Source organism: Pseudomonas sp. TE3728 (assembly GCF_056279145.1).
In genome coordinates this window covers 3438364-3495643 of sequence record NZ_JBWBQT010000001.1, presented here as the reverse complement: position 1 = coordinate 3495643, position 57280 = coordinate 3438364, and the positions used below count along the sequence as shown (strand labels likewise).

49 protein-coding genes, 2 tRNA genes and 2 rRNA genes (2 of these 53 running past the window's edge) are annotated in these 57280 nt (G+C 58.3%); 28 read left to right on the top strand and 25 right to left on the bottom strand.

Going from position 1 to position 57280, the window contains the following annotated elements:
- A protein-coding gene (gene dnaG, locus ACZ89R_RS15165; protein ID WP_429545371.1) for a DNA primase crosses the window boundary here: on the bottom strand, positions 1–1051 show its 5' portion. Its footprint begins 923 nt before the window's first position; only the first 1051 of its 1974 coding nucleotides appear in the window; the start codon lies at positions 1049–1051; the stop codon falls past the left edge of the window.
- Positions 1052–1532: 481 nt separating this feature from the next.
- Complete coding sequence (gene rpsU / locus ACZ89R_RS15160) at positions 1533–1748, bottom strand: 30S ribosomal protein S21 (protein WP_002551877.1); 216 nt, start codon at positions 1746–1748, stop codon at positions 1533–1535.
- A gap of 199 nt (positions 1749–1947) precedes the next feature.
- Here rpsU and tsaD point away from each other — a divergent pair, with 199 nt between their 5' ends.
- The gene (gene tsaD / locus ACZ89R_RS15155) at positions 1948–2973 is read left to right on the top strand and encodes a tRNA (adenosine(37)-N6)-threonylcarbamoyltransferase complex transferase subunit TsaD (RefSeq protein WP_192344796.1); all 1026 of its coding nucleotides are present in this window, start codon (positions 1948–1950) and stop codon (positions 2971–2973) included.
- A gap of 23 nt (positions 2974–2996) precedes the next feature.
- Here tsaD and plsY read toward each other — a convergent pair whose 3' ends face one another.
- Complete coding sequence (plsY, locus tag ACZ89R_RS15150) at positions 2997–3566, bottom strand: glycerol-3-phosphate 1-O-acyltransferase PlsY (RefSeq protein ID WP_429545372.1); 570 nt, start codon at positions 3564–3566, stop codon at positions 2997–2999.
- Positions 3567–3640: 74 nt separating this feature from the next.
- On the opposite strand from plsY, the gene folB reads away from it, so the two are divergent.
- Both folB and folK read left to right on the top strand, forming a co-directional pair.
- On the top strand, positions 3641–3997 hold the full coding sequence (gene folB / locus ACZ89R_RS15145; RefSeq protein ID WP_123497385.1) for a dihydroneopterin aldolase: 357 nt from the start codon (positions 3641–3643) through the stop codon (positions 3995–3997).
- Complete coding sequence (folK, locus tag ACZ89R_RS15140; protein WP_429545373.1) at positions 3988–4506, top strand: 2-amino-4-hydroxy-6-hydroxymethyldihydropteridine diphosphokinase; 519 nt, start codon at positions 3988–3990, stop codon at positions 4504–4506. Before folB ends, folK begins: the two co-directional genes overlap by 10 nt.
- 84 nt (positions 4507–4590) lie before the next feature.
- On the opposite strand, the gene ACZ89R_RS15135 is transcribed toward folK, so the two are convergent.
- The 11 genes from ACZ89R_RS15135 to ACZ89R_RS15085 all read right to left on the bottom strand — a co-directional run bounded on the left by ACZ89R_RS15135 (position 4591) and on the right by ACZ89R_RS15085 (position 18771).
- Complete coding sequence (locus tag ACZ89R_RS15135; RefSeq protein WP_429545374.1) at positions 4591–5814, bottom strand: multifunctional CCA addition/repair protein; 1224 nt, start codon at positions 5812–5814, stop codon at positions 4591–4593.
- A 64-nt stretch (positions 5815–5878) separates the two neighbouring features.
- The gene (locus tag ACZ89R_RS15130) at positions 5879–7441 is read right to left on the bottom strand and encodes a SpoVR family protein (protein WP_007904256.1); all 1563 of its coding nucleotides are present in this window, start codon (positions 7439–7441) and stop codon (positions 5879–5881) included.
- A complete protein-coding gene (locus tag ACZ89R_RS15125) occupies positions 7438–8709 on the bottom strand; it encodes a YeaH/YhbH family protein (protein ID WP_192344792.1) in 1272 nt (423 codons plus the stop codon). The genes ACZ89R_RS15130 and ACZ89R_RS15125 overlap by 4 nt, the downstream gene beginning before the upstream one ends.
- Before the next feature lie 202 nt (positions 8710–8911).
- Positions 8912–10834, bottom strand: coding sequence for a PrkA family serine protein kinase (locus ACZ89R_RS15120; protein WP_007904259.1), 1923 nt, complete (start codon positions 10832–10834; stop codon positions 8912–8914).
- 297 nt (positions 10835–11131) lie between these two features.
- Positions 11132–11461 (bottom strand): thiosulfate sulfurtransferase GlpE, encoded by a 330-nt coding sequence (gene glpE / locus ACZ89R_RS15115; protein WP_007904261.1) that lies wholly within the window; start codon positions 11459–11461, stop codon positions 11132–11134.
- Between the two features lie 33 nt (positions 11462–11494).
- The gene (locus tag ACZ89R_RS15110) at positions 11495–12376 is read right to left on the bottom strand and encodes a symmetrical bis(5'-nucleosyl)-tetraphosphatase (protein WP_429545375.1); all 882 of its coding nucleotides are present in this window, start codon (positions 12374–12376) and stop codon (positions 11495–11497) included.
- Positions 12376–12756 (bottom strand): Co2+/Mg2+ efflux protein ApaG, encoded by a 381-nt coding sequence (apaG, locus tag ACZ89R_RS15105; protein WP_123497395.1) that lies wholly within the window; start codon positions 12754–12756, stop codon positions 12376–12378. The genes ACZ89R_RS15110 and apaG overlap by 1 nt, the downstream gene beginning before the upstream one ends.
- A gap of 115 nt (positions 12757–12871) precedes the next feature.
- Entirely contained in the window at positions 12872–13690 is an 819-nt protein-coding gene (gene rsmA, locus ACZ89R_RS15100; RefSeq protein WP_008067426.1) for a 16S rRNA (adenine(1518)-N(6)/adenine(1519)-N(6))-dimethyltransferase RsmA, read from the bottom strand.
- On the bottom strand, positions 13687–14676 hold the full coding sequence (gene pdxA / locus ACZ89R_RS15095) for a 4-hydroxythreonine-4-phosphate dehydrogenase PdxA (RefSeq protein WP_429545376.1): 990 nt from the start codon (positions 14674–14676) through the stop codon (positions 13687–13689). The genes rsmA and pdxA overlap by 4 nt, the downstream gene beginning before the upstream one ends.
- Positions 14673–15989 carry a peptidylprolyl isomerase SurA gene (surA, locus tag ACZ89R_RS15090; protein ID WP_429375952.1) on the bottom strand — a complete coding sequence of 439 codons (1317 nt, stop codon included), beginning with the start codon at positions 15987–15989 and terminating at the stop codon, positions 14673–14675. Before surA ends, pdxA begins: the two co-directional genes overlap by 4 nt.
- Entirely contained in the window at positions 15970–18771 is a 2802-nt protein-coding gene (locus tag ACZ89R_RS15085) for an LPS-assembly protein LptD (protein ID WP_429545377.1), read from the bottom strand. Before ACZ89R_RS15085 ends, surA begins: the two co-directional genes overlap by 20 nt.
- A 130-nt stretch (positions 18772–18901) precedes the next feature.
- Between ACZ89R_RS15085 and ACZ89R_RS15080 the strand changes: the two genes are divergently transcribed.
- From ACZ89R_RS15080 to ACZ89R_RS15070, 3 genes are read left to right on the top strand one after another with little or no spacing between them, the layout of a single operon-like run.
- Positions 18902–19921 (top strand): aminoglycoside phosphotransferase family protein, encoded by a 1020-nt coding sequence (locus tag ACZ89R_RS15080; RefSeq protein WP_429545378.1) that lies wholly within the window; start codon positions 18902–18904, stop codon positions 19919–19921.
- Positions 19918–20589: an N-acetylmuramate alpha-1-phosphate uridylyltransferase MurU gene (murU, locus tag ACZ89R_RS15075; protein WP_429430057.1), complete on the top strand. Its 672-nt coding sequence runs from the start codon at positions 19918–19920 to the stop codon at positions 20587–20589. The genes ACZ89R_RS15080 and murU overlap by 4 nt, the downstream gene beginning before the upstream one ends.
- A 1-nt stretch (position 20590) precedes the next feature.
- Positions 20591–21358 (top strand): TerB family tellurite resistance protein, encoded by a 768-nt coding sequence (locus tag ACZ89R_RS15070; protein ID WP_123497404.1) that lies wholly within the window; start codon positions 20591–20593, stop codon positions 21356–21358.
- A gap of 142 nt (positions 21359–21500) precedes the next feature.
- Here ACZ89R_RS15070 and ACZ89R_RS15065 read toward each other — a convergent pair whose 3' ends face one another.
- Positions 21501–22493, bottom strand: a complete 993-nt coding sequence (locus ACZ89R_RS15065) for an alpha/beta hydrolase family protein (protein ID WP_429545379.1) — start codon at positions 22491–22493, stop codon at positions 21501–21503.
- A gap of 73 nt (positions 22494–22566) precedes the next feature.
- Here ACZ89R_RS15065 and ACZ89R_RS15060 point away from each other — a divergent pair, with 73 nt between their 5' ends.
- From ACZ89R_RS15060 to trpE, 10 genes are all read left to right on the top strand, one after another.
- The gene (locus ACZ89R_RS15060) at positions 22567–24960 is read left to right on the top strand and encodes a PAS domain-containing sensor histidine kinase (protein WP_429545380.1); all 2394 of its coding nucleotides are present in this window, start codon (positions 22567–22569) and stop codon (positions 24958–24960) included.
- Between the two features lie 104 nt (positions 24961–25064).
- Complete coding sequence (locus tag ACZ89R_RS15055; RefSeq protein ID WP_003210977.1) at positions 25065–25694, top strand: response regulator; 630 nt, start codon at positions 25065–25067, stop codon at positions 25692–25694.
- A gap of 355 nt (positions 25695–26049) precedes the next feature.
- On the top strand, positions 26050–27174 hold the full coding sequence (locus ACZ89R_RS15050; RefSeq protein ID WP_123497410.1) for an ABC transporter ATP-binding protein: 1125 nt from the start codon (positions 26050–26052) through the stop codon (positions 27172–27174).
- Between the two features lie 48 nt (positions 27175–27222).
- Complete coding sequence (locus tag ACZ89R_RS15045; RefSeq protein ID WP_429545381.1) at positions 27223–28266, top strand: ABC transporter substrate-binding protein; 1044 nt, start codon at positions 27223–27225, stop codon at positions 28264–28266.
- Between the two features lie 305 nt (positions 28267–28571).
- Positions 28572–29819, top strand: a complete 1248-nt coding sequence (locus ACZ89R_RS15040) for an ABC transporter permease (protein ID WP_123497414.1) — start codon at positions 28572–28574, stop codon at positions 29817–29819.
- Positions 29820–29831: 12 nt separating this feature from the next.
- A complete protein-coding gene (locus tag ACZ89R_RS15035; protein WP_429545382.1) occupies positions 29832–30656 on the top strand; it encodes an ABC transporter permease in 825 nt (274 codons plus the stop codon).
- Between the two features lie 221 nt (positions 30657–30877).
- On the top strand, positions 30878–32026 hold the full coding sequence (locus tag ACZ89R_RS15030) for an iron-containing alcohol dehydrogenase (RefSeq protein ID WP_192344778.1): 1149 nt from the start codon (positions 30878–30880) through the stop codon (positions 32024–32026).
- Between the two features lie 86 nt (positions 32027–32112).
- Positions 32113–32787 (top strand): ribulose-phosphate 3-epimerase, encoded by a 675-nt coding sequence (rpe, locus tag ACZ89R_RS15025; protein WP_007906892.1) that lies wholly within the window; start codon positions 32113–32115, stop codon positions 32785–32787.
- The gene (locus ACZ89R_RS15020; protein WP_429545383.1) at positions 32784–33602 is read left to right on the top strand and encodes a phosphoglycolate phosphatase; all 819 of its coding nucleotides are present in this window, start codon (positions 32784–32786) and stop codon (positions 33600–33602) included. The genes rpe and ACZ89R_RS15020 overlap by 4 nt, the downstream gene beginning before the upstream one ends.
- Before the next feature lie 70 nt (positions 33603–33672).
- Positions 33673–35154, top strand: a complete 1482-nt coding sequence (gene trpE, locus ACZ89R_RS15015; RefSeq protein WP_429545384.1) for an anthranilate synthase component I — start codon at positions 33673–33675, stop codon at positions 35152–35154.
- A gap of 168 nt (positions 35155–35322) precedes the next feature.
- Here the strand turns inward: trpE and estP are convergent, their stop codons facing one another.
- On the bottom strand, positions 35323–37230 hold the full coding sequence (gene estP / locus ACZ89R_RS15010; protein ID WP_429545385.1) for an esterase EstP: 1908 nt from the start codon (positions 37228–37230) through the stop codon (positions 35323–35325).
- A 409-nt stretch (positions 37231–37639) separates the two neighbouring features.
- Here estP and ACZ89R_RS15005 point away from each other — a divergent pair, with 409 nt between their 5' ends.
- The 4 genes from ACZ89R_RS15005 to ACZ89R_RS14990 all read left to right on the top strand — a co-directional run bounded on the left by ACZ89R_RS15005 (position 37640) and on the right by ACZ89R_RS14990 (position 40969).
- Entirely contained in the window at positions 37640–38233 is a 594-nt protein-coding gene (locus ACZ89R_RS15005) for an aminodeoxychorismate/anthranilate synthase component II (RefSeq protein WP_008067458.1), read from the top strand.
- Positions 38234–38242: 9 nt separating this feature from the next.
- On the top strand, positions 38243–39292 hold the full coding sequence (gene trpD / locus ACZ89R_RS15000; protein ID WP_007906883.1) for an anthranilate phosphoribosyltransferase: 1050 nt from the start codon (positions 38243–38245) through the stop codon (positions 39290–39292).
- Positions 39289–40125: an indole-3-glycerol phosphate synthase TrpC gene (gene trpC, locus ACZ89R_RS14995; protein WP_429545386.1), complete on the top strand. Its 837-nt coding sequence runs from the start codon at positions 39289–39291 to the stop codon at positions 40123–40125. The genes trpD and trpC overlap by 4 nt, the downstream gene beginning before the upstream one ends.
- A gap of 142 nt (positions 40126–40267) precedes the next feature.
- Complete coding sequence (locus ACZ89R_RS14990) at positions 40268–40969, top strand: lipoate--protein ligase family protein (protein ID WP_429545387.1); 702 nt, start codon at positions 40268–40270, stop codon at positions 40967–40969.
- A gap of 24 nt (positions 40970–40993) precedes the next feature.
- Here ACZ89R_RS14990 and crp read toward each other — a convergent pair whose 3' ends face one another.
- A complete protein-coding gene (gene crp / locus ACZ89R_RS14985) occupies positions 40994–41638 on the bottom strand; it encodes a cAMP-activated global transcriptional regulator CRP (RefSeq protein ID WP_123497427.1) in 645 nt (214 codons plus the stop codon).
- A gap of 249 nt (positions 41639–41887) precedes the next feature.
- On the opposite strand from crp, the gene ACZ89R_RS14980 reads away from it, so the two are divergent.
- A complete protein-coding gene (locus ACZ89R_RS14980) occupies positions 41888–42310 on the top strand; it encodes an OsmC family protein (RefSeq protein WP_007941657.1) in 423 nt (140 codons plus the stop codon).
- 173 nt (positions 42311–42483) lie between these two features.
- Here ACZ89R_RS14980 and coq7 read toward each other — a convergent pair whose 3' ends face one another.
- The 6 genes from coq7 to hemJ form a co-directional block, all read right to left on the bottom strand.
- The gene (gene coq7, locus ACZ89R_RS14975; protein WP_008008345.1) at positions 42484–43131 is read right to left on the bottom strand and encodes a 2-polyprenyl-3-methyl-6-methoxy-1,4-benzoquinone monooxygenase; all 648 of its coding nucleotides are present in this window, start codon (positions 43129–43131) and stop codon (positions 42484–42486) included.
- Positions 43132–43329: 198 nt separating this feature from the next.
- Entirely contained in the window at positions 43330–43668 is a 339-nt protein-coding gene (locus ACZ89R_RS14970) for a histidine triad nucleotide-binding protein (protein ID WP_007906873.1), read from the bottom strand.
- Between the two features lie 81 nt (positions 43669–43749).
- The gene (locus ACZ89R_RS14965; protein WP_123497429.1) at positions 43750–44538 is read right to left on the bottom strand and encodes an SDR family NAD(P)-dependent oxidoreductase; all 789 of its coding nucleotides are present in this window, start codon (positions 44536–44538) and stop codon (positions 43750–43752) included.
- Between the two features lie 62 nt (positions 44539–44600).
- A complete protein-coding gene (locus ACZ89R_RS14960; protein ID WP_429545388.1) occupies positions 44601–45578 on the bottom strand; it encodes a DUF805 domain-containing protein in 978 nt (325 codons plus the stop codon).
- A gap of 69 nt (positions 45579–45647) precedes the next feature.
- A complete protein-coding gene (locus ACZ89R_RS14955; protein WP_429545389.1) occupies positions 45648–46616 on the bottom strand; it encodes an NAD(P)H-dependent flavin oxidoreductase in 969 nt (322 codons plus the stop codon).
- A 33-nt stretch (positions 46617–46649) separates the two neighbouring features.
- On the bottom strand, positions 46650–47081 hold the full coding sequence (hemJ, locus tag ACZ89R_RS14950; RefSeq protein ID WP_095630806.1) for a protoporphyrinogen oxidase HemJ: 432 nt from the start codon (positions 47079–47081) through the stop codon (positions 46650–46652).
- Between the two features lie 135 nt (positions 47082–47216).
- Here hemJ and argC point away from each other — a divergent pair, with 135 nt between their 5' ends.
- Together argC and erpA are read left to right on the top strand one after the other, a co-directional pair.
- The gene (gene argC, locus ACZ89R_RS14945) at positions 47217–48251 is read left to right on the top strand and encodes an N-acetyl-gamma-glutamyl-phosphate reductase (RefSeq protein WP_008008353.1); all 1035 of its coding nucleotides are present in this window, start codon (positions 47217–47219) and stop codon (positions 48249–48251) included.
- A 168-nt stretch (positions 48252–48419) separates the two neighbouring features.
- Entirely contained in the window at positions 48420–48770 is a 351-nt protein-coding gene (gene erpA, locus ACZ89R_RS14940) for an iron-sulfur cluster insertion protein ErpA (RefSeq protein ID WP_007906865.1), read from the top strand.
- A 72-nt stretch (positions 48771–48842) separates the two neighbouring features.
- Here the strand turns inward: erpA and ACZ89R_RS14935 are convergent, their stop codons facing one another.
- Both ACZ89R_RS14935 and ACZ89R_RS14930 read right to left on the bottom strand, forming a co-directional pair.
- Positions 48843–49934 carry an anhydro-N-acetylmuramic acid kinase gene (locus ACZ89R_RS14935; RefSeq protein WP_429545390.1) on the bottom strand — a complete coding sequence of 364 codons (1092 nt, stop codon included), beginning with the start codon at positions 49932–49934 and terminating at the stop codon, positions 48843–48845.
- A gap of 3 nt (positions 49935–49937) precedes the next feature.
- The gene (locus ACZ89R_RS14930) at positions 49938–51368 is read right to left on the bottom strand and encodes a peptidoglycan DD-metalloendopeptidase family protein (protein WP_123497438.1); all 1431 of its coding nucleotides are present in this window, start codon (positions 51366–51368) and stop codon (positions 49938–49940) included.
- A 210-nt stretch (positions 51369–51578) separates the two neighbouring features.
- Between ACZ89R_RS14930 and tyrS the strand changes: the two genes are divergently transcribed.
- From tyrS to ACZ89R_RS14905, 5 genes are all read left to right on the top strand, one after another.
- Positions 51579–52778 (top strand): tyrosine--tRNA ligase, encoded by a 1200-nt coding sequence (tyrS, locus tag ACZ89R_RS14925; protein WP_218395820.1) that lies wholly within the window; start codon positions 51579–51581, stop codon positions 52776–52778.
- Between the two features lie 563 nt (positions 52779–53341).
- Positions 53342–54880 (top strand): 16S ribosomal RNA (locus tag ACZ89R_RS14920).
- A gap of 123 nt (positions 54881–55003) precedes the next feature.
- Positions 55004–55080: transfer RNA gene (locus ACZ89R_RS14915), tRNA-Ile, on the top strand.
- A 10-nt stretch (positions 55081–55090) separates the two neighbouring features.
- A tRNA-Ala gene (locus ACZ89R_RS14910) sits at positions 55091–55166 on the top strand.
- Between the two features lie 230 nt (positions 55167–55396).
- Positions 55397–57280 (top strand): 23S ribosomal RNA (locus ACZ89R_RS14905) (it continues 1008 nt past the right edge of the window).
- The 16S and 23S rRNA genes sit together here with 2 tRNA genes alongside, the layout of an rRNA operon.

The following is a 57280-nucleotide window of genomic DNA, read 5'->3' as shown; positions in this document are numbered from 1 at the left end:
GGGTATCCGGATCTTCGCCTTCAGGCAGGAACAGAAAGCGCGCCCGACGTCCGTCTTGCAGGCATGGCAGGGTTGCCTCCAGTGCCCGCCAGGCGGCATTTCGGCCCGCCTGGTCACCATCAAAGCAGAACAGCACGCTGGGCACGACGCGAAACAGGCGCTTCATGTGTTCTTCGCTGGTGGCGGTGCCCAGTGTTGCGACGGCATTGCGCAGGCCTTGCTGGGCGAGGGCGATGACGTCCATGTAGCCTTCGACGACGATGATTTCGTCGAGGTTGCGATTGTTCTTGCGTGCTTCATAAAGGCCGTAGAGTTCCTGGCCCTTATGGAAAACCGGAGTTTCGGGTGAATTCAGGTATTTCGGCTTGTCGTCGCCCAGCACCCGGCCGCCAAAGGCAATGATGCGCCCACGACTGTCGCGGATCGGGAACATCACGCGATCGCGGAAGCGGTCATAGCGCTTGCCGGTTTCGGCGTTCTCGATCAACAGGCCGGCATCGATCATGGCTTTTTGCTGCAGGGTATCGCTGCTCAAGTGCTTGTACAGATTGTCCCAGCCAGGCGGGGCAAAACCGAGACCGAAATCCCGGGCGATTTCACCCGTTAGTCCACGACCCTTCAAATAATCCACGGCGGCTTTGCGCGACGGATGGCTTTTCAGGGCTTGACGATAAAAGTCGGCGGCGGCGGTGAGTAGCGGATACAGCGGCGAATCAGTAGGCTGGCGCGGTTTGTGCGCCCGACCGCTTTCTTCGCGGGGAATTTCCATGCCGGCGGCTTTGGCCAGTTCTTCGACAGCCTGGACAAAATCCAGATTGTCGTGGTCCATCATGAAACCGAGGGCGTTACCGCCAGCGCCGCAGCCGAAACAGTAGTAGAACTGTTTGTCGGGGCTGACGCTGAAGGAAGGGGTTTTCTCTTTGTGGAACGGGCAGCAGGCAGTGTAGTTCTTGCCAGCTTTTTTCATTTGCAGGCGCGAGCTGACCACGTCGACGATGTCGGTGCGGTTCAGAAGGTCGTCAATGAAGCTCTGGGGAATTAGCCCGGCCATGGCGTTCTCGTCATCTGCGCTGAAATGGACCCAAAACGAAGGGCGGCCAAACGCGGGTCGTTGTTCGAGGCACGCAGGGTGTGCGGCTCGACCTGTGTCGTCTGCGTATCGCTGTCGGGAAGTGTATCTGCCGAAAATCCACTGACGTTAATACCAATCAGTATTCGACTATTTGAAAGTGTTTCGCTGAATCCGGCGACGGCCAGTCATTGGCCTCGGATAGCTCATAAGCGGGCACGCAAGAAGGTGCCTTGGGCTGATCGTCGTGAGAGGAATCAGTGGGTGTGCTCGTCAGTAGCCTTGGAAGGCTCGTCAGAAAAGACGTGCACCGCTGGCAAAAGAGCCAGGTCTGACGCTGTGAAGCAGATTTGTCTCGGTCGCGTCTGCGGCTTTGACGGTGAAGCATCAAGCGTTGTCCGCAAATGCCATTAGCCCGGCTGAGGGCCGGGCTTGGCAGAAGCTTGCTACGATCGTCTGTGTATTAGTACAGACGAACGGCGCGGCGCTGTTCGCGCTGAACTTTCTTGGCGTGACGCTTAACAGCGGCTGCTGCTTTACGCTTACGCTCAGAAGTTGGCTTCTCGTAAAATTCGCGGCTACGAACTTCAGCCAGTACACCGGCTTTTTCGCAGGAGCGCTTGAAACGACGCAGAGCTACGTCGAAGGGTTCGTTCTCTTTTACTTTGACGGCTGGCATCCAGAGCTACCTTCATTCATTACCGGGGTCAACATCCTCGCGGCAAAAGAGCACTTGAAGACGTCGGTTTTTAAGGGTTGCGGATGTTAACCCCTCATCGCTCGGAATGCAAAGCCTCTGATCGAAAACCGCTGGTAGGGGCATCACGCGACGACTATTATGCGCGCCTTCGAATTCAGCCTCTACAAGGCGCAAACCCATGCTAGTACTGGGATTAGAAACCTCTTGCGACGAAACCGGTGTCGCACTTTACGACAGTGAGCGCGGGTTGTTGGCCGACGCGCTGTTCAGTCAGATCGATCTGCATCGTGCCTATGGCGGCGTGGTGCCGGAGCTCGCGTCGCGTGATCACGTCAAACGCATGCTGCCCTTGATTCGTCAGGTCCTGGCCGAGGCCGACTGCGTGCCGACCGAGATCGACGCCATCGCTTATACCGCGGGTCCTGGCCTGGTCGGAGCCTTGCTGGTAGGGGCTTCCTGCGCCCAGGCGCTGGCGTTTGCCTGGGGCATTCCGGCCTTGGGCGTGCACCACATGGAAGGTCACTTGCTGGCGCCGATGCTGGAGCCGCAACCACCGGAGTTTCCGTTCGTCGCTTTGTTGGTGTCAGGTGGTCATACACAGCTGGTTCAGGTCGATGGGATCGGCCAATACACGCTCTTGGGCGAGACCCTCGACGATGCGGCCGGCGAAGCGTTCGACAAGACCGCGAAGATGATGGGCCTGAATTATCCGGGCGGCCCGGAGATCGCGCGTCTGGCGGAGCAGGGCGTTGCAGGACGTTTCACTTTTCCGCGTCCGATGTGTGATCGTCCAGGCTTGGCTTTCAGCTTCAGTGGCCTGAAAACCTTCGCCCTGAACACCTGGCAGCAGAGCGTCAGCGCCGGGGACGACAGCGAGCAAGCCCGTTGCGACATCTCACTGGCGTTCCAGCAGGCCGTGGTGGAGACTTTGACCATCAAGTGCAAGCGTGCCCTGAAACAGGCGGGTCTCAAGCGTCTGGTGATCGCAGGGGGCGTCAGCGCCAACAAAGCACTGCGGGTTTCACTGGAAAAAATGCTCGGCGACATGAAGGGCGATGTGTTTTATGCCCGTCCGGAGTTCTGCACCGATAATGGCGCGATGATTGCGTTTGCCGGTTGTCAGCGCTTGCAGGCCGGCCAGCATGAAAGCCTGGCGATCAGCGTGCAGGCGCGCTGGCCGATGGAGCAGTTGTCGGCGCTGTGATGAGCGGCGCTCATGTGCGGTATTTAAAAATGCCGTTCGCGCCCGGCAAACAGGTCGCGTAGATTGCCGCGATGACGCCAGACGATCAGGCCTGTGAGCGCGCTCATGGGCAGTAATGCCGCTGGTTCTTGCCAGGCAAGCAGTGGCAAGGTCAATGGTGTGGCAATCAGGGCTGCGAGTGAGCTGGTGCGGGTCAGGTAGAACGTCAGCGACCAGACACAGACCGCCAGCAGCGCGGCGGGCGGGTAGAGCCCCAGCAGCATGCCAGCCGCGGTGGCGACACCCTTGCCACCGCGAAAGCGGAAGTACAGCGGAAACAGGTGACCGATAACGGCGCAGACGCCAATCCAGGCCTGTTGTTGCGGTGAAAGGCCTACTGCACCTGCGATCAATACGGGTAGCAGACCTTTGTTCAGGTCGCCGAGCAAGGTCAGGATGGCGAGTTTCTTGCCGGCCAGACGCAACATGTTGGTGGCACCGGCATTGCCCGAGCCACTCATTCGCGGATCGGGGTTGCCGGTCAGGCGGCTGAGCAAAATGGCGAAGGACAGAGAGCCGAGCAGGTAGGCGAGGATCGCCAGTAACCAAAACATGCTAACTATTCCGGGCGAGGACGCCCTGATTCTAACGGCGCATTGCGCCCTTGTCGTGCAGTGGAGAGAAGTGCTTGGACAGAGTGTTTATCGAGGGCCTGGAAGTCGACACCGTCATCGGTGCCTACGACTGGGAACGAGGCATCCGACAGTGTCTGCGACTTGATCTGAGCTTCGCCTGGGACAATCGTCCGGCCGCCGCCGGTGATGACCTGGCCCTGGCGCTCGACTACGCGAGCGTTTCGTCGCGCATTCAGGCGTTTGCCGAGCAGGCGCAGTTCCTGCTGGTGGAGACCTTTGCCGAGCGTCTGGCGCAAGTACTGATGAGCGAATTCAAGATCACCTGGATGCGCCTCAAACTGACCAAGCCAGGTGCCATCCCGGCTGCCACGGGTGGTGTGGGCGTGGAGATCGAGCGCGGATGTCGCTGACTCAGGTATACCTCGGGCTCGGTAGCAATATCGAGCGCGAAGCCCATTTGCAGGCAGGCCTGGATGCCCTGGCGGGTTTCTTGGTGGATATTCGCTGTTCGGCGGTATTCGAAAGCCAGGCGGTGGGGATCAAGAGCGGGCCGTTTTTTAACTTTGTGGTCTCGGCCTTCACCGATCTGCCGCTGATGGAGCTGGATCGACGGTTGAAATTCATCGAGGCGGATAACGGCCGTTACGCGCCGGACCGCAAGGGCTTGCCGCTGGATATCGACGTGCTGCTCTTCGGCGATCTGGTGGGCAATTTCGATGGCTTGATCTTGCCGCGGGCAGAGATTCTGAAAAATGCCTTCGTGCTTTGGCCGTTGTCGCTGATTGCGCCGGATCGTGTGCATCCGGGCGTAGGCAAGAGCTTTGCAACCCTGTGGGAAGAAGCGCAGATCGATCAGGTGTTGGCGCCAGTGGCCTTTGAGTGGCGCGGCGAGCAGTTGACCCCTTCCGATATGCTGTAAAGCAAAAAGATCGCAGCCTACGGCAGCTCCTACAGGGGTTACCATTTCTCGGAGCTGCCGAAGGCTGCGATCTTTTGATCTGGCTTATGCTTGATCTTTGTAAGCCTTCAACGCCCTGAGCCGCTCGCCCTTGATCTCCTCGCCCAATTCCGATCCCTTGAACCCCTTCTCCAGCAACGGCTGAACGGCAACACTTCGCGCCGCAGTTGCCGCGCCCCGTAAATAATCCGCCTGTGGATAACTTCTCTGCTCCAGGCCTTTACGCCCTCGAGCGTCCATCTCGCACGCCGCGATAAATTCTTCAAAGCGCTGAGGTCGACGATAGACGTCGAAACTCTGCAACAACTCCAGCAAGGTCGACGGTTTCAGCTCCAGAGCACGATGGCCATGGGTGTGATACTTGCCCACTAGCAGCGCCAGCTCCTGACAGTCTTTCGGTGCCCTGAAGCGCTCATTGACCGCTTTGATCAGCTTCAGGCCTTTGTGCTCGTGGGCGATGTGGCGGGGCCATTCTTCCTCGGGCGTCAAACCTTTGCCCAAGTCATGCAGCAAGCAGGCCCAGCGTACGGTCAGCGGTTGTTTGTGCAGCGCCGCTTGCTCCAGCACGCTCAGGGTATGCACGCCCGTATCGATTTCGGGGTGATGGGCTTCGGGTTGCGGTACACCGAACAGCGCGTCGACTTCCGGCATCAGTACCTTGAGCGCGCCGCACTCGCGCAGCACCTCAATGAATACTTGGGGTTGGTCTTCCATCAGCGCGCGGGCGATTTCTTTCCAACTGCGTTCGGGCGTCAATGCCTCCAATTCACCGGATTCGCTGAGTTGACGCATCAGCTCCAATGTCTCGGGGGCGACGGTGAAACCCAGTTCCGCATAACGCGCGGCAAAGCGGGCAACGCGTAGAACACGGAGAGGATCTTCGGCGAACGCGGGGGAAACGTGACGCAGCAAGCGAGCCTCGAGGTCCCGTTGACCGTGGTAAGGGTCAGTCAGGTTCTGTTGATCGTCCTCGGCCATGGCGTTGATCGTCAGGTCGCGGCGAATCAGATCTTCTTCGAGGGTGACATCAGGGCTGGCGTGAAAGATGAAGCCGCCGTAGCCGCGCCCGTTTTTGCGTTCGGTGCGGGCGAGGGCGTATTCCTCACCGCTTTTGGGGTGAAGAAAAACCGGGAAGTCCGCGCCCACCGGACGAAAGCCCTTGGCGAGCATTTCTTCGGTGGTGGCGCCTACAACGACCCAGTCGATATCGATGACAGGTTTGCCCAGCAGGCGATCGCGGACCGCACCGCCGACTTTATAAATCTGCATAAAAAACCTCCGTTAGCCCGACAGAATAACCTTTGCGTCGAACTTCCGGAGGCAGAAAACAGGATCAAAGATGAATGACTGCCAAGTCCAGCCGGCCGTAATCCCCCTCGCCATGCTCGCTTCTGGGCGGAACATGGTGAGTTTTCATCACCTGATCCCCTTGCAGGGTTTCCAGGTGGATGTCGAAGCCCCAGAGGCGGTGCAGGTGCTTGAGCACTTCATCAGTGGAATCGCCCAGCGGTTTGCGGTCGTGTTGTTGGTGGCGCAAGGTCAGGGAGCGGTCGCCACGTCGGTCGATGCTGTAGATCTGTATGTTGGGTTCGCGATTGCCCAGGTTGTATTGCGCCGCCAGGGTTTCACGAATGGTTCGATAGCCGTCTTCGTCGTGTATCGCCGGAACCAGCAGATCGTCCTTCTGATCGTCATCGAGGATGCTGAACAGCTTGAGGTCGCGGATCACCTTGGGTGACAGGTACTGCAGGATGAAACTCTCGTCCTTGAAGCTGCTCATGGCGAATTTGATGCTGGACAGCCAGTCGGTTCCGGCGATTTCCGGAAACCAGCGATAGTCCTCTTCGGTGGGGTGTTCGCATATCCGGCGGATATCGCGATACATGGCAAAACCCAGGGTGTAGGGGTTGATGCCGCTGTAATAGGGGCTGTCGAAACCGGGCTGGAAGACCACGCTGGTATGGGACGTCAGGAACTCCATCATGAAACCATCGGTGACCAGGCCTTCGTCGTACAGGTCGTTCATCAGCGTGTAATGCCAGAAGGTGGCCCAACCTTCGTTCATCACCTGGGTCTGACGCTGTGGATAAAAATACTGGGCGATCTTGCGTACGATCCGCACAATTTCGCGCTGCCAGGGCTCCAACAACGGTGCGTGTTTTTCGATGAAATACAGGATGTTTTCCTGAGGTTCGGCGGGGAAGCGTGCATTGTCCTTGTCGCTGTACTTGTCCGCGCCTTTTGGAATGGTCCGCCACAAATCGTTGATCTGCTTCTGCAGATGCTCTTCCCGATCCTTCTGCCGACGGCGTTCTTCTTCGGCGGAAATCGGATACGGGCGTTTGTACCGGTCTACCCCGTAATTCATCAGCGCATGGCAGGAGTCGAGCAAGTCCTCTACCGCGTCGATGCCGTGGCGTTCTTCGCACTGCATGATGTACTGCTTGGCGAACACCAGGTAATCGATGATCGAACTGGCGTCGGTCCAGGTGCGGAACAGGTAGTTGCCTTTGAAGAAACTGTTATGGCCATAGCAGGCGTGAGCCACCACCAGCGCTTGCATGCAGATGGTGTTTTCTTCCATCAGATAGGCAATGCAGGGGTCCGAGTTGATCACAATCTCGTAGGCCAGCCCCATCTGGCCGCGACTGTAGGATTTTTCGGTGCTGAGGAAGTGTTTGCCATAGGACCAATGGTGATAACCCAAGGGCATGCCGACAGAGGCATAGGCGTCCATCATCTGCTCGGCAGTGATCACTTCGATCTGGTTGGGATACGTATCCAGCGCGTAGCGGGCCGCGAGACGACTGATTTCGCGGTCGTAGGCCTGGATCAGCTCGAATGTCCATTCGGAGCCGGTGGAAATGGGTTGGCGCTTCTGCTCTTTGGCGGTCATGTCACTAACCTGCGCTGGAAGAGTTCACGAAAGACCGGATAGATATCCCCGGCCGAGACCAGTTGCTGCTGGGCAAAAGTGTCAGAGAAGGCTTCGGCGATGCGTTCGTACTCGAACCACAAGGCCTGGTGTTCGCGCGGGGTAATCTCAACATAAGTGTAGTACTGCACGAACGGCATGATCTGATTGATCAGGATGTCGCGGCAGATCGGCGAATCATCATTCCAGTTGTCACCGTCGGACGCCTGGGCGGCATAGATATTCCATTCGTTGCTCGGATAACGCTCGGCCATAATCTCTTGCATCAGTTTCAGGGCGCTGGAGACTATCGTGCCGCCGGTTTCCCGGGAATAGAAAAACTCCTCCTCATCCACTTCACGGGCGCTGGTGTGGTGGCGGATGAACACGACGTCGATTTTGTCGTAGTTGCGCTTGAGGAACAGGTACAGCAGGATGAAGAAGCGTTTGGCGATGTCCTTGGTCGCCTGGGTCATGGAGCCGGACACGTCCATCAAGCAGAACATTACGGCTTTGGAACTGGGGTTCGGCTGCTTGATCAGCAGGTTGTACTTGAGGTCGAAGGTGTCGAGAAACGGCACTCGGTGAATGCGCGCGCTGAGCTTCTCGATTTCTGCTTCGAGATCCTGGATATCGCCGAAGTTGTCCGGTTCTTCCCGTTTAAGTCGCAGCAGTTCCTCTTTGACTTCGCGCAATTTCGCCCGGCTGCTGCCGGACAAGGCGATGCGTCGGGCATGGGCCGAACGCAGCGTGCGGATAATGTTGATCCGTGACGGGTTGCCCTCGTTGCTGATACCGGCGCGTACGGTCTTGAAAGTGTCGGTGCCGGTCAGGTGGCGTTTTACCAGGTTAGGCAGTTCAAGGTCCTCGAACATGAATTCGAGGAATTCCTCCTGGGTAATCTGGAAGACGAACTCGTCCATCCCTTCACCCGTGTTGCCGGCCTTGCCGGGGCCTCTGCCGCCGCCACCTCCCGGCGGACGGGCAATGTGCTCGCCGCTGGTGAATTCCTTGTTGCCGGGGTGCACGATGGTTTGCTTGCCGCCACGACCGTGGTGAAGCACCGGCTCGTCGATGTCGCGGCCGGGAATGCTGATCTGCTCGCCGTGTTCCATATCGGTAATGGAGCGCCGGCTGACCGCCTCTTCGACAGCCTTTTTGATGTGATCACGGTAGCGCCGCAGAAACCGCTGACGGTTCACCGTGCTCTTGTTCTTGCCATTGAGACGTCGGTCGATCACATAGCTCATGACTGCTCCTTAGAAGCTGTCCTGAAAGGGGCGAGCGTTAACGCAGCATAAGGCCAGTGCCGGAGGGTGTACACGCTCCCCTCAAGCGCTTTGATGCTGCCTGAACCTCGCTACCGCATTTCGGACACCTCCAGAGGCCTGTGTAACAGAAAAAGCGTAAACAGGCCTCGGGCTAACGACAACCGGTCTGACCGGCAGCGGGTTACTGTGATTTTCTGACCCGCAAGTACCACTCGGACAGCAGTCGTACCTGTTTGTCGGTGTAGCCCCGCTCGACCATCCGTGTGACGAAGTCATTGTGCTTCTGCTGGTCCTCTTTGCTGGCCTTGGCGTTGAAGCTGATGACCGGCAGCAAATCCTCGGTGTTGGAGAACATTTTCTTCTCGATGACCACCCGCAGTTTTTCGTAGCTGAGCCAGGTTGGGTTCTTGCCGTTGTTATTGGCTCGGGCGCGCAGTACGAAGTTGACGATTTCGTTGCGGAAATCCTTCGGATTGCTGATGCCAGCCGGTTTTTCGATCTTCTCCAGTTCTTCGTTCAGGGCTACGCGGTTGAGGATCTCGCCGGTTTCCGGATCGCGGTATTCCTGATCCTGAATCCAGAAGTCGGCGTACAGCACGTAGCGATCGAAGATGTTCTGGCCGTACTCGCTGTAAGATTCGAGGTAGGCAGTCTGGATCTCCTTGCCGATGAACTCGATATAACGCGGCGCCAGGTACTCTTTCAAGAAGCGCAGATAGCGTTCCCGGGTCTCGGCCTGGAACTGTTCCTGTTCGATCTGCTGTTCCAGTACGTAAAGCAGATGTACCGGGTTGGCGGCGATTTCGTGCGGATCGAAGTTGAAGACCTTCGACAGAATCTTGAAGGCGAAGCGGGTCGACAGACCGTTCATGCCTTCGTCGACACCCGCAGCGTCGCGGTATTCCTGGATCGACTTGGCCTTCGGATCGGTGTCCTTGAGGTTTTCGCCGTCATACACGCGCATCTTGGAATAGATGTTGGAGTTTTCCGGCTCCTTGAGGCGCGAGAGTACGGTGAATTGTGCGAGCATTTTCAGGGTATCGGGCGCGCAATGGGCCTTGGCCAGCGAGCTGTTGAACAGAAGCTTGTCGTAGATCTTCACCTCGTCGCTGACGCGCAGGCAGTACGGCACTTTGACGATATAGATCCGGTCGATGAATGCTTCGTTGTTTTTGTTGTTGCGGAAGGTGTGCCATTCCGACTCGTTGGAGTGAGCCAGCAGGATCCCGGTAAACGGAATCGCCCCCAAACCTTCGGTACTGTTGTAGTTGCCTTCCTGGGTGGCCGTCAGCAATGGGTGCAGCACCTTGATCGGTGCCTTGAACATTTCGACGAACTCCATCAAGCCTTGGTTGGCCCGGCACAGCGCCCCCGAGTAGCTATAGGCATCAGCGTCGTTCTGCGGGAACTCTTCCAGTTTGCGAATATCGACCTTGCCCACCAGTGCCGAGATGTCCTGGTTGTTTTCATCTCCCGGCTCGGTTTTCGCCACCGCGATCTGGTTGAGGATCGACGGATAGAGTTTCACTACGCGGAACTGGCTGATGTCACCGCCGAATTCGGCCAGGCGCTTGGTGGCCCATGGCGACATGATGGTATTGAGATAGCGCCGGGGAATGCCGAAGTCTTCCTCGAGGATCGCGCCATCTTCGGTGGCGTTGAACAGACCCAAAGGCGACTCGAAAACCGGCGAGCCCTTGATTGCGTAGAAGGGCACTTTCTCGATCAGTTGTTTGAGCTTTTCGGCCAGGGACGACTTACCGCCACCGACAGGGCCGAGCAGGTAGAGGATCTGTTTCTTCTCTTCCAGACCCTGGGCCGCATGGCGGAAATACGACACGATCTGGTCGATGCATTCTTCCATCCCATGGAAGTCTTCAAAGGCCGGATAGCGGCGGATCACCTTGTTGGAAAAAATTCGCGACAGCCTCGAATTGGTCGAGGTGTCGAGCAGCTCCGGTTCTCCGATGGCCAGCAAGAGACGCTCGGCGGCGGAAACGTAGGCGCTGCGGTCCTTTTTGCACAGCTCCAGGTACTCCTGCAGAGAGAGTTCTTCCTGGCGCGTGGACTCGAAGCGTTGTTGGAAGTGGCTAAAGATACTCATGACGTCACCTCGCTCGATACGTGGAGCCGACGCCGGATCACTCAGTCGATGCTGGCAGCAACCGAACAGGCAGTTGCTGTTTACCCCCCAGAACTCTCTCGGAGCTGACGACTCCGAAAGCTACTCCCGATGACCCGCGCGCCGGTGTACCGGCTCTCCCCTGTTTTGGATGGCCTGCGCTTAAGGATAGTTGGGAATTCGGAAGGTAAATGCAAGATGCGTAATAAGTTGTGGCAGACCGTTCGTCTGTCACCGCGCTAGCCCGCGGGGACCGGGGCTTGCGCGCATTGAAAAAAATTATTCGGAAGTGCCTTGCGCCGTTTCCGAAGGATAGGTCGTACGCCACAACTCGAAACCGCCATCCATGCTATAGACGTCGGAGAAGCCTTGGCTGACTAGATAGGCAGCAGCGCCCTGGCTGGAATTGCCGTGATAGCAGACCACTACCGTCGGCGCGTCCAGGTCAGCGCCCTGAATGAAAGCATGCAGAGAATGATTGTCCAGATGCTTCGAACCGGCGATGTGCAGTGCGGCAAACGTTGCCGGGTCACGGACATCGACCACCACCGCGCCTTGTTCGCGCAGGGCCTGGGCCTGTTCTGGGGGGATACGTTTGAATTCGCTCATGGCGGGCTCCTGTGGCTCGGCTGAAAGCGCAGTCTAGCGCGGGGCGCTGGCTGACGTTTGTTCGGGGATAGAGGCGGCGACTGGCGGCCGGGTATTACCTCGGGCGTCGCATTTACATTGCAGGCGCTCACCGGTGTCGACGTTCATCAGGGTCATGGCGCCACCCCAGACGCAACCGGTGTCGAGCGCAAACAGACCTGGCTCGTTGCACTGGCCTTCGAGCGCCGCCCAGTGGCCGAAGATGATCTTCAGGCCTTTGGTCTTGCGCTCCTTGTGGGCAAACCATGGCGCATAACCCGGCGGTGCGGTGTCGATGCCTTCCTTGCCCTTGAGGTCGAGTTTGCCGTCGCTGGTGCAAAAACGCATCCGGGTGAAATAGTTGGTGATGACTCTCAGGCGAGCCGCGCCTTTGAGATCGTTGTCCCATTTCACCGGTTCATTGCCATACATGCCGTCAAGGTAAGGCGCGAAGCGATTGTCATCGTGCAGGGCGTCTTCGACTTCGGCGGCGCACTTCAAGGCTTTGCGCAGCGACCATTGCGGCGGGATGCCGGCATGGACCAGGGCGATATCGCGCTGCTCGTCGTAATGCATGAGCTTTTGTTGCCGAACCCACTCCAGAAGCTCCCCGCAATCGGGTGCTTCAAGAATCTCGCGAAGCGTGTCGGCCTTCTTCAGGCGTTCGATGTTTTGCCCGACCGCCAGCAAGTGCAGGTCGTGGTTGCCGAGTACGCACACCAGCGATTCGCGGATGCTATAAAGGAAGCGCAAGGTCTCCAGCGACTGTGGGCCACGGTTGATGAGGTCACCCACCAGCCACAAGCGATCCTTTGCCGGGTCGAAAGCGACTTGCTTGAGCAGGCATTGCAGCGGCTTAAGGCAGCCTTGCAAATCGCCGACTGCATACGTCGCCATCAGTGCAGGGCTCCGGGTACTGCCAAGCGAAACGGAGCGATGACGGCGTCGAAGTGTTTACCGTCGTCGGCGACCATCTCATAAGTGCCCTGCATCGTACCGACTTTGGACGTCATGACAGTGCCGCTGCTGTAGGTGTGGCTCTTGCCCACGTCGATCAACGGCTGTTGGCCGACGACGCCTGCACCACGAACCTCCTCGACATGCCCGTCACCGTCGGTGATCACCCAATGCCGCGACAGCAGCTTGGCCGGTAACTCGCCATTGTTCTGCACGGTGATGGTGTAGGCGAAGGCAAAGCGATTTTGCTCGGGTTGCGATTGTTCTGCCAGATAGCGGGTGACGACGCTGACGTCGACCTGATAACGAGGATCGGACATGCAAAAGGCCTTAGAAACGAAGCGGGACGCGGGGCATAGCTGATAGAACTCAGTCTAGGCCAAGTATCGGGTAGTAAACCAGAGTGGCGTCCTACCCGATAGCGCTCATCGCCTTTCAGTCGGTGGCAGGCTTGTGTAGGACTTGTTCGCTGAGCTTGTCGGCCAGGCGAACGAAGGCCGCCAGATCGAGCTGCTCGGGGCGTAGGCTGCCATCGACGCCGGCGGCTTCGATTTCAGCGTTGCTCAGCAACAATTTCAGCGTGTTGCGCAGGGTTTTACGGCGCTGGTTGAAGGCTTCGCGCACGACGCGCTCCAGCAGTTTGTGATCTTTGGCTGGATGCGGCAGTACCGCGTGAGGCACCAGGCGCACGATGGCCGAGTCGACTTTCGGCGGCGGATTGAATGCGCCCGGGCCGACGTTGAATAGATGTTCGACCCGGCAATGGTACTGAACCATGATCGACAGGCGACCCCAGTCACCGCCACCAGGCCCCGCCGCCAGACGTTCGACCACTTCTTTTTGCAGCATGAAGTGCATGTCACGAATCAGGCTTGCGTTGTGTAGCAGATGAAAAATCAGCGGTGTAGAGATGTTGTACGGCAGGTTGCCGACCACTCGCAGGCTGTTCGGCGCGGCGTTCAGGCTGTTGAAGTCGAACTTCAGCGCGTCACCCTGATGCAGGTGGAAATTGCTCTTGCTGGCGAACTGCTGGTTGAGGATCGGGATCAGGTCCTTGTCCAGCTCCACCACGTCCAGTTGGGCGCCGCTGTTGAGCAGGCCTTCGGTCAATGCGCCCTGGCCCGGGCCGATTTCCAGCAGACGGTCTTCGGGTTTGGCGTGAATGGAACGCAGGATGCGATCGATAACGCCGGCATCGTGCAGGAAGTTCTGGCCGAAGCGCTTGCGCGCCCGGTGTTGGTAATGCTCGGTCATAAACGGGTCTCGGCCATCTGATAGGCGGTTTCCAGGGCGACTTGCAGGCTGCCGGTATCAATTTTGCCGCTGCCGGCCAGATCCAGGGCGGTGCCATGGTCGACCGAAGTGCGGATGATCGGCAAGCCAAGGGTCACGTTGACTGCCGCGCCGAAGCCTTTGTATTTCAGCACGGGCAGGCCCTGATCGTGGTACATCGCCAGCACCGCGTCGCAGTGCTCCAGATATTTGGGGGTAAACAGAGTGTCGGCGGGCAGGGGACCGCGAAGGTCCATGCCCTCGCCGCGCAGGCGCTCTAATGTGGGTTCGATGATGTCGATTTCTTCATGGCCCAGGTGACCGCCTTCACCGGCATGCGGGTTGAGACCGCAAACCAGGATGCGTGGCTGGGCGATGCCGAATTTTTCTTGCAGGTCGGCGTACAGGATCCGCGTGACCCGTTCCAGACGCTCCGGCGTGATTGCATCAGCAATCTCGCGAAGGGGCAGGTGAGTAGTAACCAGCGCTACGCGCAAGCCGCGGGTGGCGAGCATCATCACCACTTGCGCGGTATGAGTCAGGTCAGCGAGAAATTCCGTGTGCCCGGAAAAGGCGATTCCGGATTCATTGATCACACCTTTGTGCACTGGGGCGGTGATCATGCCGGCGAAATGCCCGTCCAGGCAGCCCTGGCCAGCACGCGTCAGGGTTTCCAGAACGAAAGCCGCATTGGCTTTGTCCAGTTGCCCGGCGATGACCTTGGTGTTAAGCGGCGTATCCCACACATACAGGCTGTTGGCCGGTGCGGGAGAATCCGGCCAGCTGTCCGGCGTTACCGACAGCAGATCAACAACCACGCCCAACTGCGCGGCCCGCTCGATGAGCAGGTCGCGGCTGGTAATGGCAATCAGAGGGTGTGGCTGAGCTTGCGAGGCGAGCAGCAGGCACAGGTCGGGACCTATGCCGGCCGGTTCGCCGGGGGTCAACGCGAAACGCTTGGGTTTCACTGCGTTGCCTGGTCTGCACCAGGAAGCTTGATTTCTACATACGCTTCGTCACGGATCTGACGCAGCCAGGTTTGCAGCTCTTCATCGTATTTGCGGTTACGCAGTACGGTCATCGCTTGCTGTTCGCGTGCCTGGCTGGTGCTGTCGGTGGCGCGGCGGCCAAGGACTTCCAGAACGTGCCAGCCATATTGAGTCTGGAACGGCTTGGACAGCTGACCTTGTGGGGTCTTGGCCATCACTTCGCGGAATTCCGGCACCAATGCATTCGGGTCGATCCAGTTCAGATCGCCGCCGTTGAGGGCGGAACCCGGGTCTTCCGAGAAGCTTTTCGCCAGCTCGCCGAAATCTTCGCCCGCTTCGATACGGGAATAGAGCGAATCAGCCAGAGCCTTGGTTTTTGCTTCGTCGCGGATCGGGCTTGGTTTGACCAGGATGTGACGCACATGCACTTCGTCACGCACCTGGGCTTCGCCGCCACGCTTGTCGAGGATCTTCAGAATGATGAAGCCGCCCGGGGTACGCATAGGCTGGGTAATGTCGCCAACAGCCATGGTGCTCAGCAGGCGATCGAACGGAGGTGGCAGTTGAGCAGCTTTACGCCAGCCCATGTCGCCGCCTTCCAGTGCGGTTTCGCTGGCGGATTTGGCGATTGCCAACTGACCGAAGTCAGCGCCTTGCTTGAGTTGCTGGTAAACCGCGTCGGCTTGTTTGGCTGCATTCTGAATCGCGTCGGAGTTGGCGCTTTCCGGCGTAGGAATCAGGATGTTGGCCAGACGGAACTCTTCGGACAGCTGCATCTTGCCCAGGTCGGACGCCAGGAAGTTCTTCACCTCCTGCTCGGACACCTGGATGCGTTCAGCTACACGGCGCTGACGCACACGGCTGATGATCATTTCGCGGCGGATCTGGTCACGAGCGTCGTCATAAGACAGGCCGTCGCGAGACAAAGCGGAGCGGAATTGTTCAATCGACATGTTGTTGCGCTGGGCAATGGTGCCGACAGCCTGGTTCAGTTCTTCATCGGTAATGCGAATGCCGGAACGCTCGCCGATCTGCAGTTGCAGGTTTTCGACGATCAGACGCTCGAGCACCTGCTGATCCAGCACGCCGGCAGGCGGTACGGCAGCCCCGCGTTTGGCGATGGTTTGCTGAACTTCGTGAACACGCTGGTCCAGTTGGCTCTGCATGACCACGTCGTTGTCGACGATAGCCACCACTTTATCGATGGACTGTACCGCGGCGTTGGCCGCGGTACCCAGGAACAGCGCGCCCAGCATCAGCGGGCGCAGACAATCAGAAAGCTTGGTCTTCACGTTCACGATAACCTTGGATGCCTTTGTCGAGGAAGCTCTCTACCTTGGCGCCAGTGAGGCCGCCGAGTCCCTTCAGAACAATTTGGAGGAAGACGCCGTGGTCGCCTTTTTCGTTTTCCGGGGCGTTCTGACTGAACTCGTCATAGCTGACCCAGTAACGGTTGATCAGGCGCAATTTCCAGCAGCAGTTGTCGTATTCGAAACCACCGAAGGCTTCCAGAGTACGGTTGCGGTTGTAGTCATACTGCCAGCGGCTGATGGCGTTCCACTGCGGCACGATCGGCCAGATCACCGAGAAGTCGTGCTGCTTGATCTTGTAGTAGTCCTTCACATAGCCAGGAGTGCCCGGAGTACCGTAGTCACCGCCGCCTACCGACCATTTACCGGTGTTCTGGTCATAACGGACCTGGTCATTGCGATAGCGATAACCGGCGTTGATGACCTTGTTCGGGTTGTCTTCAGGCTGGTAGTGGAACATCGCGCTACCCGAGCGAGGGCTGCGGCTGTCCGGGTCCCAGTTGTAATCGGCGGTGGTGCGCCAATCGCGGTTCCAGCGGTATTCGTATTCCAGCGCATAAGGCGAAACACTGGATTTTGCATCGTCGCGGGTTTTCGCATCGATACCTGGCAACTGTACTTCGCGGTCCTTGAAGTACAAGGCTTGGCCGACACTGATGCGTTGACGTTCGAAGCCGTTATCTTCAATCCAGCGGTTGGTCACGCCCAGCGACAGCTTGTTCTCGTCGCCGACACGGTCGGAGCCGGAGAAGCGGTTGTCGCGGAACAGCGAGGCGTAGTTGAAGGTGTATTCGCTAGTGTCGAATACCGGAATGTCTTCCTGGTCTGTCTCAGGTACATAGAGATAGAACAGGCGCGGTTCCAGGGTCTGACGGTAGTTTTTTCCGAACCAGGAAGTGTTGCGGTCAAAGTACAGGCCGCTGTCGATGCTGGCGATCGGTACTCCACGGTTCTGGTTGCTGCTGAACGTGCCGTTGACCCTGTCCTGCTCCGCGCTTTGCGAAGCAATGTCGCTTTTGCCCCTGCCGTCCAGATCCAGTTGATACTGCGTGTACTGGTACTTGAGCGATGGCTTGAGGAAGCCATACGTCCAGTTCAGCGGCAGACTGACACCTGGTTTGAGATTCAAACGGTCGCCGTTGGCGCGTGCCAGACCAAAGATGTTGTTATCCAGACGTGGCTCGGTGGTAATCCCGTCCTCCTGGACGAATGCTCCACTCTTCAAGTCGCGATCAAAGCGAACGATCTCGGTCTCGTAATCGAAGTTCAAACCTTCCGGATGATACGGCAGCTGCCCATTGAAGGTGATCTGCGGCAAACGATCATAAGGCGTGATGTTCGAAACGGTCGCCAGCTGATAAGCCTGGGCATTCAAACGAGCGGTGTAGCTGTCGCCACGATAGGTGACAGAACCTTGCTGATTCACGAAATCGGCACTTTTCACACCAATCTGATCAGTCTGCAAATCCTGGAAGTAATACGGATCGCTGATCTTGGTGTAATCGACCTGAGTCAATACGCGCGAGTCCAGGCCACCCTTGTGCTGCCAGTTGTACATGTAGCGGGTTTTTTCGTAGTCAGTCTGCAGCTTGCGATCGTCGTTCTCGTCGTTGAGGTACGCGGCGCCGAACTGACCTTCGCTGGACTTGGTCAGGTAGCGGAACTCGCCTTCCATCAACAGGCCGCGCTTGCTCATATAGCGCGGGTACAACGTGGCATCGTAGTTCGGTGCCAGGTTGAAGTAGTACGGGGTGACCAGCAGGAAGCCGGTATCGCTGCCGGTGCCAATGGTCGGTGGCAGGAAGCCGGACTGACGACGGTCGTCGATCGGGAAGTAGATGTACGGCGTGTACAGAACCGGAATGTCCTTGACCCGCAGCGTCACGTTGGTCGCAGTACCGAAACCGGTCGCCGGGTTCAACGTGATGTTGTTGCCCTTGAGCTGCCAGGCGTTGCTGTCCGGTTCACACGTGGTGTACGTACCATCCTTGAGGCGGATGATCGCGTTCTCGGCCCGTTTGGCATATAGCGCGTTACCGCGGATACGCGATTTGTGCATCACGTATTCAGCGTTGTCGACTTTGGCTTCACCCGTGTCGAGCTGCACGTCGGCGTGGTCGCCCACGATCAGTGCGCCGTTGTCGCGAACACGCACGTTGCCGCTCAGTTCGCCACGGCTCTCGGCCTGGTACAGGTTCGCTTCGTCGGCTTCTACCTGCATGCTGCCCTGACGCATAACGACGTCACCGGCCAGAGTAGCGACCTGCTCATCCTGCTTATAGCGAGAGGCTTTGGCACCGAGAAAGGTCGGAGCGTCACTTTTACTCGTCTTGTCATTCATGCCAGGACGAATCGGTTCGATATAGGAACCAGAGCAGTAAGGACCGGTTTCGGCCAATTGCGCTGCGGTGAGCTTCTCGCGCGGAACCCAGTCGAGGTGGCTGTAGTCTTCACTACGCGACTTCAAGCCGCGACCCTTGGACTCCGTAACCAGCACGGGTTTGGCGCCAGTATCTGCGCTGGAGCTGGTGTCTGCCGCGGCTTCGCCAGTGGCGGAAACTGCGCTGCCATCATGGACGGGGCGTGGCGGCAATGCAGCGGCCGGTGCCTTTGGCGCACAGTCCCAGGCACCCGAAGCAGAGACTGAGCAGTCATACTGTTCCGCAGCGACCACGAACGAAGTGGCTAGAGGTTGCAGGGCCAGCAGACTGCCGGTAACCAACAACGGAAATTTTTTACGAAACGCGGGGGATTTCAATGCCATCTTATTAGTCCGGGCTTCCTGCGTGCCATCTGCCCGCGGTGTGGGCCGCACGCCTCTCGATGGTCTGAAAAAGATGCTGGATAATAAAGCATGACCCGCTTGACGGCTAGCGCCGTCGGAGACCCTTGCAATGCCTGACCAAGATGTACGTTTGCAACACCTGAAAGTTTGGCTCGATGAACAGTTGGCTATCCTCTTTGCAGAACAAGGTTGGGGCACCGTGCCCCCGGCCACGTTGACTGCGGCCAGTAGCGACGCGAGCTTTCGGCGCTATTTCCGCTGGGAAGGCGCAGGCAGAAGTTTCGTCGTGATGGACGCGCCGCCGCCCCAGGAAAACTGCAAACCCTTCGTGGATATCGCTTTTCTGCTGGCGAAATCCGGAATAAACGTGCCGAAAATTTATGCCGAAGACCTCGAGCGCGGTTTTCTTTTGCTCAATGACCTGGGCAACAAGACTTATCTGGACGTGATCGACAGCGAAAACGCCGATGATTTGTTCAAGGATGCCCTGCAAGCGCTGTTGGCTTTCCAACAGTTGCCAATGGTGGCGCCGCTGCCGAGTTATGACGTGGCGCTGCTGCGTCGCGAGCTGGAACTGTTCCCCGAGTGGTACGTGAAGCGCGAACTGGGCATCGAGTTCGACTCGGCGCAACAAACACTTTGGCAGCAGGTCAGCGACCTGCTGATCGACAGCGCTCTGGCTCAGCCCAAAGTCCTGGTGCATCGCGACTACATGCCGCGCAATCTGATGCTCAGCGAACCGAATCCCGGCGTGCTGGATTTCCAGGACGCGGTCTACGGGCCGGTGACCTATGACGTGACCTGCCTGTTCAAGGACGCTTTTCTCAGTTGGCCTGAAGAGCGCGTGCGTGGCTGGCTGGAAGACTACTGGCAGCAGGCCGGCGCGCTCGACATCCCGGTTCAGCCAGACTTTGAAGACTTCTTGCGCGCCAGCGACCTGATGGGCGTGCAACGGCACCTGAAAGTCATCGGCATCTTCGCCCGTATCTGCCATCGCGACGGCAAGCCGCGCTACCTCGGCGACGTTCCGCGCTTCTTTGCTTATATAGACGCCGTCATCGCCCGTCGCCCTGAGCTGGCGGAGCTAGGTGAATTGCTGGCCAGTCTGCGTGCTGGAGCGACTGCATGAAGGCAATGATTCTGGCCGCGGGTAAAGGCGAGCGCATGCGTCCGCTGACCCTGACCACGCCAAAACCACTGGTTCGCGCTGGCGGAGTGCCCCTGATCGAATATCACCTGCGCGCCTTGGCGGCTGCAGGGTTTAGCGAGATCGTGATCAACCATGCCTGGCTAGGTCAGCAGATCGAAGATTATCTGGGCGATGGTTCGCGGTACGGCGTGAGCATCCAGTATTCGGCGGAAGGTGAGCCGCTGGAGACCGGTGGCGGCATTTTCCGTGCGTTGCCGTTGTTGGGTGACGAGGCCTTTGTGGTGGTCAACGGTGACATCTGGACCGACTACGATTTCAGCGTGTTGCATCAGCCCATCGCCGGGCTCGCTCATCTGGTATTGGCGGACAACCCGGCGCATCACCCCAGTGGGGACTTCACTTTGGTCGATGGCCATGTGCAGGACGGTCGGCCGGATGCATCAACCTTGACCTACAGTGGCATCGCTGTGCTGCACCCGCAACTGTTTGACGGGTGCTCGGCCGGCGCCTTCAAACTTGCGCCGCTGCTGCGCAAAGCCATGGCTGACGGGCAAGTGACCGGTGAACGCCTGAATGGGCATTGGGTGGATGTCGGCACCCACGAGCGCCTGGCTGAAGTAGACACTCTGATAGAAGCGAGACGCTGACATGTTGTGGCCAGGGACTCTGATTGGAGCCGGAGCGGGCTTTGCTATAGCCAGCATTCCGGGGGCCATGCTCGGCGCTTTATTGGGGCAGGCGCTGGATCGGCGCTTGCACCTGCAAAGCTGGGCGCATTTATGGGAGAAGTTCGGTGGTCGCTCGGTGCTGCGCAACGATGAGCTGCTGTTCGTGTTGCTAGGCCGATTGGCCAAGAGCGATGGACGGGTAGTGGATGGCCACATTCAGCAGGCGCGGCAGGAAATGCGTTCGCTGGAAATGACCGAGTCGGCACAACGTCGGGCGATTGCAGCATTCAATCGCGGTAAGTCGGGACACGACCGGTTGCGCGGTTATCTGCGACGCCTGAGTGCTCAACCCCATGCGGCGGAAGGGGTGTTGCGTGCCTGTTGGCGGATGGTCTGGGCGGATGGTCGCGCCGGTAGCAATGAGCGCGAGCTGATTGCCCAGTGGGGCAAATGGCTCGGCTGGACGTCGCATCAAGTGCAGGCGCTGGCCAGCGATTACGAGCCGCAGAAGCGACCGTTGGTCACTAGCGCGATCACGTATCAGGATGCCTTGCGACTGTTGGGAGTGTCTGCCACAAGTGAGCCGGCACAGATCAAGCACGCCTATCGACGCCTGCTCAGTCGGCATCATCCGGACAAGATTGCCGGCAGCGGTGCGACGGCGTTGCAGGTTCGTGAGGCCACGGACAAGACTCGTGAATTGCACAATGCCTATACGTTGATTCGTGAGCGGCGGGATTTTCGTTAGAGCAGCAGAGTTGTGTTGTCTCTGATAGCGCCATCGCGAGCAGGCTCGCTCCTACATTTGATTTTCGCCGGACATAGAATTTATGTTCGCTGAAGATCCACTGTGGGAGCGAGCCTGCTCGCGATGGCAGCGCCTCGGTCTATCAGTCCGCCGCCGGCTGCGGATTCAACCACCCGCGCACCCGCCGCACCAACTGCTCTTGCTCGGCCTTGGCATTCCCCGGCAAAGCCTTGAGCGACACCTGACTGAACCCCGAAGTTTTCAAGCGCTTGCTGGCCTGCAAACGTTCCAGCGCCGCGTTACGATCCACCGGCTTATCCATATAGAAGATGTCTGCGGCAGGCAGCTTCAAGGTGGGTGTGAGCTCAGCCAGTCCCGGTTTTGCTGTAACAGGCGTCTGGGCGGCAATCATCACGAATTTCTCGACTTGCGATGGCTGCTTCTCGCTCAGATAACGCGCGGCCCAGTAGGCGCCGGTACCATGTCCCAGCACGACGATACTGCGAGCGCTTTGCTGTTCGGCGTAGGCGATGGCGGCATCGATGCGCGCGAAGATTCGCTCGGCGTCAGCTTTGGCGTGTTCTTCGGTGGTTTCGACGATGGCCTTGTCGGTCACCTCCGCTTCGCCGCCGGCCGCCTGTTCGATGGGCGCCGCAGTCGTCGCGTCTTTGCTGCCGGCATCAGGCGTTTTGGGCGCTGGCGCCACTTCGACGATGCGTGGCGCAATGGCGTCGCTTTGCAGGTCCGGCAAGGTGATACTCAGGCTGCTCCACTCGGCGTCCGGCAATTTACGGCGCAATGGGCTGATCGCTTGCGGCCAGTCAACGGTTTCGCCGGCGCCCGGGATGATAATCACCGCGCCTTTGGGGTCGGCGGTATTGGCCGGTTTCCACAAGGCGAGGAAGCTGTCGGTGCCGGCTTGCAGTTGTTGCTGTTCCTGCGCAGGGATTTTTCGCTCAAGTGCTGCCGCTTCTTCCTGACTACGCTCAAGCAGCGGCTGGCGTTCAACCGGTTTTTCTTCTGCGGGTTTTTCCGCGGCGGCAGGTGCCGGGTCAGCCGCTTCGACGGAAAACGCGCAAGGCAGGATCAACGACAGGCACAATGCTGGCAGTGCCAGGCGGTAGACAGGGGGCATCGGATATTCCAGGCCAGAAGTTATTCCGGCAGCCTAATGGGTTGGTCAGTATTTGTCAGTGTGTGAGACTTCGATGATGCATTTTCGCTGCCTGTGGGTTATCGGCTGTTTGTGGTTTCCCTTGATGGGCTGGGCGGCGCCCGCGCCACCGGCGCACGTCGTGCAGCTGTTGCCAGCGCAACAGCAATGGCTGGCGCAGCATGGCGAGTTGCGGGTCGGAGTGGTGTTGCAAACGCCTTATGCCCAATACGATCGCCGCTTGCAGCGCCTGTCCGGGGTTAATATCGAGCTGATGAAGTGGCTGGCCAAGGCGCTCAAGATCGAACTGAGCTGGCGTAATTATCCCGATCTTGCGCAACTGGAAGCCGCCGCCCGTGAAGGCGACATCGATATCGCGCCAGGCCTGACGCAAACCCCCGTGGGTTTGCGGCTCTGGCAATTTTCCGACCCTTACATGCGGGTGTCGCAACTGGTGGTCAGCGACCAGAAAAGCACCGGGGCGGTAGAACTGGAAAAACTCGACAGCCAGACCCGCGTTGCCGTGCGCATGCCCAGCGTCACCGCCGATTATCTGCGCAGCAATTATCCCCATCTGAACTTGCAGGGCGTGCCTCTGGAGCGCCAGGCGCTGCAACTGTTGTTGAGTCAGCAGGCCGGTTACGCCGTAGTCGATGAAGCGCAGTTCGGGCGTCTGTCTGCCGAGCCCGAGTTCTCCGGGTTGGTGGTGGTGGGCGATATCGGGTTCCCGCAACTGCTGCGAGTGGCCACGCGCCGGGACTGGCCGGAGTTGGCCGGCATCGTCGAAAGCGCGTTGCGGGCGATCCCGGCCAAGGATCTGGAGCAACTGCACAATCAATGGGTGCAACCCAAGTATCCGCGGCTGTCCGAGTCGCCGGGTTTCTGGCAAAACCTCTGCCTGCTCTTGGTGGTGTTGCTGCTGAGCAGCATGGCCATTGTGTTCTGGCAGCGCCGTCAGCAACACAGTCTGGAGCAACGATTGCTGGCGGCGCGCGAAGACATTGCCCTGCGCGAGGCCAGCGAAGAGGCCTTGCGCCTCACGCAGTTTTCCATCGATCAGAGCACCGTCGGCATCCTCTGGGTCAACTGGGACAGCCATGTGCGCTATGCCAACCGGGCGGCTGAAACCATGCTCGGCTACCCGGTGGGCGGGATCATTGATCGGCCATTGATCGACTTCGAGCCCGGCTTGCACATGGACCGCTGGCTGAGCCTGTGGAAACGCGCCCGGACCAGTGACGACGCGCCGCAAAGTTTCGAGACCCATTGCGTGCGAGCGGACGGCAGTATCCTGCCGGCGGATGTTTCGTTGAGCTTCTTGCGTTTTCGCGATGGCGAATACCTGGTGGTTTACCTCAATGACGTCACCGAGCGTCGTCGCGCCCTGGCCGCGTTGCAGGAAAGCGAAGCGCGCCTGCAAGGGATCGCCGCCAACGTCCCCGGCCTGGTCTTTCGTCTGGAGCGCGCGCCGGTGACCGGGCAAATCGACTTTGCCTACATCAGTGAAGGCAGCGAGAGCCTGGTGGGCTACTCGCCCGCGACGCTGGCCCATCGCGACAAAGGCCTGCGCAGTCTGGTGCATCCGGACGACAGGGCCAGTTATCACCAGACTCAGGATCACGCGCTGGACACCGATAGTGACTGGTCGTGGCAGGGCCGGATTCTGACCCGTCAGGGCGAACAGCGCTGGGCCGAGATCAAGGCCATCACTCGCCGCCTCGATGACGGCGCCTATGTCTGGGACGGGATCGTCTGGGACATCACCGAGAGCAAGCGCATCGAACTGGAACTGGCCAGCTCCCGCGAGCAACTGCGCGAGTTGTCCGCCCACCTGGAGAGTGTTCGGGAAGAGGAAAAGGCCCGCATCGCCCGGGAAGTTCACGACGAATTGGGTCAGATGCTGACCGTGTTGAAGTTGGAAACGTCCATGTGTGAATTGGCCTACGCCCAGCTCGATCCGGGTCTGCACGAGCGCTTGAACAGCATGAAGCGGCTGATTGCTCAGCTGTTTCAACTGGTGCGCGATGTGGCCACGGCGCTACGGCCGCCGATTCTCGATGCCGGGATTGCCTCGGCCATTGAATGGCAGGCCCGACGGTTCGAGGCACGCACGCAGATCCCGTGTCTGGTGCAAGTGCCGGATAACTTGCCGGTGCTCAGCGATGCCAAGGCCATCGGGCTGTTCCGGATCCTTCAGGAAGCGCTGACCAATGTCATGCGCCACGCCCAGGCGCATACTGTTGAACTGACGCTGGTCCTTGAGGGCGATGAACTCTGCCTGACTGTCAGCGATGATGGCGTAGGATTTGTCGCCGCCACTGGCAGGCCGACATCCTTTGGAGTGGTCGGCATGCGTGAGCGAGTGTTGATCATGGGCGGGCAGTTATCGCTTGAGAGTGAGCCAGGGGAGGGTACGACCCTGAGCGTGCGAGTGCCGTTGGACCCCTAAAAGATCGCAGCCTTCGGCAGCTCCTACGCCGAACGCGTACCCCTGTAGGAGCTGCCGAAGGCTGCGATCTTTTCGGCGACAAGGCAATTTTTGAGGAGAGGCAAGTGATCCGTGTACTGGTAGCCGAAGACCACACCATCGTTCGCGAAGGCATCAAGCAATTGATCGGCCTGGCCAAGGACTTGCTGGTGGTAGGGGAGGCGAGCAATGGCGAGCAGTTGCTCGAGACCTTGCGCCATGTTCCCTGCGAAGTGGTGTTGCTGGATATCTCCATGCCCGGGGTCAACGGCCTGGAAGCGATCCCGCGAATTCGCGCCTTGAACAATCCCCCGGCGATCCTTGTGTTGTCGATGCACGACGAAGCACAAATGGCCGCTCGAGCGTTGAAGGTCGGCGCTGCAGGTTATGCGACCAAGGACAGCGATCCGGCATTGCTGCTGACGGCAATCCGCAAAGTCGCGGCGGGTGGGCGATACATCGACCCGGACCTGGCTGACCGGATGGTCTTCGAAGTCGGCCTGACGGATTCGCGGCCATTGCACTCATTGCTGTCGGAGCGTGAATTCTCGGTATTCGAACGTTTGGCCCAAGGCGCCAACGTCAACGACATCGCCCAGCAACTGGCCCTGAGCAGCAAAACCATCAGCACCCACAAGGCGCGACTGATGCAGAAACTCAACATCACCTCCCTGGCCGAACTGGTGAAGTACGCGATGGAACACAAGCTCCTCTGAAAACTGTTCACGATCACCCGTAGGAGCTGCCGCAGGCTGCGATCTTTTGATCTTGATCTTCGGCGATCTTGATGCCGCCAAAAGATCGCAGCCTTCGGCAGCTCCTACAAGGACCGTGTAGGCATGTCCATTTGCGACATGCACATCAAGCCGCTTTTGCCTGTTCTTGCGGCTTACAGCTCACCGCCTGTCGCGATCCCGAATCGACATATCCATCCCCGCCATCCTTGTAGGGCAATCCCTACCCCCAACCTTCCATCCGGCTGAGGCGATTCTCTCCTGCGCCCCGATTTGCGCCGCTCCCAGCGTCCACTAGGCTTAGTCCACAGCAGTCATCAATAACAAAGGTGTGGGTATGAGCCAGGTTGATTCAAGCGCAGGGGCCAGCGATATTCTGGTCAGCTTTCGTGGAGTGCAAAAGAGCTACGACGGCGAGAACCTGATCGTCAAAGACCTCAACCTGGATATTCGCAAAGGCGAATTCCTCACCTTGCTCGGGCCGTCCGGCTCCGGCAAGACCACCAGTCTGATGATGCTCGCCGGTTTCGAAACGCCGACCGCCGGGGAAATTCAGCTGGCCGGGCGCTCCATCAACAACGTGCCGCCGCATAAACGCGACATCGGGATGGTGTTCCAGAACTACGCGTTGTTCCCGCACATGACGGTCGCCGAGAACCTGGCGTTCCCGCTGACCGTGCGCGGTTTGAACAAGAATGATGTCAGTGACCGGGTCAAACGTGTTTTGAGCATGGTTCAGCTCGACACCTTCGCCCAGCGTTATCCGGCGCAACTGTCCGGCGGCCAGCAACAGCGTGTGGCCTTGGCCCGTGCGTTGGTGTTCGAACCGCAACTGGTGCTGATGGACGAACCTCTCGGCGCACTGGACAAACAACTGCGCGAACACATGCAGATGGAAATCAAACACCTGCACCAGCGCCTCGGTGTGACCGTGGTCTACGTGACCCACGACCAGGGCGAAGCCCTCACCATGTCTGACCGTGTGGCGGTGTTCCACCAGGGCGAGATCCAGCAGATCGCACCACCGCGCTCCCTCTATGAAGAACCGAAAAACACCTTCGTCGCCAACTTCATCGGCGAGAACAACCGTCTCAATGGTCGCTTGCACAGCCATACCGGCGACCGTTGCGTCGTCGAACTCGGTCGCGGTGAAAAGGTTGAAGCCCTGGCGGTCAATGTCGGCAAGACCGGCGACCCCGTCACTCTGTCGATTCGCCCGGAACGCGTGAGCCTCAATGGTTCGAGCGAGTCCTGCGTCAACCGCTTCTCGGGGCGGGTGGCGGAATTCATCTATCTGGGCGACCACGTCCGGGTTCGTCTGGAAGTCTGCGGCAAGACCGACTTCTTCGTGAAACAACCGATTGCCGAGCTCGATCCCGCGCTCGCTGTCGGCGACGTGGTACCGCTTGGCTGGCAGGTCGAACACGTTCGCGCGCTCGACCCACTTTTAGAGGCGCATTGATCGCCCCGGCTACACCAACACCAACCCTGCACGTGGAGAGAACAATAAATGTTGAGATCCCTGAAATTCACCGCCCTGGTCGTGGGCATGATGGGTGCGGCACACGCGATGGCGGCGGGCCCGGACCTGACCGTGGTGTCCTTTGGCGGGGCGAACAAGGCGGCGCAGGTCAAAGCCTTCTACGCACCGTGGGAAGCGGCGGGCAACGGCAAGATCGTGGCGGGCGAGTACAACGGCGAGATGGCCAAGGTCAAAGCCATGGTCGACACCAAGAGCGTGTCCTGGGACCTGGTGGAAGTTGAATCGCCGGAATTGTCCCGTGGTTGCGATGAAGACATGTTCGAGCAACTCGACCCTGCGCTGTTTGGCAAGTCCGAAGACTACGTCAAGGGCGCTATCCAGCCGTGCGGCGTGGGCTTCTTCGTGTGGTCGACCGTGCTGGCCTACAACGCCGACAAGCTGAAAACCGCTCCGACCAGTTGGGTCGATTTCTGGGACACCAAGAAATTCCCGGGCAAGCGCGGCTTGCGTAAAGGCGCCAAGTACACCCTGGAATTCGCCTTGATGGCCGATGGTGTTGCGCCGAAAGACGTCTACAAAGTGCTGGCCGGCAAGGATGGTCAGGACCGTGCGTTCAAGAAGCTCGATGAGCTCAAGCCGAGCATTCAGTGGTGGGAAGCCGGCGCTCAACCGCCGCAATACCTCGCCTCCGGTGATGTGGTCATGAGCTCGGCCTACAACGGCCGGATCGCGGCGGTACAGAAAGAAAGCAACCTGAAAGTGGTGTGGAACGGCGGTATCTACGACTTCGACGCATGGGCCATCCCGAAAGGTCTGGACGCCAAGCGCGCCGAAGCGGCGAAAAAATTCATCGCATTCACCGTACAACCGCAGCAACAGAAAACCTACTCGGAAAACATCGCCTACGGCCCGGCCAACACCCAAGCCGTGCCGTTGCTGGCCAAGGATGTCCTGAAAGACATGCCGACCACCCCGGAAAACATCGCCAACCAGGTGCAGATCGACGTCAGCTTCTGGGCTGACAACGGCGAGCAACTGGAACAGCGCTTCAATTCCTGGGCTGCCAAGTAGGAGCTGCCGAAGGCTGCGATCTTTTGATCCTGATCTTCAGCGGTCTCAGGCCCGCCAAAAGATCGCAGGCTGCGCCAGCTCCTACAGGGACCATGTACACCCCTGATTCATGGGGCGCACGCAAATCCTGTAGGAGCTGCCGAAGGCTGCGATCTTTTGATCTTGATCTTCGACGTTCTCAGGCCCGACAAAAGATCGCAGGCTGCGCCAGCTCCTACAGGGGCCGGAGGCTGTTTCAAGAACATTGATGCAATGCGGCATCACTCTGGGTGATGCCGCCCATCCAAAGATTTCCGGAGTACGCCATGGCTATCGCCGTTCCCGTGAACGCGGGCACTGACCCCACCTTGAAGCAGCGGCTCAAGCACGCCGAGCGGATCAACCGCTGGAAAGCTCAAGCCTTGATCGCGCCGTTGGTGCTGTTTCTGTTGCTGGTGTTCCTGGTGCCGATCGTGGCGCTGCTCTACAAAAGCGTCGGTAACCCCGAAGTGGTCGGCGCCATGCCACGCACCGTGGCGGCCATCGCCAGCTGGGATGGCCGAGGCCTGCCGGCAGAGCCTGTGTATAAGGCCGCCAGCGAAGACCTCGCCGAAGCCCGCAAGAATCAGACCTTGGGTGACTTGTCCAAGCGCTTGAACATGGAGTTGGCCGGCTACCGCAGCCTGCTGACCAAAACCGCACGCGCCTTGCCGTTCGCCACCGAGCCGACGTCCTATAAGGAAGCGCTCGAAGCGCTGGACGAGCGTTGGGGTGATCCAGCCTATTGGCAGGTCGTGCGCCGCAATACCAGTAATGTGACGCCTTATTACCTGCTGGCCGCTGTCGATCATCGTATCGACGACCTCGGTGAGCTGGCCCCGGCCACCCCCGATCAGGCGATCTACCTCGATATCTTTGCCCGGACCTTCTGGATGGGCCTGATCATCACCGTGATCTGCCTGGTGCTGGCCTATCCACTGGCCTACCTGCTGGCGAACCTGCCATCGCGGCAAAGCAACCTGTTGATGATTCTGGTGCTGTTGCCATTCTGGACCTCGATTCTGGTACGGGTCGCTGCGTGGATCGTGTTGCTACAGTCGGGCGGTTTGATCAACAGCGGGCTGATGGCCATGGGCATTATCGATAAGCCGCTGGAACTGGTGTTCAACCGCACCGGGGTTTATATCTCGATGGTGCACATCCTGCTGCCATTCATGATTCTGCCGATCTACAGCGTAATGAAAGGCATCTCGCCGACTTACATGCGCGCGGCGATTTCCCTCGGTTGCCACCCGTTCGCCAGTTTCTGGCGGGTGTATTTCCCGCAAACCTATGCCGGTGTCGGCGCCGGTTGCCTGTTGGTGTTCATCCTCGCCATCGGCTACTACATCACCCCGGCGTTGCTGGGCAGCCCGAACGATCAGATGGTCAGTTATTTCGTCGCCTTCTACACCAACACCAGCATCAACTGGGGCATGGCGACCGCGCTCGGTGGGCTGTTGCTGCTGGCGACCGTGGTGCTTTATCTGATTTACAGCCGGCTGGTGGGCGCCAGTCGCCTGCGTCTGAGCTAAGGGGAGAATGAAATGCTGAGTCCTTACATGTCGCCCATCGAACGGGTGTGGTTCTACAGCTTGCGGATTCTCTGCGGCTTGATTCTGTTGTTCCTGATCCTGCCGGTGCTGGTGATCATTCCGCTGTCGTTCAACTCGGGGAGTTTTCTGGTCTATCCGCTGCAAGGCTTCTCGTTGCAGTGGTACGAGGACTTTTTTGCTTCGGCGGAATGGATGCGTTCGTTGAAGAACAGCATGATCGTGGCCCCCGCGGCGACGGTGCTGGCGATGATCTTTGGCACGTTGGCGGCGATCGGCCTGACCCGCGGTGATTTCCCGGGTAAGCCACTGGTGATGGCGCTGGTGATTTCGCCGATGGTGGTGCCGGTGGTCATCATTGGTGTGGCGAGTTATCTGTTCTTTGCGCCGCTGGGATTGGGCAACAGCTTTTTCTCGTTGATCGTGGTGCATGCGGTGTTGGGTGTGCCGTTTGTGATCATCACGGTGTCGGCGACCTTGCAGGGGTTCAACCAGAACCTGGTACGGGCCGCTGCCAGCCTTGGGGCTTCGCCGCTGACCGCGTTCCGGCGGGTGACCTTGCCGTTGATTGCGCCGGGCGTGATTTCCGGTGCGCTGTTTGCCTTCGCCACCTCATTCGATGAAGTGGTGGTGACGCTGTTCCTTGCCGGTCCTGAGCAAGCGACCCTGCCAAGGCAGATGTTCAGCGGTATCCGCGAAAACCTCAGTCCGACCATCGCGGCGGCGGCGACGTTGCTGATTGCCTTCTCGGTGATCCTGCTGCTGACCCTGGAATGGCTGCGCGGCCGTAGCGAAAAACTGCGTACCGCCCAGGTCTGACACGGTCTCTGTAGGAGCTGTCGAGTGAAACGAGGCTGCGATCTTTTGATCTTGTTCTTAAAAGCAAAATCAAAAGATCGCAGCCTCGTTTCATTCGACAGCTCCTACAGGGTTTTGTGTGTTTTTCGGGGGCGTGGGTCATTCACGACCTGAATAGCAGACAAACCCCAATCCCCAGCTACTCTTGTGCCCAGCTCCCCTATCTATAAGAGGCTGCGCACATGAGTCTTTCCTCTTTCAAAATCGCTCACAAACTGATCACTGGCGCAGGTGCCATCGAGCAACTGGCGGCTGAGCTCACACGTCTGGACATCGATAACCCGCTGATCGTCACCGACGCCGCACTGGTCAAGTCCGGCACGGTAGAGCTGGCGCTGGCGCAGCTGGGCGAGCGCAGTTACGAGATTTTCGACCGGGTGCTGCCGGATCCGGAAATCGCCATCGTCGAAGATTGCATGCGGGTTTACCGTGAAGGCGGGCATGACGGATTGATTGGTCTCGGTGGCGGCAGTGCCATCGACATCGCCAAGAGTGTTGCAGCCTATGCCGGTTACCACGGCGCCCTGGAGGACTTGTTCGGCGTTGATCAGGTGCCGCGCAAAGGCCCGCCGCTGATTGCCATCCCGACCACTGCCGGCACCGGTTCGGAAGTGACCAACGTGGCCATCCTCTCCGACAAGATCGCGCAACTGAAGAAAGGTATTGTCAGCGATTACCTGTTGCCGGACGTGGCACTGATCAGCCCGCAAATGACCCTGACCTGCCCGCGCAGTGTCACCGCTGCCAGTGGCGTCGATGCGCTGGTGCACGCCATCGAGTCCTACCTGTCGCTCAATGCCTCGCCAATCACCGATGCCCTGGCCATTGGCGCGATCAAACTGATTACCAAAGCACTGCCCAAAGCCTACGCCAATCCATCCCATCTGCAAGCCCGCGAAGACATGGCCACCGCCAGCCTGATGGCCGGCATGGCGTTCGGCAATGCCGGGGTCGGCGCGGTGCATGCGTTGGCGTATCCACTGGGCGGGCGTTTCAACATTGCCCATGGCGTCAGCAATGCCTTGCTGCTGCCGTATGTCATGACCTGGAACAAGATGGCTTGCGTGGAGCGCATGCAGGATATTGCCGAGGCCATGGGGGTGAAGACCGCTCATCTGAGCGCCAACGAAGCGGCGGACAAAGCCGTGGAGGCGATGACCGAGCTGTGTGCAGCGGTAGAAATCCCGCTGGGCCTGCGCAGTTTCGGGGTGCCCGAGGATGCGATCCCGGCCATGGCCGTGGAAGCCGCCGGGATTGAGCGCCTGATGCGTAACAATCCGCGCAAGTTGAGTACCGTCGATATTGAGAAGATCTACCGAGCGGCCTATTAGTACCCAATCATCGCAGCACGGTGCGCGCGTCAAAGCATGAGGTATACAATGCGCGCCATCGTGATTCTGCTCAAAAAAGGTGCGTCATGCAGCCCTTCGTCATTGCTCCGTCGATTCTCTCCGCCGACTTCGCCCGCCTGGGCGAGGAAGTGGATAACGTCCTGGCCGCCGGCGCCGACTTCGTGCACTTCGATGTCATGGACAACCACTACGTGCCCAACCTGACCATCGGCCCGATGGTGTGTGCCGCGCTGCGCAAGTACGGCGTGACCGCGCCAATCGATGCGCACTTGATGGTCAGCCCGGTGGACCGCATCGTCGGTGACTTCATCGAAGCCGGTGCGACCTACATTACTTTCCACCCGGAAGCCACGCAGCACGTCGACCGTTCCCTGCAACTGATCCGCGAGGGCGGCTGCAAGGCGGGCCTAGTGTTCAACCCGGCGACCCCGCTGGACGTGCTCAAGTACGTGATGGACAAGGTCGACATGATCCTCTTGATGAGCGTCAACCCGGGTTTCGGCGGGCAGAAGTTCATCCCCGGCACTCTCGATAAGCTGCGTGAAGCGCGGGCGCTGATCGATGCCTCCGGGCGTGATATCCGCCTGGAAATCGACGGTGGCGTGAATGTGAACAACATTCGCGAAATCGCTGCGGCGGGCGCCGACACCTTCGTGGCCGGCTCGGCGATCTTTAATGCGCCGAACTACCAGGAAGTGATTGAAAAAATGCGCTCCGAACTGGCGCTGGCTCGCCCATGAGTGGTTTTGAGCAGCTGTTCCCCGGGCGTCTGCCGCGGCTGGTGATGTTCGATCTGGATGGCACGCTGGTCGATTCGGTCCCCGACCTCGCGGCGGCCGTGGATAACATGCTGCTCAAACTCGGGCGTCAACCTGCCGGTATCGAACCGGTACGGGAGTGGGTCGGCAACGGCGTGCACATGCTGGTGCGCCGGGCCTTGGCCAACCACATCGACGCCGAGGGTGTCGATGAGGTCGAGGCCGAGCAAGCCCTGGAATTGTTCAACGGCTTTTATGAAGATGGTCACGAACTGACGGTGGTTTACCCCGGCGTGCGTGACACCCTCAAGTGGCTGAACAAACAAGGCGTCGAAATGGCGCTGATCACCAACAAGCCGGAACGCTTCGTCGCGCCGCTGCTGGATCAGATGAAGATCGGCCGTTACTTCAAATGGATCATCGGTGGCGACACTCTACCGAATAAGAAACCCGACCCGGCCGCGCTGTTTTTCGTGATGAAAATGGCCAACATTCCAGCGTCCCAATCGTTGTTCGTCGGCGACTCGCGCAGCGACGTGCTGGCGGCGAAAGCGGCGGGGGTCAAATGCGTGGCCCTCAGTTACGGCTATAACCACGGTCGGCCAATCGCCGAAGAATCGCCGGCGCTGGTGATCGATGATCTGCGCAAACTAATTCCCGGTTGCCTGGATCCGGCCGCTGAGATAACGTTGCCCGACGCTGTTCAATCCCCTCCTGGAAACGCCATCGTGGTGGTCACTCGCAAACTCTGGATGAAAGTCATCAAGGCCCTGGCCCGCTGGCGTTGGCGCGCCTGACTTGTTCCTGGCCGGCGTACCGGCGCGTTTGCACACCTGACCGTTAGACCCTCAAGCCACGAGGCACCTCATGATCCGCGAAGAATTCCTGCGTTTGGCCGCTGCCGGCTACAACCGCATCCCGCTTGCCTGCGAAACCCTGGCCGACTTCGACACGCCGTTGTCGATCTACCTGAAACTGGCCGACGAGCCCAATTCCTACCTGCTGGAGTCGGTGCAGGGCGGCGAGAAATGGGGCCGTTATTCGATCATTGGCCTGCCGTGCCGCACCGTGCTGCGGGTTCACGATCACCACGTCAGCGTGACCCACGACGGCGTCGAGATCGAAAGCCACGACGTTGAAGACCCGCTGGCCTTTGTCGAAGCCTTCAAGGCGCGTTACAACGTGCCGACCATCGCCGGTCTGCCGCGCTTCAATGGCGGTCTGGTGGGCTACTTCGGTTATGACTGCGTGCGCTATGTGGAGAAGCGTCTGGGCAAATGCCCGAACCCGGATCCACTGGGCGTACCGGACATTTTGCTGATGGTGTCCGACGCGGTAGTGGTGTTCGACAACCTCGCCGGCAAAATGCACGCGATTGTCCTGGCCGATCCATCGCAGGAAGACGCCTTCGAACAAGGTCAGGCGCGTCTGCAAGCGCTGCTGGAACAACTCCGTCAGCCGATTACCCCGCGCCGTGGCCTGGATTTCAGCAAGCAACAGTCTGCTGATCCGGTGTTCCGCTCGAGCTTCACCCAGAGCGATTATGAAAAAGCCGTCGATACCATCAAGGAATACATCCTGGCCGGCGACTGCATGCAGGTTGTGCCGTCCCAGCGTATGTCGATCGACTTCAAGGCTGCGCCTATCGATCTGTATCGGGCGCTGCGCTGCTTCAACCCGACGCCTTACATGTACTTCTTCAACTTCGGCGACTTCCACGTCGTCGGCAGTTCGCCGGAAGTATTGGTGCGGGTCGAAGACAACCTGATCACCGTGCGCCCGATTGCCGGCACTCGTCCGCGAGGTGCCAACGAAGAGGCTGACGTGGCGCTGGAAAAAGACCTGCTGTCGGACGACAAGGAAATCGCCGAGCACTTGATGCTGATCGATCTGGGCCGCAACGACACCGGTCGGGTTTCGGAAATCGGTTCGGTGAAACTCACCGAGAAGATGGTGATCGAGCGTTATTCCAACGTGATGCACATCGTGTCCAACGTCACTGGCCAATTGAAGGCCGGGCTGACGGCGATGGACGCACTGCGGGCGATCCTGCCGGCCGGCACCTTGTCTGGCGCGCCGAAGATTCGCGCGATGGAAATCATTGACGAGCTGGAACCGGTCAAGCGTGGCGTCTACGGCGGCGCGGTCGGTTACTTCGCCTGGAACGGCAACATGGACACTGCGATTGCGATCCGCACCGCAGTGATCAAGAACGGCGAACTGCACGTGCAGGCCGGTGGCGGCATCGTCGCCGACTCTGTGCCGGCACTGGAATGGGAAGAAACCCTGAACAAGCGCCGCGCCATGTTCCGTGCCGTGGCTTTGGCCGAGCAGGCGCCAGACACCTGAGTTCATGCAATACCTGTGGGAGCGAGCCTGCTCGCGATGGGGCCAGCACTGCTGACATTGATGTTGCCTGACTCATCGCTATCGCGAGCAGGCTCGCTCCCACATGGATCTCACCACCATAAAAAACGCGGCGCCTGTGAGGGCACCGCGTTTTTTATTGCCTGCGGTTTAGAAATCCAACGCCACCCCAACGTTGATGCCCTGTTGGGTAAAGTCATCATCCTTGCGGAACGTGTAACCAGCACGCAGCGCCAGGTCGGCGGTCAACTTGTGGCTGACCCCCAGGCTCACGCGGTTCAAGTGACTCTGCGGCGTATAACCTTCCAGCGTAAAGTCGTTCGCCGGCAGGCTGTTGAGGGCGATGTTTACCTTCTGAACGTCATCTTCGTACTCACGTTCGTAGGCATATTCGCCAAATACCTGGGTCTGACGGGTGAAGTTGTATTTGCCTTGCAAACCGACACCCAGGCGTTTCGAATCTCGGGTCTGATCATCAAAGGTCAGCGCCGTGGAGCGGGTGCTGTTTTCCGAGTAGCCGTCGACTTCCACTTTGGCGTAATCGGCGCTGATGAACGGTGACAGATGCCATTCGCTGCCCGGTTGCGCAATGTCATAGCCAAGGCGAGTGCTGAAGGCCCAGAGGTGGCCATCGGTATCACCCTTTTCCCCACCTTCGCTGACACCCAGGTCGAATTTGCGTTCGAGGTTGTCGTAATCCAGTTTGCCACCGGTCAATGCGGCATCGGCCCACCAGCGATTCTGCTGAAACTGGGCGAAGGCGGTCGCCAGATAGCTATTGAGTTTGTAGTCCGAATCGTTACTACCGGCGTCCAGGTTCTGACGATAGAAGCCTGCTGCCACACCCACGCGCCAGGCTTCATTGAGGCGATAGCTGCCGCCGATATTCAGGTTGTAGCCGCTGCCATCGGCGCTGGCGCCGCTGCTTTGGCTATCGACATCCAGATGCTGTCCACCGCCGGCGACAATCGCGCGCCATTGGCCGACGGCCTGCCAGTTCTCCCAGTCGGATTGCCACTGGCTACGCAGTTCATCCTGATGGGCGCGTAAGGTGGCGTGGGCCATTTCCGGCAGCAGCGTCAGTTCCCAAGGCGCCGACAGCAAGGAATAGGCGTAATCGGCTATCAGCTTTTGCCCGGTTTCCGTGGGGTGAACCGAGTCGTTATAAATCAGCTTGCTCGGGTCCGGGGTGGCACTGTTGATGCCATACACGGCGTTCTCCGTACAACCGCTGCCGCTAAAACAGGTGGCCGTCAGGTTCTGGCCGGTGGCGAGGCCGAAACGCGCCGGGTCGGCGAAGGTTTCCTGCAACAGCAGTGGAATGTTCAGCGGGATGATTTCGGCATTGATCCCCGCCAGGCGTGTGACCAACTGTTGATTAAAGTCGGTACTCAGCTGTGAGATCGAGGCTTGTAATGGAGTGCCATTGACGGCGGGCGTCAATCCAAGGTCGGGCAGCAGCCAGACCACGATGTATTTGGCGCCGGCTGTTTGCAGGGTCTGCACGCTGTCGGCCAGTTGATTTGCCGCGGTGTTGGCCTGGGCGGTATTGAGTACGCGGCCTTGAAGGAAGTCGTTGCCGCCCCCGGAGATGTAATACAGCGCATTCGGATCGGCGCGGAAATTGTTCGTCGGCAGATAGCCTGGTCGGGTGCGTTCGCCCGTGGCGGATTCGGTAGTGATCGAATCCAGAATCTGGTCGGTGCGGTAACCGCCCACGGCCCAGTTGTTGCCATCCACCAGTCCTTCATTGGCGCGTACAGCCGAAGTCGAGGCGGCGGTCTGGTCTGCTGAGAACCCGAGACGTCCACCCAACAATTGCGTGGAGTTCAGCGAGCGAAATTCACCACTGCCATCCAGGTAGACCGGCCCGGTCCGGTTAGTAAAACGCTGGGTCGCACCGGCAGGGCCGCCCGTGTCGGTAAACTGCCCGGCATCGTTGAGGCTGTCGCCAAAGACGACGAAATTCGAATACGGGTTGGGCGCGGCGATCGCCTGGGAACAGGCCGCAGCGAGCAGGCATCCGGCGAGCGGTACAAACAACGTCTGTTTGATCATGAGCAAGTCCGTTTATTTATTGTTGTTGTAAACGAAACGACAGTACCAAAAGCTTTCGGCCCTTTGCCATCTATCGCGAACCCTTCGCTTGTTTCGCACCCTGTCGCCCCGACCATATTGCACGCTCTGCCCAGCTAAGTTACTGTGCCGAGACGTATGAATGAGACCTTCCCCGTGTTGATCGTCAGCAAACTCCTGGATCAAGTCATCAAGGCACACGCCCGTTGGCGTTGGCGCGCCTGAATCTTTTCTGCCGGCCTGGCCGGACCTGTACCGCTTTGCCTTCTTTACCTGTATGAAATGCCGCTTTGCTGGCGCCACTCCAGCACCTGACAAAGCGCAGCGCACTGCGGGTAAATCATTCGAAGGCCGTCTTAAAAGTCAGTGAATTCAAGAGGTTCTTAACGCCATGTTGCTGATGATCGATAACTACGACTCTTTTACTTACAACGTTGTGCAATACCTTGGCGAGCTGGGCTCCGAGGTTAAAGTCGTGCGCAACGATGAACTCACCATTGCCGAAATCGAAGCTCTCAACCCTGAGCGCATTGTCGTGTCGCCTGGTCCTTGCACTCCGACCGAAGCCGGTATCTCCATCGAAGCGATCAAGCACTTCGCCGGCAAACTGCCGATTCTCGGTGTTTGCCTGGGTCACCAGTCCATCGGCCAAGCCTTTGGTGGCGATGTGGTCCGTGCCCGTCAAGTCATGCACGGTAAGACTAGCCCGGTATTCCATGAGGACAAGGGCGTATTCGAAGGTCTGAATCGCCCGCTGACGGTCACCCGTTATCACTCGCTGATCGTCAAGCGTGAAACCCTGCCCGATTGCCTGGAACTGACCGCCTGGACCCAGCTCGAAGATGGCTCGGTCGACGAGATCATGGGCCTGCGCCACAAAACGCTGAACATCGAAGGTGTGCAATTCCACCCTGAGTCTATCCTCACCGAACAGGGCCACGAGCTGTTCGCCAATTTCCTCAAACAAACCGGCGGCACGCGCTAAGGACTTTCCATGGATATCAAGACAGCCCTGAGCCGTATCGTCGGCCACCTCGACCTCAGTACCGATGAGATGCGCGATGTCATGCGCGAAATCATGACCGGGCAATGCACGGATGCGCAGATCGGTGCGTTCATGATGGCCATGCGCATGAAGAGCGAAAGCATCGATGAGATCGTCGGCGCCGTGACGGCGATGCGCGAGTTGGCGGACAAGGTCGAACTTAACACCCTCGACGGCGTGGTCGATGTGGTCGGCACCGGCGGCGACGGTGCGAACATTTTCAACGTTTCCACCGCTTCTTCGTTTGTCGTTGCCGCGGCCGGTTGCACCGTGGCCAAGCACGGTAACCGTGCGGTGTCGGGTAAAAGCGGCAGCGCCGACCTGCTGGAGGCGGCCGGTATCTACCTGAACCTGACGCCGGTTCAGGTGGCGCGTTGCATCGACAACGTCGGCATCGGTTTCATGTTTGCCCAGACTCACCATAGCGCCATGAAGCACGCCGCCGGCCCGCGCCGCGAGCTGGGCTTGCGCACCTTGTTCAACATGCTCGGCCCGCTTACGAATCCGGCCGGTGTGAAACACCAAGTAGTGGGTGTATTCAGTCAGGCGTTGTGCCGGCCATTGGCCGAAGTTTTGCAGCGTCTGGGTAGCAAACACGTGCTGGTGGTGCATTCGAAGGATGGCCTGGACGAGTTCAGTCTGGCGGCTCCGACCTTTGTGGCTGAATTGAAGAATGACCAGATCACCGAGTATTGGGTCGAACCCGAAGACTTGGGGATGAAGAGCCAGAGCCTGCACGGTCTGGCAGTGGAAAGTCCGGCGGCCTCCCTTGAGCTGATTCGCGATGCCTTGGGCAAGCGCAAGACCGAGAACGGTCAGAAAGCCGCCGAGATGATCGTGCTCAATGCCGGTGCCGCTTTGTACGCCGCCGACCATGCCAGCAGTTTGAAAGAAGGCGTTGCTCTGGCGCACGATGCGCTGCACACAGGCCTCGCTCGGGAAAAACTTGAGGAATTGGGTGCATTTACCGCGGTATTCAAAGTGGAGAATGAGGGATGAGTGTGCCGACGGTTCTGGAAAATATTCTGGCCCGCAAAGTTCAGGAAGTCGCCGAGCGTAGCGCCCGTGTGAGCCTGGCGGAGCTGGAAAATCTGGCCAAGGCGGCCGATGCACCCCGTGGTTTCGCCAAGGCATTGATCGATCAGGCCAAGACGAAACAGCCGGCGGTCATTGCTGAAATCAAGAAGGCTTCGCCAAGCAAAGGCGTGATTCGCGAGAACTTCGTTCCCGCCGACATCGCCAAAAGTTACGAAAAGGGCGGGGCGACTTGCCTGTCGGTGCTCACCGACATCGATTACTTCCAGGGCGCCGATGCGTATCTGCAACAGGCTCGGGCGGCATGCAAGCTGCCGGTGATCCGCAAGGATTTCATGATCGATCCGTATCAGATCGTCGAGTCTCGTGCTCTGGGTGCTGACTGCGTGCTGTTGATCGTTTCCGCACTGGATGACGTGAAAATGGCCGAACTGGCGGCCGTGGCCAAAAGCGTCGGTCTCGATGTGCTGGTGGAAGTCCACGACGGCGATGAGCTGGAGCGGGCCTTGAAGACACTCGACACGCCACTGGTGGGCGTGAACAACCGCAACCTGCACACTTTCGAAGTCAATCTGGAAACCACCCTCGACCTGTTGCCGCGTATTCCGCGTGATCGTCTGGTGATTACCGAGAGTGGCATTCTCAACCGGGCCGATGTCGAGCTGATGGAAATCAGCGACGTGTATGCGTTCCTGGTCGGCGAAGCGTTCATGCGCGCCGAAAACCCGGGTACCGAACTGCAGCGCCTGTTCTTTCCCGAGCGTGGCATTCCAGTGAGCGGTTCTACGCTCGACTGATTACACGCAGACCGAGTCGACCCCATCGCCAGGCTCGCTCCCACAAGAGATCTACCAACATCAGAGATCCAATGTGGGAGCGAGCCTGCTCGCGATGGCGGCATAAGTAGCGCCATAGACTTCATGTCCAACGGAATACCTTATGACCTCACCAACCCCCCTGACCATCGAAGCCGGCCTGCTCGCCGAGCAGGACCTGCTGGCCCATGTGTGCAGCGGTGAGTCGGAATTCGGTCTGCTGTTCTGGCAACCCACTGACCGCGCATTGGTCATGCCTCGTCGCTTGAATCGACTGCCACAGTTCGAGGATGCCTGCGAAGTCTCCGCTGCCGCCGGCTGGCCGGTATTGCTGCGCGAAACCGGCGGTGAGCCAGTGCCGCAATCGGCCTCGACCATCAACATCGCACTGGTTTATGCGCCACCGTGCAGCGAAGGCGATTTGAACCGCATCGAAACCGGCTACCGGCGTCTGTGTGATCCGATCTGTCAGTTACTCGATGAGCTGGGCGGCACTTCGTCGTTGGGCGAAATTGAGGGTGCGTTCTGCGACGGCCGTTTCAACGTCAACCTCGATGGCCGAAAGATGGTCGGCACCGCCCAGCGGTGGCGCCAGAGCAAGGGCGGTCAGCGTCCGGTCGGCCTGGTGCACGGGGCGATGTTGATCGATGACGAGCGAGAGTCGATGGTCGCGGCGGTCAATCGCTTCAATGAAGCCTGTGGCCTGGAGCAGCGGGTTCGCGCTGAAAGCCACATCGCCCTGCATGAGAAGTTTGCCGCTCCTGAGGCACTGGAACGCCTCGATGCGCTGTACCGACAGTTGTTGGCAGAAATGCTCGGGGCTTAAATGCTCGGAGCCTGGTTTTCGAGCTTAGCGCGTGCCGAAGACCACCATGGTCTTGCCTTTGACGTCGACCAGGTTGCGCTCCTCCAGATCCTTGAGGACGCGGCCGACCATCTCACGGGAACAACCGACAATCCTGCCGATTTCCTGACGGGTCACTTTGATCTGCATGCCGTCCGGGTGAGTCATGGCGTCAGGCTGCTTGCACAGCTCCAGCAGACAGCGTGCAACGCGACCGGTCACGTCGAAGAACGCCAAGTCACCGACCTTGCGCGTGGTATTGCGCAGGCGCTGTGCGATTTGTCCGCTGAGCACGTAAAGAATGTCTGGGTCTTGTTGGGACAGCTCGCGGAATTTCGCGTAGCTGATTTCCGCGACGTCGCATTCGACCTTGGCCCGCACCCAAGCGCTGCGTTCCTGTTCCAGGCCCGCTTGCTCAAACAGACCCAGCTCGCCGAAAAAGTCTCCGGAGTTGAGGTAGGCAATGATCATTTCACGGCCGTCGTCATCCTCAATCAGAATGGTGACCGAACCTTTGATGATGAAAAACAGCGTGTCCGAGCGGTCACCGGCACAAATGATGTTGCTCTTGGCGGCATAGCGACGGCGCTGGCAGTGCATCAACAGTTTGTCGAGGTTCTTGATTTTGGGTGTGGGGGTAATAGCAACCATGGTTGTATCCCGAAAAGACTGCACGGTGTGTTTGTTTTTTATAGGCGCTGGCGAAGCCTGCGATCCTTTTTATTCGCTGCGAAGCTGGCTATGCGCCACTGATTTGGCGCCAGCTTAACAGACACATTCCTTCAAGATTCAAGAATTTGCCTACGACGCAGATGGTTATGTCCTAGGAAGGCGAAGCGCTGCCAATCAAGGGCCCTGTGCTAAGCTGGCGACCCTTTTTTAGACAGTGGAGTCTTGGCGATGAAGGCACGCATCCAATGGGCTGGCGAAGCCATGTTCCTCGGCGAATCCGGCAGCGGTCATGTCGTGGTCATGGACGGTCCGCCCGATGCCGGCGGTCGTAACCTGGGTGTCCGGCCGATGGAAATGCTCCTGCTGGGTGTTGGCGGCTGCAGCAATTTTGATGTGGTCAGCATCCTCAAGAAGTCCCGTCAGGCCGTCGAAAGCTGCGAAGCCTTCCTCGAAGCCGAGCGTGCGACCGAAGATCCGAAGGTTTTCACCAAAATCCACATGCACTTCGTGGTCAAGGGCCGCGGATTGAAAGAAGCCCAGGTCAAGCGCGCCATCGAGCTGTCGGCCGAGAAGTATTGCTCGGCCTCGATCATGCTCGGCGCGGCTGGCGTGGCGATTACCCACGACTACGAAATCATCGAGCTTGGTTGAATCGACGTGCAGACTCAGGTGATGCAAACTTTCTACGCGCGCAACATGCTGAACTAAGAGTTCCGAGTACAAAAAAGGCGACTACCTCGAGGTAGTCGCCTTTTTTATTGCGAAACGCGGTTCCTGTGGGAGCGGGCTTGCCCGCGATGGGGACGTCGCGGGTGCTGCAATACTTAGATCCGATACGTACTCTTGGTCATTACCTTGGCCAACAGACTCATGCCGAACTTCACCGGTGCAGGAAAACGAAACCCCCCGGCATCCAGCGCACTTTCGGCGTGGTGTTCTTCATCAATGCGCATCTGCTCGAGGATCGCCCGGGACTTTTCATCCTCGGCAGGCAGTTGCTCAAGGTGTTCATTCAGGTGTTTGCAGACCTGATGCTCGGTGGCAGCAACGAAACCCAGGCTGACTTTGTCGCTGATCAACCCGGCGACCGCGCCAATCCCGAACGACATGCCGTAGAACAGCGGATTGAGGATGCTAGTGTGGCTGCCCAACTGATGAATGCGTTGTTCGCACCACACCAGATGGTCGATTTCTTCTTCGGCGGCGTGCTCCATGGCGGCGCGCACTTTCGGCAGCTTGGCGGTCAGGGCCTGGCCTTGATACAGCGCCTGGGCACAGACTTCGCCGGTATGGTTGATGCGCATCAAGCCGGCGACGTGTCGGGTGTCCTCGTCGCTCATTTGCGCATCCGGCTGCACGATGGCAGGCGACGGACGGTAGGGCTGACCACTGAAGGGCAGCAAAGTACGCATCGCGGCGTCGGCTTGCAGCAGAAGACGGTCAATTGGCGAGTAGTGACGTTGGGTAGTCATGCTGACCTCCGGGAAGAATCTCGGCGGCCAGTTTAACTCAATCGGCCGGGGGAGGGTTTGCGCTGGGTCATGGCTGGTAATGGATTCATCTGACCTGGATAAAAACGATCTGTAGGCGCGAGGCTTGCCCGCGAAGCTTTTGGCGCACTTGAGGACGCCTTCGCGGGCAAGCCTCGCTCCTACAGGGAGATTGGTGAATCAGCCCGGCGGCCAGTGCATCTGGCGCTGACCCAGCACGTGCATATGAATGTGATAGACGGTCTGCCCGCCCAATTCATTGCAGTTCATGACTACCCGGAAACCTTCCTCACAGCCCAATTCCAGCGCCAGGCGCTGGGCCGTGAACAGAATATGCCCGGCCAAAGCCTTATCGTCCTCGGTGAGGTCGTTAAGGGTACGCACCGGTTTCTTCGGGACTACCAGGAAATGCACGGGGGCCTGTGGCGCGATGTCGTGGAAGGCCAGTACCTGGTCGTCCTCGTAAATGATCTTCGCCGGGATTTCCCGGTTGATGATCTTGGTGAACAGAGTATCCACAGCTGTTTTCTCCGTTGTTTGGGCTGGCCTGAGTGTAACCATGGGGCAGGTCAGAGCCCAGTCTTTTGCCTTGAGGATTGATCAGCGCGGGCAATAGGCTTTGTTGACCATGCCCGCGATTGTCCGGGTCAGCCAGCGTGAGCCGAGCCGCGGCAGGAACGCGAACCAGCGATTCAGGCGACCGGGAATAATAATGGCGCGATTTTTCGCCAGCGCGCGCACGGTATAGAGCGCGACTTCTTCTGGACTCATCAGCAGTTTGCTCTCGACCAGTTTGTCGGTGTCCAGTTGCGCGGTGCGGAAAAACGCCGTGCGGGTCGGGCCGGGGCAGAGTACCGACACCTTGACCGCGCATTTCTTCAGTTCGACGCGTAAACCTTCGGAAAAATGCAGCACGTAAGCCTTGCTGGCGTAGTAAGTGCTCATCCAGGGGCCGGGATGGAACGCCGCGACCGAGGCGACGTTCAGAATCTGCCCGCCGCCCTGCAAGGCCATGCTGTTGCCAATGGCATGGCACAAGCGAGTGAGGGCCAGGATATTCACTTCGATCAAGTCTTGTTCGGTCATCCAGTCCTGGGCCAGGAATGGGCCGCAGGTACCGATGCCGGCACAGTTGACCAGTAAATCGATTTGCCGGTCGCCTTCCTCCAGCTCCAGCAAAAAACCGGACAGCCTCAGCGGCTCGCCCAGGTCACAGGCACGAAACAGCACCTCCACACCAAAACGTTGAGTCAGTTCAATCGCAATGCTTTCCAGCTGATCACGCTGTCGGGCCACCAGAATCAGGTTGCGGCCGCGCCGGGCCAGCGCTTCGGCCATCGCCAGGCCGATGCCGCTGGAAGCGCCAGTGATCAGAGCGTAACGGGTCATGCAGTTCTCCATCGCAACAGCTCCGCGCCGGCGACGCAGGTGTCACGGGCGGGGAGCGCTGTTCATTCTTTCGCAGAGTCTACAGTGGGCTCGGCTGCTTCGGCTGCATCATCAGATGAATTTGGCGCTTGTTCGGCCTCATCGGCCGGCTCGACTTCAACTTCGTCGGGGATCACCGCGCTGCTTTGATAGGTGCTGTCGGTGGCGCTTTCGTACTCATCCTGGATCGCGGTGAGGCCTCCAGTCAGCCCGCCCACAAACATGATTGCGATAAACACCAGCCACAGCGAAGCCAGCACCCTGACCGCGTTGCTGTTGGGCGGTGGTGGTGCGCCATATCGGTTGGCCGTGTTGTTACCTGGCACGATCATTATGACAAACGGAAAAACGCTGCCCACGACCGGTACAAGGTTCAGCAGCCAAAGCCAGCCGGACCAGCCGATATCGTGCAGACGCTGCACACTGAACTGGATGCTGATGAAGGCGAGCACCACGACCAGGATAACGGCCAACAGACCCGCGAGGATCAAGCCAGCAGTCGAGTCTGTGCTAATGAGTGCAAAGCCGAACACCGCCAATACGGCGCCAACGCCAAGCGTCACCAGCGTAAGAGCCATCGTCCAGGCCAGAAAGCGCAAGCGACCGATGCGGCCAACGAAACTGAAGGCCTTGAGCGTAGAAAACTCCGGCAGTGCTTCGCCGACAGAGGCGCGGGGCGGTGCATAGGGAGAATCGGGATCTGCCGTGACAGGTTGGCTGTTGGCAGGAGCGTGTTCGTGAACGTCGGACAGGTTCAGCTCGATCGAGGGTTCTGTCTCGATTCGGGCATCGATCCCGGTTTTCGTCAGCGCCTGAAGGTAAGTCTGCGCATCGGCGTGGGACAGGTCGCGTTTGAGCGCAACCTGCCGGCCACTGAACAGGCGTTCGATGGCCGCGACGTCGCTCTTGAACAGCTCGGCGAGGTTGAGCTTCGCGGTGGTGACGTCCACACCTGGCAGCAGAGCGCCATCGAAGACGATCTTGAAACGGTTTTCGCTCATGGCCGGGCATCCTTGTCGCAAGAGTTTGTAATAGACGGTGTTGCAGCTATGAAGTGTAAGGCCCGCCTGTCAGCGCGGCCAGCGCTTGGGCAACGCCGCCGCCAGTTCCAGCGCCTTGCGGTATTCGGTGTCGAGACGTGCGACCAGTTGATCGACACTCGGCAGGTCCTCGATTTCTCCGACGCCCTGGCCTGCGGACCACACGGTTTTCCAGGCTTTGGCTTCATCGTTCAATGGCTTGAGCTTGGAGCCGAAGTCCACCTCGCCCTTGCCTTGCAGGGCTGCCATGTCGAAACCGGCGGCCTCAAGGCTCCGTCGCATGAAACTCGCCGGTACTCCCGACACCGCTGGAGTATGGACGATGTCTGCGGCTCTGGAAGTCAGGAGCATCCCCTTATACGCGTCAGGCGCATGACTTTCCGTCGTGCCGATAAATCGCGTACCGAAGTAGGCCAAATCCGCACCGAGCAACTGTGCGGCAAGAATTTCATGGCCATGGTTCAGGCAGCCGGCCAGCAACAGGGTCTTGTCGAAAAACTGTCGAATCTCGGCGATCAGCGAAAACGGGCTCCAGGTTCCGGCGTGACCACCGGCGCCCGCAGCCACGGCGATCAAGCCGTCCACACCGGCTTCGGCAGCTTTTTCCGCGTGGCGGCGCGTCGTCACGTCGTGAAACACCAGGCCGCCATAGCTGTGCACGGCGTCGACCAATTCCTTCACGGCGCCGAGGCTGGTGATCACGATCGGTACTTTGTGCTCGATGCAGATCGCCAGATCCGCTTGCAATCGCGGATTGCTGTTGTGGACGATCAGATTCACTGCATAAGGCGCGGGGTTTTCCAGTATCGCCAGTCCTGCTTCGATTTCTTCCAGCCAGGCCTTGAAACCGCTGCTCTCACGTTGGTTCAGCGCAGGAAAGCTGCCCACCACGCCATTGCGGCAGCAGGCGAGCACCAGCTCAGGATTTGAAATCAGAAACATCGGCGCTGCTACAACGGGCAGACGCAAACGTTGTTCGAGCAAAGCGGGCAGCGACATTGGAAGTACCCCGGGTGAATGATGCTTGTTGGATTAAAACGGCCGAACGACGACCAGAATTACGATAGCCAGCAATATCAGAACCGGCACTTCATTGAACCAGCGATAAAAGACATGGCTGCGGGTGTTTTCGCCACGGGCAAAACGTTTTACCTGTGCGCCGCACATGTGGTGATAGCCGATCAGGATTACCACCAGGGTCAATTTGGCATGCATCCATGCACCTTGGGTGAAGTAGGCGCTTGGGTTGAGGCTGATCAGCCAGATGCCGAATGCCAGAGTGGCGATCATCGCCGGGCCCATGATGCCCCGGTACAGCTTGCGCTCCATGATGCTGAAGCGTTCCTTGCTGACGGTGTCTTCGCTTTGGGCGTGATAGACGAACAGGCGGGGCAGATAAAACAGGCCGGCAAACCAGCAGACCATGCTGACGATATGAAGCGCTTTGAGCCACAGATAAAGCATTTTCAGGTATTCCCAGGTTCACGGTAGCGAAGATAGTAGGGGGTAGAGCGTCCACACGTCACCTTGACGGTTGTCGCAAGGCCCCGCGGCCCCTATTATCGACGGCTTTCCAGTGGGTTCGTTGAGGGCAGGTTTATGGTCAAGGTCGGTATCGTCGGCGGCACGGGTTACACCGGTGTCGAACTGCTGCGTCTGTTGGCACAGCATCCGCAAGCTGAAGTGGTAGTGATCACTTCCCGATCCGAGGCCGGCCTGGCCGTGGCCGACATGTACCCAAACCTGCGAGGCCATTACGACGGCCTGGCTTTCAGCGTTCCGGATATCAAGACCCTCGGGGCCTGCGACGTGGTGTTCTTCGCCACGCCGCACGGTGTCGCCCATGCCTTGGCGGGTGAGTTGCTGGCTGCCGGGACGAAGGTCATCGACCTGTCGGCAGACTTCCGTCTGCAAGACGCCGATGAGTGGGCCAAATGGTACGGTCAGCCGCACGGCGCGCCGGAACTGTTGGAGGAGGCGGTTTACGGCTTGCCGGAAGTCAATCGTGAACAAATCAAGCAAGCGCGCCTGATCGCTGTGCCGGGTTGCTACCCGACTGCCACGCAATTGGGTTTCCTGCCTTTGCTCGAAGCGGGTCTGGCGGATACTTCGCGGTTGATCGCAGACTGCAAATCCGGCGTCAGCGGTGCCGGTCGTGGCGCTTCTGTAGGTTCGCTGTACTCCGAGACGTCGGAAAGCATGAAGGCTTACGCCGTCAAAGGGCACCGTCACTTGCCGGAAATCCGCCAGGGCCTGCGTCGCGCAGCGGGCAAGGACGTGGGGCTGACCTTCGTTCCGCACCTGACGCCGATGATTCGCGGTATTCACTCGACGCTCTACGCGACTGTCGTGGATCGCTCGGTGGATCTGCAGGCGTTGTTCGAAAAGCGCTATGCCAACGAACCGTTCGTCGACGTGATGCCTGCCGGCAGCCATCCGGAAACCCGCAGTGTGCGTGGTGCCAACGTTTGCCGTATTGCCGTGCACCGTCCGCAGGATGGTGATCTGGTGGTGGTGTTGTCGGTGATCGACAACCTGGTCAAAGGCGCGTCGGGTCAGGCGGTGCAGAACCTGAACATCCTGTTCGGTCTGGATGAGCGTTTGGGCCTGTCCCATGCGGGCATGCTGCCGTAAGACTCTATCCCGCTCAGCAAAAAGGCCCGTCGAACGGGCCTTTTTGCATTTTGGTCTGACAATTGGGTTGATTGATATACCGTAACAATAGTTGACCGATTTTCTGGGAGAAGCGGATAATGCGCGTCATCACGCATTATGGCGGCGTAACGCCGGGAGATAGTCAGCATGAGCGTCGAATCCTTCACCCCCACGGCTTTGCAATTCACCCACGGTGCCGCGCACAAGGTGAAGAGCCTGGTCGATGAAGAGGGGAATGATCGCTTGAAGCTGCGCGTATTCGTTACGGGCGGCGGTTGTTCAGGGTTTCAATACGGCTTCACCTTCGATGAAGAAGTGGCTGATGACGACACCATCGTCGAGCGCGAAGGCGTCAGTCTGGTAGTCGATCCGATGAGCTTCCAGTACCTGGCTGGTGCCGAAGTGGATTACCAGGAAGGTCTGGAAGGTTCGCGTTTCGTGATCAAGAACCCGAACGCTACCACCACGTGTGGCTGCGGCTCTTCGTTCTCGATCTGATCGCACCCTCACCGCATTACCAGGCGCCGCAGGGTCTCAGGACTCTGCGGCGTTTTGCTGTCTGGGGTTTCCTCAGGCGGGGTAGATGGCGCCGAGTACGCGCAGGCCGCGGGCACCGGTGACACTCGGACGGTTGGCCGCGATACCTTCCAGGCAGCAATGGGCCAGCCAGGCGAAGGCCATGGCTTCGACCCAGTCCGGGTCTACACCATACGCAGTAGTGCTGCTGACTTTCGCGTTCGGCAACAGACTGGCCAGGCGCTTCATCAGCGTGGCGTTGTGCGCGCCGCCCCCACAAACCAGCAGCTCACGTGTATCCGATTGGGCGCTTTGCAATGACTCGACAATGGTCAGCGCAGTCAGCTCAAGCAGCGTGGCCTGTACGTCTTCGGCAGCGAAGGTCGGTAGCTGCGACAGATGCTGCATCAGCCATGGGAGATTGAATACTTCGCGGCCGGTGCTTTTCGGGCCCCGGGTCACAAAGAATGGATCACTGAGCAGCTCTTTCAACAGAACCGGTTGAACCTTGCCGCTGGCGGCCCATTGACCGTCACGATCAAAGTTATCGCCCCGTTGTTGGTGAATCCAGGCATCCAGCAGGACGTTCCCGGGGCCGCAGTCAAACCCGGCAACAGGCTTGCCGGGTTCGATCAGGCTGAGGTTGCTGAACCCGCCGACGTTCAATACCGCGCGGTTGCCAGGCCGTTCTTCAAACAGGGCTTCGTGAAAGGCTGGAACCAATGGTGCGCCTTGCCCGCCTGCGGCTACATCGCGGCTGCGGAAATCGCTGACCACGGTGATGCCGGTCAGCTCGGTGAGCAAAGCCGGGTTGCCGATTTGGACTGTGAACCCGCGCGCCGGCTCGTGGCGAATGGTCTGGCCGTGGCTGCCAATCGCGCGAATGTCGGCGGGTTCTAGGTTTTGTTGCTCGAGGAGGGTGTGAATGCCCTGTGCGGCCAGTTTCACCCAGTTCTGCTGGGCAATGGCGGAGCGGGCAATCTCGTCCGGGCCGCTGACGCACAAGCCAAGCAGCTCGGCGCGCAGGGAGTCAGGCATAGGGATGTAATGGGTGGCGATCAGCCTGATCGCCGGGGTTTGCTCTATCAACGCAATGTCCAGGCCATCAAGGCTGGTCCCGGACATCACACCTATATAGAGCGCCATGGCTTAGCGTTTACTCGAAGCCAGCTGGGTGGTTTTCTCTTGATCCATGCGCGCCATCAGCGGTTGGCTTTGCGCGAGGAAGCGTGAGCGTTCAGCTTTGGAGATCGGATCGGCCATCGCCACCTTCTGACCCAGCGGGTCGACGTGCACGCCATTGACCTGGAACTCGTAGTGCAAGTGCGGGCCGGTGGAGAGGCCGGTGGTGCCGATGTAGCCGATCACCTGACCTTGCTTGACGCTGCCGCCAGTCTTGATGCCTTTGGCAAAGCCCTGCATATGGCCGTATAGCGTGCGGTAGGTATTGCCGTGCTGGATGATCACGGTGTTGCCGTAACCGCCGCGACGACCTGCCAACAATACTTTGCCGTCGCCGGCAGCCTTGATCGGCGTACCGCGTGGTGCCGCGTAATCGACACCCTTGTGGGCGCGGATCTTGTTCAGGATCGGGTGCTTGCGGCCCATGGAGAATTTCGAGCTGATGCGGGCGAAGTCTACCGGGGTACGGATAAACGCCTTGCGCATGCTGTTGCCGTCAGCCGTGTAGTAGCTGCTGTTGCCTTGTTTGTTGGTGTAGCGCACCGCGGTGTAAGTCTTGCCGCGGTTGGTGAAGCGTGCGGAGAGGATCGGGCCGTTGCCGACAGCTTTGCCGTTGACGACCTTCTGTTCATAAATCACATCAAACTCGTCACCTTGGCGAATATCCTGGGCAAAGTCGACGTCATAGCCAAACACGCTGGCCATATCCATGGTGAGGCTGTGGGACAAACCGGCTCGGGCGGCAGATTGCGACAGCGAACTGTTGATCACGCCATGAACGTAGGCGGAGCGAACGGTGGGCTTGGCGGTAATGCGATTGAACGTATAACCCTTGTCATTCTTGGTCAGGCTGATGCTTTCCGTGTCGCTGACTTTGCTGTGCAAATTGGTCAGCTGGCCATCAGGGTTCAGTTCGAACTCAAGCTTCTGGCCATGTTTGAGTTGGCTGAACTGCTTGGCCTGCTTGTCGCCGGCCAGTACTTCATGCACCGAAGTGGCCGGAAGGCCGACTTTCTCGAACAAAGTCGAGAGAGTGTCACCTTTACTGACAATCACTTCTTTATGGCCTGGTGCCTTCTTCTCTTCGACGACTGGCGCGGGAGCAGGGGCGGGGGCGGCCTGGGCTGTTTCCTGAGTCTCTTCGGCGCTGTTTTCGATCTGCGCGAAGGGGGAGGCTGCCGGCTCATTTGTGGCTTGGACGGTGTCGGCGGCGTCTTGATCTTGTGTCAGTTGTTCTGCAGGGCTTTCCAGTTCAAGACTCAGGGTCGTCTTTTTGGCTTCAACATCACTGGAGGGGAATACCAGAAGCGCCAGGCTGAGAAGGGCGGCGATGCCACTTGCTGCGAGCAAGTGGGTCTTCGGGTAAAGCGGCGGCGCTTTAGACGGTTCTGTGGTCATAGGTAATTTTGACTTTGAAAAGATGAATTGGAAAAGATGAATGACATGATGAAGACGAAATAACTGTATAAAATATAACCAAATCATCTCTGAAGCAAGTCTGCGAGCTCTCTGTCCGTGGATTGGCGTCCGCGCGCCGGGCAAAACTTGTATTTGGTGCGCGATCTTGTATGGTTGTTCCCCTTTGAATCTGAGCCTTGCGGGTCTGTTATGAAGTCGGTTGAAGAGCAGCTAGCGCTGATCAAACGTGGTGCAGAAGAACTGTTGGTCGAGTCCGAGCTGATCGAGAAACTCAAGCGTGGTCAGCCGCTGCGTATTAAGGCAGGCTTCGATCCGACCGCGCCGGATTTGCACCTGGGTCACACCGTGCTTATTAATAAGCTGCGCCAGTTCCAGGATCTGGGGCACCAGGTGATCTTCCTTATAGGTGATTTTACCGGGATGATCGGTGATCCCAGCGGCAAGAGCGCGACACGTCCTCCGCTCACCCGTGAGCAGGTTCTCGAGAATGCTGAGACCTACAAGACTCAGGTCTTCAAGATTCTTGATCCGGCCAAGACCGAAGTGGCGTTCAACTCCACCTGGATGGATCAGATGGGGCCGGCCGACTTTATTCGCCTGACTTCGCAATACACCGTGGCTCGCATGCTCGAGCGCGACGATTTCGACAAGCGCTACACGACCAATCAGCCAATCGCCATTCACGAATTCCTCTATCCGCTGGTTCAGGGTTATGACTCGGTCGCTTTGCGTGCGGATGTCGAGCTGGGTGGTACCGATCAGAAGTTCAACCTGCTGATGGGGCGTGAGCTGCAACGTAGTTATGGTCAGGAGGCTCAGTGCATTCTGACAATGCCATTGCTCGAAGGTCTGGATGGCGTGAAGAAGATGTCCAAGTCGTTGGGCAACTATGTCGGTATCCAGGAAGCTCCGGGTGTCATGTATGGCAAGCTGGTCTCTATTCCGGATGCGCTGATGTGGCGTTACTTCGAGTTGCTCAGCTTTCGCTCCATGGAAGAGATCAATGCTTTTCGGGTTGACGTCGAAGCAGGCGCGAATCCGCGTGATATCAAGATCAAGCTGGCCGAAGAGATCGTTGCGCGTTTCCATGGTGAAGAGGCTGCGGCCAATGCTCACCGTGCGGCGGGGAACCGTATGAAAGACGGTGAGCTGCCGGATGATCTGCCAGAGATCGAGCTGACCGCTGCCGAGGATATGCCGATTGCTGCTGTTCTTAATAAAGCGGGCCTGGTGAAGAACTCCGCTGTGGCGCGCGACCTTCTCGGTTCTGGTGGTGTGCGTATAGATGGTGAGGTTGTTGATCGCACCTTTATATACGTACTGGGCGCGACCCATGTTTGCCAGGCCGGGAAGAAGGCATTTGCGCGTATTACGCTCAAATCCGAATAAAGCTGAAATCAGGGGTTGACGGCAGATTCTGGAAGTCTATAATTCGCCCCACTTCCGGCGCAGTCGAAACGGAAAACTCCTTGGTAAACAAAGAGTTACGCAGTTTTCGGCAGCGGTTACGCTTCAGTTCATCGAAGCCAGAAGGAGTCGGTAAGGCAGTGTGTTTTCGCCTTATTGACGGTTCGATCTTCTCGGTCGAAAGCGGAGAAAAAGAGGTGTTGACAGCAGCGAGTAACGCTGTAGAATTCGCCTCCCGCTAACGAGAGATCGGAAGCGCAAGTGGTTGAAGTTGTTGAAGATTCCCAAGCGAAACTTTGAAAACTTCTGAGAATAACCGCTTGACAGTGACAGAGGCTGCTGTAGAATGCGCGCCTCGGTTGAGACGAAAGATCTTAACCAACCGCTCTTTAACAACTGAATCAAGCAATTCGTGTGGGTGCTTGTGGGGTCAGACTGATAGTCAACAAGATTATCAGCATCACAAGTTACTCCGCGAGAAATCAAAGATGTAACCAACGATTGCTGAGCCAAGTTTAGGGTTTCTTAAAAACCCAAAGATGTTTGAACTGAAGAGTTTGATCATGGCTCAGATTGAACGCTGGCGGCAGGCCTAACACATGCAAGTCGAGCGGCAGCACGGGTACTTGTACCTGGTGGCGAGCGGCGGACGGGTGAGTAATGCCTAGGAATCTGCCTGGTAGTGGGGGATAACGCTCGGAAACGGACGCTAATACCGCATACGTCCTACGGGAGAAAGCAGGGGACCTTCGGGCCTTGCGCTATCAGATGAGCCTAGGTCGGATTAGCTAGTTGGTGAGGTAATGGCTCACCAAGGCGACGATCCGTAACTGGTCTGAGAGGATGATCAGTCACACTGGAACTGAGACACGGTCCAGACTCCTACGGGAGGCAGCAGTGGGGAATATTGGACAATGGGCGAAAGCCTGATCCAGCCATGCCGCGTGTGTGAAGAAGGTCTTCGGATTGTAAAGCACTTTAAGTTGGGAGGAAGGGCAGTTACCTAATACGTAATTGTTTTGACGTTACCGACAGAATAAGCACCGGCTAACTCTGTGCCAGCAGCCGCGGTAATACAGAGGGTGCAAGCGTTAATCGGAATTACTGGGCGTAAAGCGCGCGTAGGTGGTTCGTTAAGTTGGATGTGAAATCCCCGGGCTCAACCTGGGAACTGCATTCAAAACTGACGAGCTAGAGTATGGTAGAGGGTGGTGGAATTTCCTGTGTAGCGGTGAAATGCGTAGATATAGGAAGGAACACCAGTGGCGAAGGCGACCACCTGGACTGATACTGACACTGAGGTGCGAAAGCGTGGGGAGCAAACAGGATTAGATACCCTGGTAGTCCACGCCGTAAACGATGTCAACTAGCCGTTGGGAGCCTTGAGCTCTTAGTGGCGCAGCTAACGCATTAAGTTGACCGCCTGGGGAGTACGGCCGCAAGGTTAAAACTCAAATGAATTGACGGGGGCCCGCACAAGCGGTGGAGCATGTGGTTTAATTCGAAGCAACGCGAAGAACCTTACCAGGCCTTGACATCCAATGAACTTTCCAGAGATGGATTGGTGCCTTCGGGAACATTGAGACAGGTGCTGCATGGCTGTCGTCAGCTCGTGTCGTGAGATGTTGGGTTAAGTCCCGTAACGAGCGCAACCCTTGTCCTTAGTTACCAGCACGTGATGGTGGGCACTCTAAGGAGACTGCCGGTGACAAGCCGGAGGAAGGTGGGGATGACGTCAAGTCATCATGGCCCTTACGGCCTGGGCTACACACGTGCTACAATGGTCGGTACAGAGGGTTGCCAAGCCGCGAGGTGGAGCTAATCCCAGAAAACCGATCGTAGTCCGGATCGCAGTCTGCAACTCGACTGCGTGAAGTCGGAATCGCTAGTAATCGCGAATCAGAATGTCGCGGTGAATACGTTCCCGGGCCTTGTACACACCGCCCGTCACACCATGGGAGTGGGTTGCACCAGAAGTAGCTAGTCTAACCTTCGGGAGGACGGTTACCACGGTGTGATTCATGACTGGGGTGAAGTCGTAACAAGGTAGCCGTAGGGGAACCTGCGGCTGGATCACCTCCTTAATCGACGACATCAGCTGCTCCATAAGTTCCCACACGAATTGCTTGATTCATTGAAGAAGACGATAGAAGCAGCTTTAAGCTCCAAGCTGATAGCTCAACGCTAACAGTTACAAGCTCGAAATTGGGTCTGTAGCTCAGTTGGTTAGAGCGCACCCCTGATAAGGGTGAGGTCGGCAGTTCGAATCTGCCCAGACCCACCAATTTTGTTATGGGGCCATAGCTCAGCTGGGAGAGCGCCTGCCTTGCACGCAGGAGGTCAGCGGTTCGATCCCGCTTGGCTCCACCATAAACTGCTTCGACACGTTTGAGAGTTTAGAAATGAATATTCCGCTGTGAATATTGATTTCTAGTCTTTTGATTAGATCGTTCTTTAAAAATTTGGGTATGTGATAGAAAGATAGACTGGACGTTACTTTCACTGGTAACGGATCAGGCTAAGGTAAAATTTGTGAGTTTAATCGCGAATTTTCGGCGAATGTCGTCTTCACAGTATAACCAGATTGCTTGGGGTTATATGGTCAAGTGAAGAAGCGCATACGGTGGATGCCTTGGCAGTCAGAGGCGATGAAAGACGTGGTAGCCTGCGAAAAGCTTCGGGGAGTCGGCAAACAGACTTTGATCCGGAGATGTCTGAATGGGGGAACCCACCTAACATAAGTTAGGTATCTTAAGCTGAATACATAGGCTTAAGAAGCGAACCAGGGGAACTGAAACATCTAAGTACCCTGAGGAAAAGAAATCAACCGAGATTCCCTTAGTAGTGGCGAGCGAACGGGGACTAGCCCTTAAGTGGCTTTGAGATTAGCGGAACGCTCTGGAAAGTGCGGCCATAGTGGGTGATAGCCCTGTACGCGAAAATCTCTTGGCCATGAAATCGAGTAGGACGGAGCACGAGAAACTTTGTCTGAATATGGGGGGACCATCCTCCAAGGCTAAATACTACTGACTGACCGATAGTGAACTAGTACCGTGAGGGAAAGGCGAAAAGAACCCCGGAGAGGGGAGTGAAATAGATCCTGAAACCGTATGCGTACAAGCAGTGGGAGCCCACTTTGTTGGGTGACTGCGTACCTTTTGTATAATGGGTCAGCGACTTATTTTCAGTGGCGAGCTTAACCGAATAGGGGAGGCGTAGCGAAAGCGAGTCTTAATAGGGCGTCTAGTCGCTGGGAATAGACCCGAAACCGGGCGATCTATCCATGGGCAGGTTGAAGGTTGGGTAACACTAACTGGAGGACCGAACCGACTACCGTTGAAAAGTTAGCGGATGACCTGTGGATCGGAGTGAAAGGCTAATCAAGCTCGGAGATAGCTGGTTCTCCTCGAAAGCTATTTAGGTAGCGCCTCATGTATCACTGTAGGGGGTAGAGCACTGTTTCGGCTAGGGGGTCATCCCGACTTACCAAACCGATGCAAACTCCGAATACCTACAAGTGCCGAGCATGGGAGACACACGGCGGGTGCTAACGTCCGTCGTGAAAAGGGAAACAACCCAGACCGTCAGCTAAGGTCCCAAAGTTATGGTTAAGTGGGAAACGATGTGGGAAGGCTTAGACAGCTAGGAGGTTGGCTTAGAAGCAGCCACCCTTTAAAGAAAGCGTAATAGCTCACTAGTCGAGTCGGCCTGCGCGGAAGATGTAACGGGGCTCAAACCATACACCGAAGCTACGGGTATCACTTAGGTGATGCGGTAGAGGAGCGTTCTGTAAGCCTGTGAAGGTGAGTTGAGAAGCTTGCTGGAGGTATCAGAAGTGCGAATGCTGACATGAGTAACGACAATGGGTGTGAAAAACACCCACGCCGAAAGACCAAGGTTTCCTGCGCAACGTTAATCGACGCAGGGTTAGTCGGTCCCTAAGGCGAGGCTGAAAAGCGTAGTCGATGGAAAACAGGTTAATATTCCTGTACTTCTGGTTATTGCGATGGAGGGACGGAGAAGGCTAGGCCAGCTTGGCGTTGGTTGTCCAAGTTTAAGGTGGTAGGCTGGAATCTTAGGTAAATCCGGGATTCTAAGGCCGAGAGCTGATGACGAGTGTTCTTTTAGAACACGAAGTGGTTGATGCCATGCTTCCAAGAAAAGCTTCTAAGCTTCAGGTAACCAGGAACCGTACCCCAAACCGACACAGGTGGTTGGGTAGAGAATACCAAGGCGCTTGAGAGAACTCGGGTGAAGGAACTAGGCAAAATGGCACCGTAACTTCGGGAGAAGGTGCGCCGGTGAGGGTGAAGCATTTACTGCGTAAGCCCACGCCGGTCGAAGATACCAGGCCGCTGCGACTGTTTATTAAAAACACAGCACTCTGCAAACACGAAAGTGGACGTATAGGGTGTGACGCCTGCCCGGTGCCGGAAGGTTAATTGATGGGGTTAGCTAACGCGAAGCTCTTGATCGAAGCCCCG

Excerpts from the sequence above, each read along its gene's own strand:
- ACZ89R_RS14935 (WP_429545390.1), bottom strand. The coding sequence starts at position 49,934 with ATGGCGCTCTATATAGGTGTGATGTCCGGGACCAGCCTTGATGGCCTG.
- hemJ (WP_095630806.1), bottom strand. The coding sequence starts at position 47,081 with ATGCTTTATCTGTGGCTCAAAGCGCTTCATATCGTCAGCATGGTCTGC.
- ACZ89R_RS15125 (WP_192344792.1), bottom strand. The coding sequence starts at position 8,709 with ATGAGCTATGTGATCGACCGACGTCTCAATGGCAAGAACAAGAGCACG.
- crp (WP_123497427.1), bottom strand. The coding sequence starts at position 41,638 with ATGGTTGCTATTACCCCCACACCCAAAATCAAGAACCTCGACAAACTG.
- rsmA (WP_008067426.1), bottom strand. The coding sequence starts at position 13,690 with ATGACCGAGCATTACCAACACCGGGCGCGCAAGCGCTTCGGCCAGAAC.
- ACZ89R_RS15035 (WP_429545382.1), top strand. The coding sequence starts at position 29,832 with ATGCTGAGTCCTTACATGTCGCCCATCGAACGGGTGTGGTTCTACAGC.
- ACZ89R_RS15005 (WP_008067458.1), top strand. The coding sequence starts at position 37,640 with ATGTTGCTGATGATCGATAACTACGACTCTTTTACTTACAACGTTGTG.
- rpsU (WP_002551877.1), bottom strand. The coding sequence starts at position 1,748 with ATGCCAGCCGTCAAAGTAAAAGAGAACGAACCCTTCGACGTAGCTCTG.
- tsaD (WP_192344796.1), top strand. The coding sequence starts at position 1,948 with ATGCTAGTACTGGGATTAGAAACCTCTTGCGACGAAACCGGTGTCGCA.
- rpe (WP_007906892.1), top strand. The coding sequence starts at position 32,113 with ATGCAGCCCTTCGTCATTGCTCCGTCGATTCTCTCCGCCGACTTCGCC.
- ACZ89R_RS15110 (WP_429545375.1), bottom strand. The coding sequence starts at position 12,376 with ATGGCGACGTATGCAGTCGGCGATTTGCAAGGCTGCCTTAAGCCGCTG.
- ACZ89R_RS15070 (WP_123497404.1), top strand. The coding sequence starts at position 20,591 with ATGTTGTGGCCAGGGACTCTGATTGGAGCCGGAGCGGGCTTTGCTATA.
- ACZ89R_RS15030 (WP_192344778.1), top strand. The coding sequence starts at position 30,878 with ATGAGTCTTTCCTCTTTCAAAATCGCTCACAAACTGATCACTGGCGCA.
- ACZ89R_RS15130 (WP_007904256.1), bottom strand. The coding sequence starts at position 7,441 with ATGACCGCCAAAGAGCAGAAGCGCCAACCCATTTCCACCGGCTCCGAA.
- ACZ89R_RS15020 (WP_429545383.1), top strand. The coding sequence starts at position 32,784 with ATGAGTGGTTTTGAGCAGCTGTTCCCCGGGCGTCTGCCGCGGCTGGTG.
- argC (WP_008008353.1), top strand. The coding sequence starts at position 47,217 with ATGGTCAAGGTCGGTATCGTCGGCGGCACGGGTTACACCGGTGTCGAA.
- ACZ89R_RS15135 (WP_429545374.1), bottom strand. The coding sequence starts at position 5,814 with ATGCAGATTTATAAAGTCGGCGGTGCGGTCCGCGATCGCCTGCTGGGC.
- ACZ89R_RS15045 (WP_429545381.1), top strand. The coding sequence starts at position 27,223 with ATGTTGAGATCCCTGAAATTCACCGCCCTGGTCGTGGGCATGATGGGT.
- tyrS (WP_218395820.1), top strand. The coding sequence starts at position 51,579 with ATGAAGTCGGTTGAAGAGCAGCTAGCGCTGATCAAACGTGGTGCAGAA.
- glpE (WP_007904261.1), bottom strand. The coding sequence starts at position 11,461 with ATGAGCGAATTCAAACGTATCCCCCCAGAACAGGCCCAGGCCCTGCGC.
- ACZ89R_RS14965 (WP_123497429.1), bottom strand. The coding sequence starts at position 44,538 with ATGACCCGTTACGCTCTGATCACTGGCGCTTCCAGCGGCATCGGCCTG.
- folK (WP_429545373.1), top strand. The coding sequence starts at position 3,988 with ATGTCGCTGACTCAGGTATACCTCGGGCTCGGTAGCAATATCGAGCGC.
- murU (WP_429430057.1), top strand. The coding sequence starts at position 19,918 with ATGAAGGCAATGATTCTGGCCGCGGGTAAAGGCGAGCGCATGCGTCCG.
- erpA (WP_007906865.1), top strand. The coding sequence starts at position 48,420 with ATGAGCGTCGAATCCTTCACCCCCACGGCTTTGCAATTCACCCACGGT.
- ACZ89R_RS15050 (WP_123497410.1), top strand. The coding sequence starts at position 26,050 with ATGAGCCAGGTTGATTCAAGCGCAGGGGCCAGCGATATTCTGGTCAGC.
- ACZ89R_RS15085 (WP_429545377.1), bottom strand. The coding sequence starts at position 18,771 with ATGGCATTGAAATCCCCCGCGTTTCGTAAAAAATTTCCGTTGTTGGTT.
- ACZ89R_RS15065 (WP_429545379.1), bottom strand. The coding sequence starts at position 22,493 with ATGCCCCCTGTCTACCGCCTGGCACTGCCAGCATTGTGCCTGTCGTTG.
- ACZ89R_RS15120 (WP_007904259.1), bottom strand. The coding sequence starts at position 10,834 with ATGAGTATCTTTAGCCACTTCCAACAACGCTTCGAGTCCACGCGCCAG.
- ACZ89R_RS14955 (WP_429545389.1), bottom strand. The coding sequence starts at position 46,616 with ATGTCGCTGCCCGCTTTGCTCGAACAACGTTTGCGTCTGCCCGTTGTA.
- apaG (WP_123497395.1), bottom strand. The coding sequence starts at position 12,756 with ATGTCCGATCCTCGTTATCAGGTCGACGTCAGCGTCGTCACCCGCTAT.
- trpD (WP_007906883.1), top strand. The coding sequence starts at position 38,243 with ATGGATATCAAGACAGCCCTGAGCCGTATCGTCGGCCACCTCGACCTC.
- ACZ89R_RS15060 (WP_429545380.1), top strand. The coding sequence starts at position 22,567 with ATGATGCATTTTCGCTGCCTGTGGGTTATCGGCTGTTTGTGGTTTCCC.
- trpE (WP_429545384.1), top strand. The coding sequence starts at position 33,673 with ATGATCCGCGAAGAATTCCTGCGTTTGGCCGCTGCCGGCTACAACCGC.
- estP (WP_429545385.1), bottom strand. The coding sequence starts at position 37,230 with ATGATCAAACAGACGTTGTTTGTACCGCTCGCCGGATGCCTGCTCGCT.
- ACZ89R_RS14990 (WP_429545387.1), top strand. The coding sequence starts at position 40,268 with ATGACCTCACCAACCCCCCTGACCATCGAAGCCGGCCTGCTCGCCGAG.
- plsY (WP_429545372.1), bottom strand. The coding sequence starts at position 3,566 with ATGTTTTGGTTACTGGCGATCCTCGCCTACCTGCTCGGCTCTCTGTCC.
- ACZ89R_RS14960 (WP_429545388.1), bottom strand. The coding sequence starts at position 45,578 with ATGAGCGAAAACCGTTTCAAGATCGTCTTCGATGGCGCTCTGCTGCCA.
- trpC (WP_429545386.1), top strand. The coding sequence starts at position 39,289 with ATGAGTGTGCCGACGGTTCTGGAAAATATTCTGGCCCGCAAAGTTCAG.
- ACZ89R_RS15080 (WP_429545378.1), top strand. The coding sequence starts at position 18,902 with ATGCCTGACCAAGATGTACGTTTGCAACACCTGAAAGTTTGGCTCGAT.
- ACZ89R_RS15040 (WP_123497414.1), top strand. The coding sequence starts at position 28,572 with ATGGCTATCGCCGTTCCCGTGAACGCGGGCACTGACCCCACCTTGAAG.
- ACZ89R_RS14930 (WP_123497438.1), bottom strand. The coding sequence starts at position 51,368 with ATGACCACAGAACCGTCTAAAGCGCCGCCGCTTTACCCGAAGACCCAC.
- ACZ89R_RS14980 (WP_007941657.1), top strand. The coding sequence starts at position 41,888 with ATGAAGGCACGCATCCAATGGGCTGGCGAAGCCATGTTCCTCGGCGAA.
- coq7 (WP_008008345.1), bottom strand. The coding sequence starts at position 43,131 with ATGACTACCCAACGTCACTACTCGCCAATTGACCGTCTTCTGCTGCAA.